Source organism: Clostridium sp. ZS2-4, from assembly GCF_026719745.1.
Classification (GTDB): domain Bacteria; phylum Bacillota; class Clostridia; order Clostridiales; family Clostridiaceae; genus Clostridium_H.
Genome location: NZ_JAPPRQ010000015.1, coordinates 57,672 through 115,342 on the forward strand (window position 1 = coordinate 57,672; position 57,671 = coordinate 115,342).

The following is a 57,671-nucleotide window of genomic DNA, read 5'->3' on the forward strand; positions in this document are numbered from 1 at the left end:
TCTATATCAAAGCTTTTTACAGAAACTGCAATTATGCATCTTTATGAACAGGGGAAAATTGATCTGAAAGAAGATGCAAATAAGTATTTAAAAGATATCAAAATTCAAAATAAATTCATCAAAAAAGTAACTGTGGAAAATTTACTTACACATACTTCAGGGATAGATGAAGCCACAACTCCATATGGTGCAGCAAAAACTGATAAAGATATGATAAATTTATCTCAATTTTTAAAAAAGCATCCTCCAGTTGTTGTAACAGAACCAGGAAAAATATGTTTATACAGTAACATAGGTATAGATTTATTAGGAAATATTATAGAAAATGTATCTGGAATAAAATATGAAGAATATATACAAAAAAATATTTTCAATGTTTTAGATATGAAAAATAGTAAGGTAGCATTACCCATAAATAATATGGCGAAAAACTATGATTCATTAGCTTCAAGTGAGTATTATTACTACAATGATAATCCAGCTGGTGGAATAAATTCAACACCAGCAGATATGGGGAAATTTATGATAGCACATCTGCAAAATGGAGTATATAAAAATCAAAAAATGTTAAAGGAAGAGACAGCAAAATTAATGCATGAGCATCACTTTGCAAATAATAATAACTTAATAGGAATTGGCTATGGATTTTGGGAAAAAAATTTCAATGGAAGAAGAATTATAGGTCATGAGGGAGCATTTGCAATAGGATATTTTGGTGACATGTTGCTTTATCCAGAAGAAAACCTTGGAATGTACATAGTATCAAATAATTTAACGGTAGCAGCTCATGCTATACTAAATATAGAAAATTCTTTTTTTAATAAGTTTTATCCCGATAATACTACTAAAGCTTATAGTAATAGTACAATGAACTCTGATGATGCTGCTAAATATATAGGTACTTATAGATCTTACCATGACAGTGCGAAAAGTAATTTTTCCAAATTCATGAGCTTTTTGGGAGCAATTGATGAAAATGAGGATGTACAAATTGACTATGATAGAAACAAGAGTACACTGATTTATCATGGAATAAGTCATTTGAAGCAAAAGGAAGATGTGGCTTTGATAAAGACTTCAAACAATCTTTTCAGAAGAGCTGATAATAATGATTTAGTTGCCTTCAGAGAAGAGAAGGGCAAAGTTAAATATGTTTTTTTAAATAATGCACCTTATGATAGCTTTGAAAGGGTAGAGTTTAAAGACAATTATAAATTGAACTTAGCAGTATTTATAATTGTAGCAGTATTTTTCATATTTCAGGTACTAAAGAATTTATTTTTATTATTAAAAAATTTGTGTAAGAGGAAAGTTTTTTATAATCATCAAGAAATTGAGTTTTTTACAATTGGCAGCAGTAAAACATTTAAATTAATGATTTTTACTATAAGCTTGATAAATATAATAGCATTAGCTGGAGTACTATACTGGATAATATCCTTTGATATGTATTATAGTGTAACTTGGTATATGAAAGTTTCTTCAATTCTTTTAATAGTTTCAACAATTTTAGCAGTAGGAAGTGGTATTATATTTGTATTAAGCATTAAGAAAGAAAAAAACAAACTTTCCTATAAAATTTTCGGTTCTTTTAGCTTGCTTAATATATACGCTTTCGTATTATTTTTATATAATTTAAACCTACTTGGGTTTAAATACTAATTCACATTAACATACTTAGGAGAAAAAATTATGAGTGATGAACATTTTGAAAAAAATCTTAACATAAAAACATCAGGAGATCAAAAGGGAGTTTATGACTCCTTTCATTATAATAAATATGAATCAACTTTTTATGATGCTTTAGAAACCTTGTTTAAAGATTATAAGTTAAAGGAAAATGATAGTATAGTTGACTTTGGGTATGGAAAAGAAAGACTTGATTTTTATTTTTAGGATAGAAAATAAATGAAAACATATAGGAATTCAAATAAAAAGTTGAAAAATATCGATAAATAATAAATTATAACTAAATATACTATTAAATGTAAATTGAAGAAATTAATAATATGATATAAAATTAAACTGTAATAGGTCTAATTTTAATATATTGGTGAATTGATAGAGAATAAGTGTTTATTTGGCTAAAGATGTATCAATATAAAGAAATTGAATGTGAAATGTGATATATATAAAATAAATAATATTATTGGTATGATAAATAGAGAATAGAATCTATTCTGCTAAATATAAGCCAATGTAATTAGTTTTTAATGCATTATATAATTTATAAGCAATTTAAACTGATTACGTTGGCTTTTTATTTATGTATAGCACTTAAAAAGAATTAAGGAAAGTAAGGAGATGAGAGAACTAACATATTTAAAAAGGATGATTTTAAGGTTATAAAAAATGAAAGCATAGATTTAGAAATAGTTTTACACAATAAAATATTAAAAAATTATTCCAAAGATGATTATAATTTAAGGATTTGTGAAAATTACGAACAAAAAATTAGAATACTTTAAAATTATAAATTTACAAAAGAAAAATTAATGATACAAAAGAAGGGAGCGTTTAATATGAAATTTAGATTAAAATTAAAAAGAGGGGATATTTTTAATAGTGTTGGATCTAAAATACTTATACAGATACTCGTACTTATTATTGTAAGTTGCAGTATTATAGGAATAATATCTTATAAAAGTGCATCAAGCGCATTAACAGAAAGTATAAAAAAGCAGCTTGAATCCAGAACAAAATATGCAGCAAAAAATTTATCAAAAGAGGTACAGGATAAATTAGATAGAATGGATATTATTGTAAATTGGGAAGAAATAAAATCTATGAATTTAAATGAACAAAAGTACCAACTAGGAGAAGAAGCTGAAAAGTGGGGATTTAAAAGGTTTCAAATTGCAGATTTGAATGGAAATGTATATAACATGGATGATGATTCTGTCGTAAATATTTCTGATACTGCTTATTACCATAAAATAATTGAAGGAAATAGGTTTATTACAGATGTTGTATCTAGTAAATTTGATAATAGCCCTGTTATAAATTTATGTGTTCCTATTAAGGATGAAGGGGGAAAATTAAAAGGTGCTTTAATGGGAAGTATAGATATAAAATATATAAATGATATGGTAATGGATATGAAATCGGGAGAAGGGGAACTTATATTTATACTTGACAAAAATGGAAATTATATAGCGAATAATGATATAAACTTAGTTTTAAATAAAACTAATGACATAAAAGATTCAGAAAATAATACTGAATTAAAACCATTTGTAGAATTAGAAAAGAAAATGATTGCTGGAGAAAGTGGATTTGGGACATATTCTTATAAAGGAATAGAGAAATTTATGGCATATACACCTATACCTAATACAGAGTGGTTTATAGGTTTAGCCAGTGATAAGACAAGACTATTTAGCAAGGTATATATGCTGGAAAAAGTTCAAATACTTGTAACTGTTATTTTCATTATTTTAGGAATGATAGTAGGAAAATTTATTTCTAAAAATATAAAGGACCCTCTTATTAAAATGAAAGAACATGCTGAGCAAATAGCAGGAGGTAATTTGTCTTATAAGAATAGTATAAAAAGAAAAGATGAATTTGGACAAACAGCTGAAGCTTTGAATAATGCATGTATTGTTTTGAATGAAACTATAAGCAGTGTAAAAGATGAAAGCTATACTATATTAGAAAGTAGTGATGAAATAAAACAAATGTTTGAAAAAGTAAATCAACAAGTTCAGCAGGTAACTGCATTTACAGAAGAAATTTCTGAAAGTATGCAGCAGTCTTCAGCAGGGGTTGAAGAAGCAGCTTCTATGACAGTAGCTATAAAAGAAGATGTAAGCAGTACAGCAGAAAAAGCTAAGGAAGGATTGGATTTAGCTTTAAATATACAGAAAAAAGCAGAAAATATTAATGAAGATGCATCAAGGGCAATGGAACATGTAGAAGGGATATATGAGGATTCTAAAGAAAAATTAGAGAAAGCTATACAAGATGCAAAGGTTGTTGAAAATATATCAGAAATGGCTGATAGTATTCTTGAAATTTCACAAAAAACAAATTTACTAGCTCTTAATGCTGCTATTGAAGCAGCAAGAGCAGGAGAGCAGGGAAGGGGATTCGCAGTTGTAGCAGAAGAAGTCAGAAAATTAGCAGAACAATCTTCACAGGCAGTTGAGGGAATTCAAGTTAATGTAAAAAAAGTATTAAATGCAGTAAATGAACTTTCTAATTCTTCAGAATTTGTATTAAAACTTTTAGAAAAAGATGTACTGAAAGATTATGAAAAACTTATAGATGTTAGCGTTCAATATAAACAGGATGGTACTATTGTTAAGAATATTATAGAAAATTTTGCACAAATATCTGAAAATATAGCAATTTCTATGGATCAGATGGCTAAGGGAATGGAAGATATAGCATCTTCAGTAACAGAAGTAGCAAACGCTTCTGAAGAAATTGCTGAAAATGTAAGTGAGGTTAATGAAAATCATAGTTTAATATTAGATGATGCTAGAAAAAATGTAACAAGTGCAGAACAGCTATCAGAAGTTATTAAAAAATTTAATATCGAATAGTAAATTTAGAAAAGAAACTTCTTAAGAATTTAGAATAAAAATTCTTAAGAAGGTTTTGCTATTTGGGTTATATTATATGGCAGTATTGCTAGAACTCCTAAGATAATGAAAAATTATTCAACTTATGTAAAAAACAATCATTATTTGTAATTCTATGATAAAATATATTTATATACAATATCGGAAAATTAAGGAGAGTTGTGTGGTTTTATGGAAACTATCGAAAAATTGAATTTAATAAAAAATTTTAAGTTAATAACTAATATTTATGATGGAAATTATAAGTGTTGTTGTGGAAAGTCATTAAGCCTTTTAGATTTAGAATATGGTGATGTAGGGGAAAGCTTAAAGTGTAGTTGTGGAGAGCATTATTTATTAGCTAATGATGATGAAATAAAGGTTCTTGAGGAATACAGCTATTCTTATGGAGAAGTCTTCATAATCACTAAAGACGTATTTTTTGTTCAGGTAGATTTAGATAATAAATGTATTATAGATAAGAATATTAAAAGATTTACAGAACAACTATTTTTTGATTTAAGGGTAAATAATGGTAATAAAACCTTGGATTTCTACTATTTTAATTGTACTACAAATAAAATTACTACTAAAAATAAAAGCTTTTTCAATAGCTTTGGTGTAATTCAATTTCAAAGGTTTATAGATAGCTTAAAGGAGATATGTATAAAGCATAATATTAAGCCTAATTATGGTGAGCTATTTCAGGAGTTTTGTAAGTTTGAAAACATGTTTAATTATGAAGAGTTTTTTAGAACGTTATTTACAGAATATTTTGTAGAGCTTTTTGTTAAATCAGGTTTAAGCTATTTAATAAATACAAATCCTGTTTTTAGTAGGGATATTATAAAACGTTCTTTAGATATTAATTGTAGTGCAACTAATATTAGTGAAGCTTTAAGAATACCTAAAAAAGTTATTAAGCTTATAGCTGATAAAAAATATTCTGTATCAAAGATATCTATGATTCAAGATTTTTTGTGTGATAGAAATTTTTCAGAGTTTAAAGTACTTATTATGGATGAGGAGTCTATTTTTATTGTTGAGGATTTAGGTAGACTTAGAAGTTTACTTAATAATGGATATAGTTCAGAAAATCTAATCAGGTATGTAAAAGCTATTTGTAAAGAGGAACGGCTAAGTATAAGTACAGTACTTATGTTTCTAGATGATGCTTTTAGAATGAGCAGGGATTTAGAGGTTGATTTTAGACCGTATAGTAAAAATCTAAAGGCTAGACATGACAGACTGCAGGAACAATATATGATAGTAAAAAAGGACATTGATGCTAAGTGTCTTAAAGAAGTTGCTGAAAGTTTAAAAATAAAGCAGGTTGGTGATACATATTTTGCGAAGGTTTTGGCTACAATAGAGGATTTTAGATATGAAGGAGAAGGACAAAGAAATTGTGTTTTAAGTTATATATCAAGGGTAGCAAAGTCTGAAATTGCAATAATTGCTATAAGAAAGAGAGAGAATTTGGAGAAAACCTTTGTAACAGTGGAATTAAAAAGAGATAGAATAGTACAAGCTAAAGGCTTTGCTAATAGCAGTATAGATTCAGAAACTTCAGCTTACTTAGGTGAATTAGCTTTGAAAAATAATTGGCGTATTGCAAGTAATATATAAATAAAAATTATGTGATTATTGTCAAAAATAATTAAACAGTCATCGCTGTTAAAAGATTGATAGTGAAATATGGAAAGACTTGAGGTTAAAACTCATTCGACATTTATATATGAGCTTTTGAATCCACAAGGAAGTCATAATCAAGAAAAAGTATTTTTAAAGTTATTTGTTGAAAAAGTATTAAAAATTAAAGACGTAGATTATAAAAACATTATAGTTACTTGTTATTTAAGAAAAATAACGTATGGTATATAATATTAGTAAGAACTGTACGGGATAAGAAAAATAAATTAGTTAGATTATAACAAAGAGGTGAAGTTATGTTAAAAGGATTGTTAGACCCTAAAATAGATTTTGTATTTAAAAATATATTTGGTTCAGATAAGCATCCTAAAATATTGATATCCTTTTTAAATGCAACTTTAAAACCAAAGTATCAAATAACCAAAGTTAAAATAAAGAATACAGACTTAGAAAAACATTTTTTGGATGATAAGTTTTCAAGATTAGATGTAAAAGCAGAAACAAGTAATAATGAAATTAAAAATGAATTAGTAAGATTAAGTAATGATGAAGAACAAAGAATGTTATATGAAATGAGAGCAAAAATATTAAAGGATAAAATAAGTGCATTAAATAAAGCAAAGGATGAAGGAAGAGAAGAAGGGCGAAGAAAAGAAAAAAAGGAAATTGCAAGGAAGTTGATAGATATTTTAGATGATGAAACTATTTCAAAAAAGTGGGAATTTCAATAGAAAAAGTAAAAGAATTAAGAAAAAGTATGTAAATTATCTTCGCGTACCTATCAAACAGGAGTGAAATATTAAAGATTAAGAATGTAATAGAAGTATAGATTTTATAGAAGCCACTATGTGAAGTGCACCCCAAATGTTAGACAAATATAACATTTAGAGGTGTACTTTTTTATAACCTTTTATTTAGAAGATATTCTTAATCAAATTTATGTCAAAAATAATCATTATATGAATTTTTATGCTAAAATATAAATGTGTACAGAATAAGGCAATTATGGTAATGATGCAAATAAAGTTAGCTATATTTTAGGTAGTTTATATATATTTATACAGAAAAGTTTATGGGGGAGTTAGTATGAATTTAAACGTGGAACAAAAAAAGCTAATACAAGCGAAACCAACAGGGCACAATCTAATAAAAGGGGTAGCAGGTTCAGGTAAAACTACAGTAGCAGTTCATAGAATTCCTTTTTTATTGAAGCATTATTGTTTTGAAAAAAATGATTCCATACTCATGGTTACATTTAATAAAACATTGATAAATTATATAACTCACTTATATAAAAAGGTAGAAAATACTGAACAAGTTTCTTTTGGTGATTTTTTAACTTCAAAAGAAAATAAGGTAGATATAAAAACCATTGATAAAATAATATATAGCTGTTTTCAAAAATTCAAGAAAGAAACTAATTATCAGTATAATATAACAACGGATAATAAAATAATTGCTCCTACCTTAAAACAAAGTGCCTTTCAATTAAGAAAAAAGTATCCTGAAGAAGATATATTAGATGAAAGAAATTTGCAATTCTTAAAGGATGAAATAGATTGGATTAAGTCATGCAACTACATGGAACTTGAAGAATATCAGAATATAGATAGAATAGGTAGAACTAATCAATTAAATCCACAGGGACCTCAAAAGCTAAGAAAAAACTCAGATAAGAGAAGAATAATATTTGAACTAATGCAGCTTTATAGTGAGAAGCTAAAAAAACAAGGATATATTGATTTTAAGGACATGTCTTTATTAGCACTTGATTATGCAAAAAATCATTCAATTAATAAATATACTCATATATTAATAGATGAAAGTCAGGACTTAACAAGAGTACAAATAGAAGTCTTAAAAGCTATGTACCAACAAAAGGAATATTCAAGTATAGCTTTCATTGCAGATACAGCTCAAAATATATATCCTCACAGTTGGCTAGTAAAGGGAAGAAGCTTTGCCAGCATGGGATTTGATATGAAAGGGAAAAGTAATATTTTAGCTAAGAATTATAGAACAACTACACAAGTAGCTGAATGTGCTTACAGTTTAATCGAAAAAGATCCTAATATAGTAGAAGATGAAAATTATGTAAAAGCTTCATTAATAGATAGACAGGGAAGTTATCCAGTATATAGATTTTTCAGTACCCAAGGAGAAGAAGCGGCATATGTAATAAGAGAAATAAAAGAAAACTTATTAGAAAAATATGCTTTGAAAGATATAACTATAATTGCAAAAAATAAAATAATATTAGATTACATGAGTTCAAAATTGGAGGAAGCAAACCTTAATTGTGTAAAAATAAACAAGATGGATGGAGATTTTGATACAGATTCTATAAAGTTTGTAACACTGCATTCAATAAAAGGATTAGAATTCAAAGTAGTGTTTATTGTTGGGTTAAATGAAGGGGTTATACCTTATTTATCTTACAAGGATGAAGCAGAAAAAGAATATCAAGAGTCAATTGAAAGAAAGCTTTTATATGTAGGGATGACAAGAGCTAATGAATTATTATATATGACAAGCAGTAAAGCGCCTTCAAAGTTTATAAAAGATATAAATGGTAAATTTCTAAAAATAAAAGCAAAGAGTGAAATGCACATATGTAAAAACATTCATATAGATAGTTATATATTTAAAGAAAAAGTAGCTGATATATACTCAAAGGAAGAAAAAATAAGACAGTGGATTTTAAAGCAGCTTATCGAAACATATAAATATCCTTTAAGTTTGATAGATATAGAATACAGAATAAACAGTTTCTCAAAAACTGGATTTGTAGATGCAGTAGTTAATATTTATAAAAATAATACTAAAGTTCCGTATATTTTTGTAGAAACAAAAGCCTTTAATCAAGGAACTAATGATGCTTTAGAACAGCTGAAAAGTTATATGAGCAACTCAAAGGACTGCCAATATGGAATAGCAACTGATGGTAGTGAAATTAAAATTATAAATAAGGATTTTGAAGAAATAGATGACATTCCAATGTTTGATACAACTATGCTGCCAATAAGTTTAAAAGAATATGAATATGTTGATTTGAAACATAATAGAAAAATAAAAATAATTAAGGATTCATCACTGCCAAAGGACTTAACGATAAAGGATGAAAATGACAGCATAAATTATAGTGAAGCTGACTTGAGAGCAGTAGCTGTATATGGAAATATAGCAGCAGGCTATCCAATTTATATGAATGAAGAAATAGAAGGAAAATTAAGTTTACCACAGGAATGGTTCAATTCTTCAGAGGAGTATTTTGTGTTAAAGGTAAAAGGTGACAGTATGATAGATACAGGCATAAATAATGGAGATTATGTATTGATAAAAGCCCAAAATACAGCTGAAAATAGAGATATAGTAGCCGCAGCAGATGGAGAAAGTGCTACATTAAAAAGATTTACCCAAATGGGAGACACTGTGATTCTTATGCCAGAAAATAAAAACTATGAGCCTATAATGCTGAAAAGTGATGAAGTAAGAATAATGGGAATTGCTGTGGGGGTTATGAAGGAAAGTCAATAATATTGATAAATTTACTTTGAGAAAAGTAGAGGGAGTTTTAAAGAATGCAAAGAGTAGGAGAGAACTTATGGGATTGCTAAATAAAGTATTAAATTTTATTAATAATAGCAGTAATCAAAGCTTAAATGAGATTAAATTAGAAAAAGCTAAATTCGCAAAAGATTTTTCAATGGATAACAAGCAGCTAAAAGATTTAGAGCTATTATCATCGAAATTGAAAGAAGGAGAAAAAAAGGAAAAAGTAAGTAGAGATATATACTATCATAAACAAGGATTGTATGGTGAGAATAAGGTATATTTTGAATTGAAGAATAGCTTTTTACCTGTGCTATGTCTGCATGACATACGACTTCAATATGAAGATTATGTTGCACAATTAGATTTTGTTGTAATATCCAGCAGATATATTTGTGTATTAAAGTCTAAAAAGTTAAATGGAAATATAAAAATTGATTCAAATGGAGATTTTATAAGAAGGTTTAATGATGGCAATGAGAAGGGAATGTATAGTCCAATTTCTCAAAATAGAAGACATATAAACATATTAAAATATGTATTATCAAAAGAACTAAATATAGATATACCTTTTGAATCCTTAGTTGTACTTGCAAATGAAAGAACTGTAGTTGATCAAAGCCAAGCACCAGAAGAAATTAAAAAGTGTATAGTTAAACATGATGGAGTTATATCAAAACTTGAAAAACTTCAAAAAGAAAATCAGGTGATTTTAACTTTAGAAAATATGAATAATATTGCTGAATTGCTAATTAAATTAAACAAACCAAAAGCATACAATAATTTAGCAAAATTCTTTATAACAGAAAAGGACTTTATAAATTCTACAGATATAAATCAATTTGAAGTAAATAGTAGTGAAAATATTTTAGAAGAAGATGAAAATAAGCTATTTGAAAAATTGAGACTATATAGAAATAAAAAAGGGAGAGAAGAAGGATACAAACCTATAAGTTATCATTGTGTTTTTCCAAATTCAGTAATAGAACAAATTATTGAGAATATGCCAGACACAATAGAAGAACTTTATGATATAAAAGGTCTAGGGAAAGTTAAGATTGGGAAATATGGAGAAGATATTATTAACATAATAAAAGGCAAATCAAAACAAGACTATTCTAAAAATAAAATAGATTTGGTAGAAAAAACAGTTAGTGAGATTGCAGCAGTTAAGGTTAAGGATGCATCAAAGACTAGAGAACAGCTAATAGAGAATTTAAAGAAATATAGATTGGAAAAATCCAGGGAGTTAAACATAAAAGCCTATTTCATATTTAACAATGCAGAAATGGAAGACTTGTTAGATAAAATGCCTAAAAATAAATTAGAATTGCTTAAAGTAAGAGGATTTGGAGAAAAGAAAGTGGAAGAGTATGGGGATGAAATAATGGAAATTTTGAAATTATATAATTATATGAGGAGAGATTAAAATGAACTTTAAGATAATCAATGTAATAGTTAATGTAATAGTTTTTATACTTATAGCAGCATGCTTAAAGAAATTTAATGAGTATATTAAAGAGAAACCAGAAGAAGAAACAAATATTCCAAATATAGTTGCTACATTAGGAGTATTAGGTACATTTGTAGGTATTTCTTTAGGATTATTAGCTTTTAACCCAAGTAATATAGAAGCAAGTATACCAAATCTGCTTGAGGGAATGAAAACAGCTTTTATAACATCTGTTGTTGGAATGACAGCATCTATTGTTATGAAGTATAAGCAAGAAAAAAAGAATTTATCAAAGCAAGAAGAAACTATCAATTATGAAGATGATACAGAAGTAGTAAAAGCTATGATTGGTGAACTAAAAACGTTAAATTCTACATTAATAACGAATCAGCAACAAATGGTAGATAGATTTAAAATAATGGATGAAAATTCCAATAGGAAACAAGAAGAACTTCTAAAAGAACTTAAATTATTTAACAGTGATGTAAATAGAAAACAAGAGGAATTGATTAAAGAGTTTAAATCTTTTGCTGAAACTATAGCAGAGCAAAACTCAAAATCTTTAATAGAAGCTTTAAATGATGTTATTAAAGATTTTAATAATAAAATTACAGAACAATTTGGTGAAAATTTCAAACAATTAAATGAAGCTGTAGGAGCATTATTAATATGGCAGGAAAATTATAAAAATCATATTGAAGCTTCAGAGAAACAATTGGAAAAAACAATTGAATCAATAACTAAAACAGAAGAATCTACAACAGCTATTGCGGATAAAGCAAATGTATTAATTAGTATAAGTGAAAAATTAGAACCAACATTAATAGGAATAGATAATAATCAAAAGAACATACAGACTAATATGGAAGCATTAGCTGAAATTGCTAGTGATGCTAAAGAAGCTATCCCTTCAATTAATGCTTATTTAGATACAATGTTTAATAAAATACAAAGTAATTTTAATAATAGTACAAGCGTTATTGAAGGTTATACAGAAAATTATCTTGGAAATTTCAATGAAGTTGTAGAAGGACTAAGAACTATTGTTCCAGATATTAATACTAGTATGGTAGAAACCTCTAAGAGCTTCAAGTCAATTCTAACAACATTTAAAGAAGAAATTAGCAAGACATTGGATTTTAATATGAAATCTATGCAGGCACAGGTTCAAACATTGGAAAATGCAACTAACAGTATAACAGGAAATCTAGATAATGCTTTTTCTAATATGAGTAGTAATATAGAAGAGGTTAATGCAGATATGTCTGAACAAATAAAAAGTATGATAGAGAATTCGGAAGAAAGATTTAAGAGTAAAGTTGATCAATTACATAAAACTTTAGAAATCGAACTTAACAATTCGTTAAAAACGTTAGGTACACAATTAGTACAAATATCTAATAGATTTGCTCAGGACTATATACCACTTGCGGATAAGTTGAAACAAGTAGTTAATATAGCAGAAGGAGTTAATTAAATATGCAGTTACTAAAAAATAAAAAAAGAAATACAAAAGAAGATAATGTTTGGTCTTCGATTTCAGATTTAATGTCTGGATTAATGATAATATTTTTGTTTATTTCAATAGCTTTTATGTCAAAAGTTAGTAAAGAAAATATCAAAATAAGAAAAGAACAGGAAGCTATAAAAAAAGTTGTTGATACCTATGAAGGCATTAGAGTTAATATTTATGAAGATTTAAACAAAGAGTTTAAAAATGACTTAAAAAACTGGAAAATAGTAATAGATCCTAAAGATTTATCTGTTAGATTCCAAGAACCTGAGGTGTTTTTTAATAAAGGGGAAATTGAAGTAAAACCACAATTCAAAAAGATACTAGATGATTTTTTTCCTAGATATATAAAAATTATTTATGGAAAATACAAAGGCAATATAGAAGAAATAAGAATTGAAGGATATACATCAAGTGAATGGAATGAAGATTCTATGGAATTAAATTCATATTTTAATAATATGAGTCTTTCTCAAGATAGAACAAGAAATGTATTACAATATGTTATGAATTTAAATGATTCAAAACAATACCATAGTTGGTTAATTGAACATTTAACAGCTAATGGGATGTCTTATAGTCATAGATATTATGATGAAAAGGGTAATGAAAATAAAAAGAAATCAAGAAGAGTTGAATTTAAAATAAGAACTAATGCAGACTATATAATTTCTCAAATTATTAAAGAATATGAAGATAAAAAGTAGGTGCAGGGTATGAAGCTAATAGATTTTAATGAATTTGATCTTTTTCAAGGAATAAAAAGTAAAATGGGTATAACTAAAAATTGTGATATAAGTTATGACAGCAGCACTAAATTTGATGAAATAGAATTTGAAAAGACCCCTGAATGGATAGAAATAGTAAGGGGTAGAGGTAAAGATATTTCTTTAGATGAATTAACAATAAGTAAAGATAAAACACTAGAGTATAAAGGTAAAAAAATGATTTTATATATACGTGATCAGTACTCTTATAACTATGAATATAAATATCACGTAGCCTGGTGTGAAAAATTACAGGAAATGAATGTAAATAAAAGGTTAAATAGATATGTTGTTAGTAGAAGAACAGATGGTACATTTATAGCAAATATTTTAGATAAGGCAACTCATGAGCCAATAGAAGAAAATATAGAACGAAAATTGGGAGTATGCAGATATTGCTTAGGAGAACTTAATTATAAAGAATATAAAAGTTCTAGACAAATAGAAAGAAATAAAATATATGAAGCATTTAATATTAAAGAATTTTTAAATCAATATGATACCAAGTTCAAACAAATTCCTAAGTATACAGATATAACATCTCCATTAAATGAATATTCGGATAACTGGAGTGAAATTGCTAGAGAATATAAAAAATATAAAAATTGGACATGCGAAGAATGTGGAGAGGTGTTTTTTAATAACCCTCAAATGTTAGATGTTCATCACATAGATGGTTCAAAGTATAATAATAGTTATTCGAATTTAAGAGCTTTGTGTAAAGAATGTCATGCAAATCAACCTTATCATGAGCATTATAAGGAATTATTAAATCTTTAAGAGTATGAAGATGTAGATAATGAGTGTTATCTATATATCCAACCTAAACTTAAAAATCTTGAGCCAGATTTTATATTAATTGATTCTTTAAAGGGAGTTTGTCTTATAGAGGTTAAAGATTGGTCTATTGGTTATCTGTCAGATGTTAATAGAATAAATGTAACTACAACTGATAGAAAAACTTTTAAAAATCCTATTTTTAAAACAAATCAATATTTTAACTGATGTTTCTAAATTTAAAAGTAATAAAAATAAGCAGGAAGTGATGAGCTTTCTGCTTATTTATCATAATAATTTTTAAACTTGTTTTTCAGAATAATCAATAAAAACTTCTTAGGAAAATCCAAGGTTTTTTGCATCTACTTATATTGTAAATTTTTACACTGCTTCGAATTGCATATTATAAAGTTTAGCGTATACTCCATCTTTCAACAAAAGTTCATCATGGGTTCCAGTTTCTTTTATTCCTTCTTGTGTCAGTACAACTATTTCATCTGCATTTTTTATGGTGCTTAATCTATGGGCTATAACTATAGTTGTTCTATTTTGAGATAATCTCTCTAAAGATTTTTGTATATATCTTTCACTTTCATTATCCAGAGCAGATGTTGCTTCATCCAATATAAGAATTGGTGGATTTTTAAGAAATACCCTTGCAATAGATATTCTTTGCTTTTGTCCTCCTGAGAGTTTAACTCCTCTCTCTCCTACATAAGTATCATATCCATTTTCAAGTTCCATTATAAATTCATGAGCATTAGCTTTCTTAGCTGCCTTTATAATATCTTCTTCTGAAGCATTTGAATCTCCATAAGCTATGTTATCCCTTATTGTACCGCCAAAAATGTATACATCTTGTTGAACTATTCCAATATTTCTTCTTAATGATTTCAACTTAATATCCTTAATATCTATTCCATCAATAGTAACCATTCCTTCATATATTTCATAAAACCTAGGAATAATATTACAAAATGTAGTTTTTCCACTACCTGATGGACCAACTACAGCTACTGTTTTTCCACATTCTACATTCATGTTTATATTATTAAGTATAGAATTTTTATTATCATAACTAAAGGATACATTTTTAAATTCTATTTTTCCTTTAACATCTTTTATTTCTACTGCTCCTTTTTTATCTTTTATATCAGGATCTGTATTCATTATTTCCAAAAACCTCTCAAAGCCTGATATTCCCTTTTGATATTGCTCTGTGAAATTCACCAATTTTTCTATAGGGTTTAAAAATATATTTATATACAATATATAAACAACCAAATCAGAAACATTTATAGCTCCCGTACTTATAAAAATTCCACCAAATACTACTACAGAAAGATATAACATCCCTTGAAAAAATCCATTCATGCTGAAAAAACGCCCCATCAAATAATAGCTTTTTTCCTTAGTATCTAAAAATTCCTTATTTCCCTCATTAAATTTAATCCTCTCTACATTTTCATTTGTAAAGGATTTTACAACTCTTATTCCTGATAAGCTATCTTGAATTTGTGCATTAACATTTGCAATTTTAGCTCTATTTTCCTTAAATATATATCGCATTCTTTTGTTATAAAAATAAGAAAAATATATCATAACTAATGTTATTGCAAATAATATTAGCGTTATTTTAACGTTAATATTTAAAAGTAGTATAAAAGAACCTACAATCTTAAGAATAGAAATAAATACATCCTCAGGACCGTGGTGAGCAAGCTCCGATATATCAAATAAATCTGTGACTACTCTAGACATCAACTTCCCTGTAGTATTATTATCATAATAAGAAAAAGATAGTTTTTGAAGATGAGAAAATATATCCTCTCTCATATCTGCCTCCATCTTTGCTCCCATTATGTGCCCCCATGAAGTTATGTAATATTGGGAAAAGAATCTTATAACATACATGAAAAGCATAAAAATTCCTATTATAATTGCATATTTAAGTATCACATTAGTATCTTTTAAATATATATCATTCAATAAATACTTAACTATTATTGGAAATGATAAATCTATGACTGATAATATAAGAGCACAGAACATATCCATAAAGAACATCTTTTTATAAGGCTTATAATAGCTTATAAATTTTTCAAGTGTATTCATCTTTCGTTTCCCCCCATTTTAAATAATAAATTCCATTATAACTTAAAATGATAAAAAATAATAGGCTGTATTTATAATATATCAGCAAGTTCTTCAAGGTTTTTATCCTAATGAAATTCTAAAACCTCTTCGCCAAGTTTTTATTGAATATAATAATTTTTAGTCTTGAGATATGGAAATTAAATAAATTAGTTATGATATAATAAAGATAAATAATGATAAATTAATTTCAAAAAGTTGGTGATTGTATTGAGCATAATGGAAGATAAAAATGTAATATTAGATAAATTAGCTTCAGATGAATTTATTAAATTTATTAGTAAATTTAATATTTTTAGCGTGGTAATTTTGGGAAGTATTTGTAATGAAGAATTTAATGAATTATCTGATGTGGATATAGCTTTGTTAGGAAAAAATAAAATCCCATTGGATAATATTTTGGATATAGAGCTATTTTTAGAAAGATTTTTGGAAAGGCAAATAGATGTAGTAGATTTAAGGAGCCATACTTTAGATTTGTTTATCAAAATAAATATTTTAAATAATGGAGATGTTATATATTCTACAGATAATAATAAATTATTTGAGAGATTCTGTTATGAAACTGATAGAATCTATAGAGAAAATGAAAATTTTATGTATTTTAGAAGAGCTGATGTATTGTCATGAAGATTGATGAGAAATAGAATTTCTCATAGATATAAAGAGCCAAGTCATGAAGAGCTACTTGAACATATTATTAAATATAGAGATAGAATTGATGTAATAATTGGAATTGCAAAAGGTTATTTAAATTACGTTAAATAATTAGGAGTTAGAATTAAACTTTTTAAGAAAAATAACGTATGGTATATAATATTAGTAACAACTGTACGGGATAAGAAAAATAAATTAGTTAGATTATAAGAAAGAGGTGAAGTTATGTTAAAAGGACTGTTAGACCCTAAAATAGATTTTGTATTTAAAAATATATTTGGTTCAGATAAGCATCCTAAAATATTGATATCCTTTTTAAATGCAACTTTAAAACCAAAGTATCAAATAACCAAAGTTAAAATAAAGAATACAGACTTAGAAAAGCATTTTCTAGATGATAAATTTTCAAGATTAGATGTAAAAGCAGAAACAAGTAATAATGAAATAATAAATATAGAAATACAATTAAAAAATGAGTATAACATGATAAAAAGAAGTCTTTACTATTGGAGCAAACTATATGAAGAACAGTTAGGAGAAGGTGAAGACTATTCAAGTTTAAAAAGAACGGTCTGCATAAACATTCTTAACTTCAAATACCTTAAAAATGATAGATTCCATAATGGTTACAGATTAAAAGAAGTGGAAACGAATGAGGAACTAAGTGATGTATTAGAAATACACTTTATAGAGATACCAAAGCTTAAAGATAATAGTGATGATAAAGACATGCTGGTGGCATGGACGGAATTTTTGAAAAATCCAGAGAGTGAAAAAGTAAGAAGTTTAGAAATGAATATAGAAGAAATAAAAGAAGCTAAAAATGAATTAGTAAGATTAAGTAATGATGATGAGCAAAGAATGCTCTATGAAATGAGAGCAAAAATATTAAAGGATAAAATAAGTGCATTAAATAAAGCTAAGAATGAAGGAAGAGAGGAAGGCTTAAAAGAAGGACTAAAAGAAGGACTAAAAGAAGGACTAAAAGAAGGACTAATTAAAACGGCAAAAAATTTATTAGATATGGGTATGGATGTAGAGATTGTATCAAATGCTACAGGATTAAGTGTAGAAGAAATTAGAAATTTAAAGAATTAAGGAATATGATATAGCATGTAAAGAAAGATAAGTATATTACTAGTTGTTGAAAAGGCAACAGTTACCTAAAATAATTTGAATAACGGAGATAAAGAAAATGAAAAAGAATGAACACTTATTAAAAGTAACTGAAGTAAAGAATATACTTAAAGAACAAAGTAGAGAAGAATTAATAAAATGGATTGATTTAGAAGATATTGATGTTGATGAAGTTAGAGGTGAACATTATGGAAAAAAGTTTTAATACTGCAGGAACCTGTAATTTTAATAAACATTATATGGTAGATATAAGTAGTAAACTAGATATTATAGAGAAGATGGTGGACAGAGGGGATTATTTTGTTATAAATAGACCAAGACAATATGGAAAGACTACAATAATATCGGGACTGTCTAAAAGACTTAATAATAAATACTTAATTATTAGAACTAGCTTTGAAGGTACTGCCAATTATATGTTTGAAGACGAAGAAAAGTTGGGAAAAGAGTTAATTAAAAAATTTTCTAAAGCTTTAAGGTTTACTAATATTGAAAAATCAAAGGAATTAGAAAATGCGGGGGCATCAATAAAAAGTTTGGAAGATTTATCAGATGTTATTACTAACTTTATTATTGGTTGTGATAAAAAGGTTATTTTATTAATAGATGAAGTAGATAAGGCTAGTAATAATGAATTGTTTTTAAGCTTTCTAGGATTACTTAGAGATAAGTTCTTATTAGCTGTAGATGGATTAGACTATACTTTCCATAGTGTAATATTAGTTGGTGTTCACGATATTAAGAACCTAAAATTAAAGTTTAGAAAAGATGAAGAAATTAAACTAAACAGTCCATGGAATATAGCTGTTAACTTTAATTTGGATATGAGTTTTAATCCAAAAGAAATAGAGAGTATGCTAATTGAATATAGTAATTTTAATAAATTAAAAATGAGTACAGAGGAATTATCAGAAAAACTATATTACTATACAAATGGATATCCATTTTTGGTAAGCAGACTTTGTCAAATAATTGATGAAAATCTTTTAGGAGCAGATAAAATACCGTGGATAATAGAAGATATAGATAGAGCAGTGAAAATATTATTAAGAGAAAATAATACATTATTTGATGATTTAATTAAAAACTTAGAAAATAATAAGGCTTTATACAGTTTGGTTAGTGATATAGTTCTTAATGGAAATGTGATAAGTTTTAATATATCAAATCCAGTAGTTAATATTGGATATATATATGGGATTTTCAAAGATGAAGAATATAGAGTAAAGCTAAATAATAGGATTTATGAGCAGTTTATATATGATTATTTAATATCAAAATTAGAAGTAAAATCTGATAAAATGTCTATATACAATTATAAAAATAATTTTGTTACAGCAGATAATAAATTGGACTTTCAAAAAATACTAATTAAATTTCAGCAATTTATGAAAGAGCAATATAGCAGTATAGATAGTGATTTTATAGAACGTGAAGGGAGATTACTATTCTTAGCATTTATCAAACCTATAGTAAATGGAGTAGGATTTGACTTTAAAGAAGTTCAAATATCTGAAGAGAAAAGATTAGATGTGGTGGTAACCTATAATCAAAGTAAATATGTGATTGAACTAAAAATCTGGCGTGGGTTAGAATATCACAAAAAAGGTTTAAATCAATTGGATGATTATCTGGATATTCAGGGGCTAGATAAAGGGTATTTAGTGGTATACAATTTTAATAAAAACAAGGAATATAAACAAGAAAACATAAAGTTAAATGAAAAAGAAATATTTATAGTATATGTATAATGGTAAAACTTCTTAAGAATTTCAGAATAAAAATTCTTAAGAAGTTTTTTATCTTGGTGAATTCAGCAACTTCTTCATCAAGCTTTAAGGGGGAATTCTTAAATTCCTAAAGGTAATTTGTTATTTAAGAAAAATAACGTATGATATATAATATTAGTAAGAAAAATACGGGATAAGAAAAATAAATTAGTTAGATTATAAAGAAGAGGTGAATAGTATATGTTTTCTAAGATAGATGATAAAAAAAGATTGTTAGTTTCTAAGCGACCATTAGACAAACAAGCTTTAAATAATTTGAAAAAATATTTTGAGGTAGAGTTAACATATAACTCTAATGCTATAGAAGGAAATACTTTAACTATAACAGAAACAAAAGTTATATTAGAAGATGGACTCACTATTGGAAAAGGGAAGAGCCTTAGAGAGCACTTAGAGGTTATAAATCATAAGGAAGCAATAGAATATGTGGATGATGTAATAACTAAAAACATTGATATATCAGAAAGAGTGATTAAAGATCTACATCATATTATATTAAAGAGCATAGATAATAAAAATGCAGGAGAATATAGAAAATCTAATGTACTTATAAGTGGTAGTGAACATAGACCGCCAGAGCATTTTTTAGTAGAAGAAAGAATGAGAGAATTAGTTAGATGGTATAAAGAGAATAAAGATAAGGAACATCCCATTAAACTAGCAGCAGAGTTTCATTTTAAGTTTGTATATATACATCCATTTATTGATGGGAATGGCAGAACAGCAAGACTACTTATGAATTTAATCTTGATGAGAAATGGATACCCTGTAACTGTTATAAAAAATGAAAATAGAGAAGAATATATGAAAGCTTTAGAAAAAGCTAGTATATTAAATGATATTGAGGATTTTATTAATATTGTTGCAGAGGCAGTTGAAAAGAGTTTAGATACTTATTTATATATTATTGGATGAAAAATAAAAGTTGGTTAACATGAATAATGGAGATATAGATGAAAGTTTTTATAACAGTATTGAAAGCATGTATCAGTCAGTAGTAAATGCTATTAATAAACATAACAATTCAGAAATTTTCAATATTCTTGGAAATAGGCTAAAAGCTGTTGTGGATGATACTAGTGGAATAGGATGGGGATTTCATGATGAACTTAGCATAATGTATTCTGAAATAAAATGGATTGATTTAGAAGATATTCTATAGAACTTATAGAATTCATTTTATGGCAAAGATATTGTTATGAAATGGAGAATGATTATTGGCAGTATGATGCAGGGAAATGCAGCGAATGTGGCAGCAGTAAATTGTATATTAAGGAAGTGCCAAATGAAGATTTTGCAGACAAAGTTATCTGTAAAATGTGTGGTACTGAATTTATAAGAGAATAAATAATGAGATGATAAAACTTCTTAAGAATTTTAGAATAAAAATTCTTAAGAAGTTTTTGCTATTCATATACTTTTTCCAATACAATATTTTTATCGAAGCCGCCTCTGGCTTCTTTTTTTTCGATTCTTTTATTTAAAAGAGCTTCCTCGGAAAATCCAAGGTTTTTTGCAAGGGCAAAAATTACTTCCATAATATCAGCAAGCTCTTCAAGATTTTTATCTTGGTGAAATTCAGCAACTTCTTCATCAAGCTTCATATCAAGCAGCTTTAAAGCTTCATTGGAATCAGCAATGTGCATATCAAATTCCTTACCTGCATTTTCTATTATTTCAGGAATTCTGTCACGTACTAGTTTGTTGTAGATTTTCATAGGTAAACACTCCTTAGATTTACTATATTAAAATTCTAGACTTTATAGATATAAATGTCAAAGAATTTAAGAAGCTTTATGGGAAAATTCGTAAATTCTAAACTTCTTAAAAAAGGATATTTAAAAGAATAAATATTTATAGAATTTGTGTGAAAAATAATCATTATTTGTAATCTTATGCTAAAATATATTTGTATACAATATGTGAAAATTATGGATGGGATATATAAAATTAAAAGGGGTTTAAGGGGAGTAAAAAAACTTGAATACAATAGATGAAAGAAATATTATAACTTCTGATTTAATACATAAAAATATAGTTACAGGACTTCCAAGTAGTGAAAGGGTAGAAGCAAGAAAATTAGAGCAGCTTCTTAGCTATGAAAATTTGGTAGCCAGTTATAAGATATATTGGTTTCTTGGAATATATAAAGAAATATTAGAAGGAAATAAAGAAATAACTTTTAAAAGAATAGTATGCAGAATGATAGCAAATGCATGGTATCCACTGCTGCAATATCATTTAAGCTTTGGATTTTTTGATAATCTTAATGATGTTGTTTTATATGCCAGCCGAAGATATGATTTTGACAGTACTGTAAAGGAAAAAGAAATAATAGACAGGGTAGAAAATGATGAGGATAAGGAATTAAATACGAAGATAAAAAATTTCTATAAGATGGTTCCTTATAGATTAATAGCTCCATTTTTTACAACAGAATTACATGGCCTAAAAGATTCAAAAAAGAATAGACTTATAGAGGATTTATCCAATGAAAGAGATGGTGTTCTGTATAAAATAGTAAATGAAAATGGAGAACGCAGAGTAATAATAAATGATGAATGGTTTAACTATATAGTGAATAATCAAGCAATAATTAAAGGATGGATAAGCTATAAGCTAATATATTTTCTTCAAAAGAAAAATCCTAATGTACCAGCAATACCATTGAAGATAGAGCCGCCGTATACAAGGGATTTAGGTAATGCAAAAAAACTTTGGAATCAGATAATAAAAGAAAATATAGGGATGAAAGATATATATACAAAACAAGAATTTACCACTGAAAATATTAATAAATACGGAGTAATAAGCATAGATCATTTTATTCCATGGAGCTTTGTTCTTCATGATGAGATGTGGAATCTTGTACCTACATTTAAGAATATAAACAGTAGTAAAAGTAATAATTTGGTTCCTATGGATAAATATTTTGATGGTTTCTGTGATATGCAGTACATAGCTTTTAATACGCTTATAACTTTAAGAAGAAATAAGATTTTGGAAGAGTATTTGAATACTTGCAAAACTTTGAATATATCTTCTTTGATAGGTAAGGGTGAAAGTATAGGAAGAGAAGCATTTTATAAATCATTAAGAAATTCCATATATCCTTTGTATCAGATTGCATATAATCAGGGGTATGAGGTTAGGGATGTGGGGAGTATTATAGAAATTAATTAGAAAAATAAGTGAGGTTAAAATAGGAGAGATACAAATGATTGAATTAATTATATTAGTTATTGTTGCATTTATTCTTAGCTTGCCTAAAGTTAAGGGGATTTTAGGGGAAACATCTGTAAGAATGTTATTATCAAGACTTGATGCAGAAAATTATAAAGTTCTAAATGACATATTATTAAGAAGAAAGAGTGGAAGTACTACACAGATAGATCATATTGTTGTATCAAGATATGGAATCTTTGTAATTGAAACTAAGAATTATAGTGGATGGATATTTGGTAAAGAAAGAGATAAGTACTGGACTCAAACTCTTAATAAGAGAACAAAAAATAAATTTTTCAATCCAATTTTGCAGAATAAGGGACATATAAATGCATTAAAAGAGATACTGGAATATGATATACCTTTTTATTCTATTGTAGTTTTTAGTAGTAAATCTACATTGAAAAATAAAATAAATGGCGTTATATATACGACACAACTTATTAGAGCAATTAAAAAATATGATAAGATAGTGGTTTCTAAGGAAGATGTTAATAGAATTTGCAGTGAAATAATGAGACAAAATATAGAGGATAAAGTGGTGAAGAAAGAGCATGTTAGAAGTGTGAGAAGGAAGATGGGGTAATATGTTACGTAGTTATATGAGTTTATGATAAGAGTAGAGATTAGTAGAGTTTATAGTTATTTAGAATGTTTTACCGGGAACCGTATCATAAATAAATGAGGTTTTTACTAAATTTGGATTAAAGAAAGTGAATATTTTTATAAAAATGAAATCTTCGATATATGTCGGAGATTTTATTTATTGGTTGATAAAATAGGTACAAGTAGATAGTTTACATTAGAACTAATGTTCGATATAATTTACTTATTACGCAACTTATATCTTATAACTGAATTTTCCGTTTGAAATGCGATATTGTTATTCAATTTAAGTTATGTTAAAATAGGATAATTGAAAGGAGCGGTACAATGTCAAAAGGCGGAAAAAGGCAGAATTCAGGACGTAAAAAAATAGGTGTTATAATAAATACAAGAATTGAGGATTATATATTGCAAGAAATTGATAATAGATTTGAAGGTTGTAGTAGAGCAGAAAAAATAAGAAACTGTTTAAAGAAGGGATTGGAAAGTACAAATGGAAAGAATAAATTATAGACGTAGGCATTTGAGAACCGTAAGTTTATTTTCAGGGGCAGGGGGATTAGATTTGGGCTTTCTGAATGCTGGATTTGATATTATGTGGGCTAATGATGTAGATAGATATGCTGTTGAAGCTTATAGACATAATATATCAGAGCATATAGTTTTAGGTGATATTAATCAATTATTGGATGAAATACCACAACACGATGTATTAATTGGAGGATTTCCATGTCAGCCTTTTAGTATGATGGGGCAACAACTAGGATTTGATGATGAAAGAGGAACATTATTTTTTACTATAGAACAAATAGTAAGAAGACATAGACCTAAAGTAATAGTATTAGAAAATGTTAAAAACTTAGAAACTCATAATGCGGGAGAAACATTTGCTAGGATGCAAACAATTCTTAGAAATGAGCTATTAGATAACAATGGATTTGGATATGAAGTGTTTTATCAAGTACTAAATAGTTCAGATTTTGGTATTCCTCAAACAAGACGTAGAGTTTTTGTTATTGCATTTGACCGAGGATATTTTAGAGAAAATAATATTAATTTTGAGTTTCCAGCACCAATGGAATTACAACAAAATTTAAGAGATATTCTAGATGAAAATGTAGATAAGAAGTATTTTTTAACCGAAAGAATACTACCAACAATCTTATCACATGGTACTGGAAATTATTATTCAAGGTCTGAAATAGATTTACAGATTGCAAGACCTCTATGTGCAACAATGCATAAAATGCATAGAGCTTCTCAAGATAACTATGTTACAGATATAGAAAATAGAAATAGGTTTGAAGATTCAGAAGAGCGTAGAATATCAAGCGTAAGAAGATTAACACCTAATGAGTGTAGGAAGTTACAAGGATTTCCAAGTGATTGGGAAATAAATGTTTCTGATACTCAAGCATATCGACAATTTGGAAATGCAGTTACAGTAGATGTGGCATATAATGTTGCAATGCAGATTGTAAGAGCTTTAAATATTACACTAGAGATAGAGGAGTAATTTATGAGAGAATTAAAAAAAGAATTATTTAGTATGTTTAATAATTTTAGAACTGGTATGACTTTAGCAGAAAAGAAAAAAATAAAATCAACTTTAAAAGATTTTTTAGATTGCATTTGTGAATTACATAATATTGATAAAGATATAATAATGAAAAATATTGAAGTTAGTAAAAGAACTAGTGATTTTCTTATACAGTTGGGTGCAATAGATAATGTTGATGAAATTAATGATTTAAAAGCTTTATTAAGTAAAGATTATAAAAACTTTATATCTATAATAAATACATATTTAAGTTTAGAAATAGAAATAGGAATAGATGATACGTTAAAAAAATTTATGGATTATTATAGAAAAGAAGAGGTTAGAAAGTGTTTAGATGATAATCAAAAACCTACACTTGTAGACTTTTTCTGTGGAGCAGGTGGTATGAGTTTAGGTTTTGTTCAAAATGATTTTAAGGTATTATTAGCTAATGATATAGAATCAGTTTGTACGGAAACGTATTCCTTTAATCATTTAGAAATGCCTAAGGATAGAATAATTACTGGGGATATTAAAGAAATAGTAGAGAATGTAAATGAATATATTTCAGAATCTGTTGATGTTATAATAGGGGGACCACCATGTCAAGGATTTTCAATGGCTAATAGGCAGAGAATAATAGATGACCCAAGAAATGTACTGTATAAATATTATGTGAAAGGTGTAGAAAAGTTAAAACCTAAGTTTTTTGTTATGGAAAATGTTAAAGGAATGTTGAGTGTAGCAGAACAGGTTAAAGAAGATTTTCATAATTTAGAGAGTGAAGATTATGATGTTGCATATCATTTGTTTAATGCAAAAGATTTTTCGGTTCCTCAGAATAGAGAAAGACTTATTTATGTTGGAGTAAGAGCAGATATAGGTAAAAAAATAAATAAAACAGCTAAGGATATTATTGAGGAAATAGAAAATAATACTCAAAACACAAAAAATTATGTTTTAGAAAATGCAATTGGAGATTTGAGAGAATTACAAGCATTAACAATAAAAAATGCAACTGAATTAGACACTGAAGAAGCTGGTAGAAAGATAGAAGCAAATAGAAGCTCTACTAATACTGAATATGTTGATTTAATAAATCAACATAGAGTTAATAAATTAGTTTTTAATCATAAAGCTAGATTTAATAACGAAAGAGACATTGAAATATTTGGAAGGATGTTACCGGGAGATAAATCTGATAGTGAAAGAATAGCTGATATTATGCCTTATAAAAGTAGAAACGATATTTTTAAAGACAAATATTATAAGCTAAAGCCTAATGAAATTTGTAAAACAATAACGGCACATATGAAATTTGATTGTAATATGTATATTCATCCATATCAAGCAAGAGGGTTAACACCAAGAGAAGCTGCAAGAGTTCAATCATATCCAGATAACTATGTTTTCTTGGGGTCTTATACTAAAACATATATGCAAATAGGGAATAGTGTTCCTCCATTAATGTCTAGAATAATAGCGAAAATTGTAAAGAAATACTTATAGTTAAGACTATATTGTATTACAGAAACACCTGTCTTCCTGTCAATCCTGTTATTAGAAAAAACAGGATTGACAGGAAAAACAGGAAATGATATTCTATTAATAGGGTAAAACTTATTAATTAAGGAGTGGTTATATGAATATTATTTCCGAAATTGTAAACTTGACAGGTAATTATTTAAAGGGTATAGGGGTTGACAGCTCAGTTGTGGATGCTGAATTACAAGATGTTACACAAGCATTGGTTCTAAATCTACCTAAAGTTTGTATACTAAAAGAAAATAGGAACGGTAAGGGTGGAAATCAAACACATATACATGTAACTGGAGCTGGGATGAAATTCTTCTTTAAAGGGGACTTGCTAGAAAGTAATCCGGTACAATTTGCTAATGATATTAAAGAAGATGTAATTCTATTCTCAAAGAACCTAATTGATTTAAAAAGAATTGCAAATACAAAGCATGGAGTCGTAAGAAATTTCAATATTGATACTGAGAGTGAACTTATAAAATCATTTACTTATAAAAAGGTTGGCAGAATTGATACACCACCAATTCAAGTACAAGTCAGTAAAAAAAATTTAGATGATAGTAATTTTTTGAATTTAAGAAAATGTTTGTTCATAAATGATTTTCTTATTTTTCTTAAAACAGAAGACGGGGGAAAAACAATTGTTATTGGGATGTCAAATTCTGATTTCAAACCTCAAGGTTTTACAAGAAAAACTGTATATCAAGAAGTTGAAGAGTCAAATGTTAGTGAGTTTTTAGTAAAAGAAACAGAGGGTGAGAATACCTATCATGAAACTAATTTAAGAGAAGTTGATTTTAATAATATTGCAAAGTTTAATGTAAGTGATGAAGAGGATACATCAGGAAATACTAAATTTGATTTATCAACTGGAATTGCAACGAGAAAAAAGAGAACGGAAAGACATCAAGATATTGTAAAATTAATTGCTTTGGATTTAGAAAGAAAGGGGTACAAGCTGTTTGAATATCCTGTAGATTGTTTAGCAGTTAAGGAAAACGATAAAGCTTTATTGTTTGAAATAAAGACATTAGATGGAAGTATGCCAGATGAGAAGAAACAAGTACAAAAAGCTTTTTCGCAGTTATTTTACTATGAAGAGTTTTTTGTAAAAGAAAAAATAAACAATGATATACAAAAGGTAGTAGTATTTGAAGGTACAATCAGTGAAAAACACATTTCCTTTTTTGAGAAAAATGAAATAAAGGTGTTTTGGATAGGTGATAATAAACTTATTATGGACAAGCATGGAGTTGTAGAGCTCTAATCTATTACTGATTGGTGTTATATAAATATTAATGACAAGGCATTTGAATAATAAAATATACTGTATCAATAAATTAAATAAATATATATTATTATAATGAGAACCCATATCCAATTTATATTTGATATGGGTTTTCTTAATTTTAAAGGGGTGATACAGGTGTTGATGGTAGCTAATTGTAACAAGGAAAAGAGAAGAGCGAAAATAATAGAATTTCTTCAATGGAATGATAGAAATGGTTCTTATACCGATGAAAATTGTGATTTAGAAGAAATTCCAAGAATGACGTATGAGGATGCAATAAAGCAACCTCAGTCGCAAGTTTCTTCGGAAAGTCCCCCGGGGAATGTAAACAAAGTGTGAACACAATTTGTTTATGATAAAATTTACCATAAACACCAAGGGGTGATATGATTGTATTTTGTTTTTGCATATGGTATTTTATTTATTAGTAATGACAAAAGAAGGAGAATAAGAATATGGATGAGAGTAAATGTAGATTTTATTATGCAGATGATACTAATAAAATGACAAATATATTAATTTACCATTTAATAAGTTTGAAGGATCAAAAAAGAACTATCATAGTGCCAGATACATTCAAACAAGAGGTGCAGAGAAGGCTTTTATCTAGGAAATTACTTTTAGATAAAAGGATATCCATATTAGAGGTTACAGAGTATATAGAAAATAATCATTATACTGATGTTGCTATATTAATGTACTATAACTTATTGAAGGATATAAGAAGGGTTATAAAAAATGTAAATGCAAAACAGTGTTTACTAATAGGACCTCAAATTAAAGATTGTGATATATATAACAATGATGATAATAACTATAAATTTATTAATGAAACAGAAAAATTAATAAGGTATAGAGATAAATGGAATGATAAATACATAATTAAAAGTGAGAAGATAATTGAATGGCTAATAGATACAATTAAAATTTCTAAACAACATATTTACTTGGAATGTCCTTGGTTTAATAATGATGCATTTGATAAATTTAAAAAAGTTATTAAAGCAGCATTAATAAGAAATGTGGAAGTTAAAATTTTTTATGGGATTAATAAGGAAACAGATAGTAGGCACTTAAAAACCATTCATCTTATAAATGATTTAAGAATAGAAAATAGTAATTATTCTAATTTTGAGGTTATTGAAAAGAATACACATATAAAGCAGGCATTAATTGATAATTGGTATCTACATGCTAGTCATAATTTTGGAAGTAATACATTGAAATATGAAAATAGTCCAGATGAAAATGCGGTTATAGATATTGTAGATTTAAAGAAGATGAAGTACATTATTGACACACAATTCAGGGAGGAACAACATGATTTACATAATACCAAGTAATTTTGTATTCGGCAAAGAATTTATTGATGAACTTAAAGAAGAGTATAAAAAAGCTAAGAGGATATATGTTATCTGCCATGACCAAATATATGAAGAATTAAATAAATTAATAGAAAATATATTTGGAGATACATATTTAATGTTGATATATAAACATTGTACAGCAATTGATTATAGAAAGATTGATAATGAAATAACCAAAAAAGAACTTGAATTTTTAGAGCAAATTGACGAATTTAATGTTGAACAATATATAGCTAGTACAAGTGCTTCTTATAAAAATCTATTAGTAAAAGCAGGAGCAGGTGCTGGAAAAACAAGAACTATTATTGAATCTATATGTAACATTTTACTGGATGATAGAGCTAGGTCAGAAGAAATACTTTTAACAACATTTACTAATAAAAGTACTGAGGATATGTATACTAAGGTATATAATGAACTTTATGAAAGATGGAAGTTAACAGGAAATACAAAATGTCTATATTTATCAGAAAATATAAATAATCTAAAAATATGTACAATCCATAAATACTTTAAAATGCTATTAGGTGAATTAGGAGCATGGTATGGATATTCAAGGGAGGTATCTATTAGCAACTACACTGAAAAGCTATCAAATTATATTGAGAATGTAATAAATGGATATTTTGAGGTTAAGGAGTTTAATATTTATGACTATAAACTCTATCCTCACGATCTGAAAAAGTTTATGGTCAAATTTATTCAGAGTGAAAAAATTGATTTTAGTAAAATTGATGATTATCTATTATATAGCAGTAAGGATATGCTAGAGATTAAAAATTTAATTAGTCTGCTTAAAATTGTATGTGAGAAAGTAAACAAAGAGTTTGTACAGGAACTTATAAAAGAAGATAAGATAATGATGAATACTATTAATTTTAGATTGAATGACATGTTGGTATACAATAATGGAGAGAGGGAAAAGCTGACAAGATACAAATATATATTAATAGATGAGGGACAGGATACTTCAACTGATCAATTTACTGTATTTAGCAGTATTTGCAGATTAATTGAAAATAATATTTTGGTAGTAGGGGATGAAAAACAGGCTATTTATAGATTTAGAAATGCTGATCCAAATTCTATGGATAATTTTAATCAAATAATTGAAAATAAGCCGATATTCTTGAAAGCTAATTATAGAACTTCTGAAGTACCTTTAAATGAACTTAATAATGCATTTAAGAATATTTATGATGAATCAAAGTATACTAGTTTGGTGGCACAGAGAAAGGGAGGAAAGAGAATATCAAAAATAAAATACTATAACAATAAAAATTTATATAAGGAAATAGAAGAGGTTATTAATAATAAACTTCCATATATTGATAAATTGAGAGAGAAACATAATTATAAATCTAATCACAGCGACAGGATTGCAATACTTGTAAGAACAAATACAGAAGTTAAAAGAACTTTTGACAGTTTGGTAGATATGGGGGTAAGATGTAGTACTTTTAATAAGGGTAATCTGTTTAGAACCAAAGCAGCAAGGGATTTATTAGCATTGGTCAGAGTGTTGCTGTATAAAGATTCATATCTATATAAAGTACAATTGTTAAATACAGGGTATACAAATGAAAAGGTTAATATAAATGCAAAAGAATTTCTTAATAATTATAAGATAGAAGTGATTGATGAGATTTTAAAGGATTTGATGAAATTAATTGATGAACTGCAAAATGAAACTGCCTTCTATATATTAACTGAAATTATATATAAGCTTAATCCTACAGATGAAGACATAGAATACAGACAGGATCTAGATCTGATAATGGATGAACTAATTAAAAATGGTATAACCTCTACTTTTAAAGATATTGAACAATTCTTACAACTTAACATAGATCATGATATTGAGACTAAAAGTTCCAAGGAAAGAAAAGCAGATGATAAGGTAATAATTACAACTATACATGCAGCAAAGGGATTAGAATTTAATACGGTAATTTATTTAACTGATTATCAATACATAAAAGAAAATAATAGTGAATTTGAACTTATAGTACAGGGAAATAAAGTTGGTTTTATATACGGAAAGAATAATAACATAATGAATGAATACTATAATGAGTTGAAGTTGGCAGAAAAGAAAAAGATATTACAAGATGAAATAAATTTGGTTTATGTTGCATGCACAAGAGTTGAAGATGAGTTAATTATTTTATACCCTAATAAAATTAGGAAAGAAACTCATGCGGATATACTTAAGAGAAGTGGGCTTCTGAAAGGATGAGATTAAATGATCAAATTAATAACCTATGATAGTTATGATATGCTAAAAAAAATCGAAATAAAAGAGTATGATATTATAATCACAGCTTATAAAGATTCTGCAGAACTTATAGGGAAAATAGCTGAGTCAGTACCCGTTATAGCTATAGGAGAAATTATTGATAATATATTTCATTTTTGGAAAGATAGAGATAAGCAGTATGAGAATATAGTAAATATAAGGAAAATTATAGAAAATGAAAAGGTAGATGAAAATTTAAAATTAAGATTTAAAAAATCTTTAAATGAAGTATACTCAGCTATTAGGAATGCAAAGGAGCTTCTTATAACTCCAGATGAATATAGAGGTGAACTTAAAACAGATGAAGAAGAATTCTTTGTTAAATTAATGGAAGAAGTATATTATGAGAAAAATTTTGTTGACTATGATATTAGAGTTTTTAATTATACTAATAATATAGATAGCTTTAAAACGGACTTTGGTAATGCTGTAAATAAAATAGTAGGTAAAGAAATTACTTTAAAAAAGAAAAAAATATTACTACAGGGATTTTACTATATAACTCCAATGCAAGAATTCATATTGCAGCTTCTGAAAGATGGAGAAGTTGATATAGATTATTTGCTATTATGTAATATGAACTATGATAGAGTAAATGAAATGATAAATGAAACATTTAAAAATAAAGAAATCACTATTGAGAATAATAATAGTATGAAAAATGATATAAGTGATGTGTTTGCAAATCTGATGGATAATGGATTTAGTAAACATACGATAAACAAAGAAAAAATTGAACTTAGAATTTATGAGGATTTAAACACCTATAATAAAAAGATACTAGATTTTGATAGCAAAATATATGCTACCAATAGGCATAATATTATTGATAGACTATCGATATTTGGAGGCAATAGTAAGTTACCAGGTAAGCTTTCAATTAAATATTATCCTATAGGAATATTTTTAAGGGAGATATATACTACATGGAATAAGAATGTTAAAGATATTATTATGAGTTATGATAGCTTATGCAAAATATTTGAAACAGGTATCTTGAGGTTGAATACAGGTGGAAGTTCTAAAGAGTATTTAGAAGATTTAAAGAATATAGCACATTACTTTATTGATTGTGAAACACTTAAACAATGGATAGAACGTATTAAATTACTACGTGAGAATATCTCAAACTGCAAGTATAAAGCGATTCTTGAATACTACGGCCCTTTTACAGTGGATAAAAAGAGAATTAAAGAAATTCAAGCTTTTTTAGAGCAGTTAAAGAACATTACTGAAATTATTTTTTTCGATAAAGATGAGTATGGTATTGATATGGAAATACATCTACAAAACCTTCAGACTATTATGATAAATAATGTTAATGTTGAAGATGATAATGAGATTGCAGTACAATTGTTGAAAAAGATAGAAGAAATATTAAAAAATCGCTCAGTTAATATTAGGATAAACAATGAATATTTATTGGAAGCTATTACTTTTTACATAAATAGTGTGGATGAAAAAAATTTGGATAATATTGAAATTTGCACATTAGATTCTATTGAGGGAATTATTAATGATGAGAATGGTGAAGTACTTATATGTGATTTTGATAGAGATAATTTTCCACTAGCAAAACTTAGTGAATGCTGGTTATTGAATAAGGAAAAACTCTCTGAAATAATGAAAATAAAAACAGGTATATCGAAAGAACTTATTTTTAGGCAGCTTATTTTGTTACAACATCAAGGGGCAATAGGGAGATATGTATTTTGGATGATATTAAAATACCCAGGAAAAAAGATTTTTACTAGATTAGCGAATATTGATACGGATAATACACATTTATATGAAAAATTACTTGTAGAAAGTAGTGAACTAGTGTCTAAAAAGGGTGATGTAGATCTTACTAATAATAATTTAACTCCAATTAATATTGATAAATACAAATTTAATAAAAAAAGTAATCATAAGAAAAAAGAATATTTTATGTATTGTCCAATAAGATATTTTTATTATGAATTATCAGATGGGAGAGAAGTGTATACTGATAAATTTTGTCTTGAACATTTCATACCAAATTTAATGGCTTATTGTATTAGAGATAATAGTGTTGAAAAAATAAACAAGGTATTACGAGACTTACCTCAGTTGTCTAAGCTGTTAAGGGATAAGTTTAGAAATATTTCAAGAAAAAATATGAAAAATAAGGAAACGTGGGAAATTGAAGATTTAATACCGTATTATCCTGATGAGAATGGAGATGGGATAAAGAGTAAATTCGAAAAAAATAATACAGAGTTTTATAAAAGTATAGCTAAACAAAATAATTGTGCAGTGAATAGAAGTATAGATAATATTATTATAAGTGATATTTTACCACTTGCTAACAATAAGAGAGAAAATTGTATGTATTGTTCTTTTAGAGATAAGTGTAAATATGCCAAAATAAATGAACATTAAGATATGAATAATAGCTATTTCTAAATCAAAAGAGTTATAGTAAATAAATATTTCAAGAAAGAAGTCTGTAATAGGCATCTTTTTTATTGTATATAGAATACCACCTGCTATACAGGTGAGTTCTGAAGAGCTTTAGCGATGAGAATGATAAAAAAGACCTCCTTTTGTTAAAAATAGAAATAGTAAGCGAGGATAGGCAAACTTTCTCTCGCAACTACCCCTGGAAAAACCCGAGAAAAGTCGGAATTTAAGTAAATTAATTTCATAGTAAAACAATAGTACTTGTCATGAAAAGTGACTGGTACTTTTTTATTGCCAATAAAATTATTTAGAGAAAAATTGTAATAAAATGTTGTATAATGTAATTATTATTAAAATAAAGAAGTTCTATTTATGTATAAGGGAGAAAAATACATGAGATTATGGACAATTCAAAAGATTGATGCTTATGAACAATTTAAGAAAACAAAAATTTTAAGAGGTAATGAAAAATATGTTTGGGAAGACTTTTTACCTGCATATAAATGGATGATAGAGCAGATGAAAGTTAGAATTAATGAACCTATTCCAGAACCAAATGCTTATCCTGTTTGGGCATGGTATCAGTGGCAGGATGAGAAAAAGACAAAGCCAGATTTAAGATATAGTGGACATTTATCATCAGGTGAAAAAGGAGTAAGAATTGAATTTGAAATTGATGAAAAAAAAGTGTTGTTATCAGATTTTGAGTTGTACCATTTTGTATTGAATTATTGGTACATATCTTTAAATGAAAAAGATGATGATTTATTTGATGAAGAGATGGAAAAACATAACTTAACTATTCTGGATTTGCAGGATTTTAGTAAGAAGTCAAAGATATTAGATTATTTTAGAAATAGAGCTGAAAAAAGTTGGGAGAGAATTTTTGATCTTGATTGGTATGAGGAATATGTAAATCATCCTAAAAATTTAAAATCAATTCAAGCTGTGTTTTGGGAATTACATTGGGATCAGGTTATAGATGTAAAAGAATTTAAAGCTAGATGAAGTAATATTTAATATTATTAAGAAGGTATTAATATAGAAAAAAAGGAGATTGAATAAACTAAATTGAAGAAAAGGAAGTGTACAAATGGATAAAGATAAGTTAGATATACTAGAACGTATTAGGGTGTTTTTAGAGCTAGAAGAAGATGATATATTTAATGAGGAAGAGGAAGTAAAGGATAGAAATGAAGAAGAGGAATTAAGGAATAGAGTTACAGTTAAGATAGGAACTAAAGAGTTTCAATATATAAATAACTTTACAGATGAACAATATGAAACATACAGAGAGTTTACTGAAAGACTTGATAATGCAGATCATGTATTAAAGTATACTGAAATAGATGACAAATGTAAAGAATGGTTAACTAAGAATAATATTAATAAATATATGCAGGAGCAAATGGATAAAAGACTTGATATAGAGAAGGAAATGGAAATAATGGAGAGCGAACTAAAAAAAGAAGGGAACGTTATTGTTTTTAATCCTAAATATATTCAATTTAAAAGGAAGAAAAAGAAACAAGAAGAAATATGGAGGAAATTTGAAGAAAGTGTTATGGATTAATTTAATAAAGGAAAATTATTAGCAAGCGAGGATAGGCAAATCTTCCCTCGTAACTACCCCTAGAAAAACCCGAAAAAAGTCGGAATTTAAGTGAATTAATTTCATAGTAAAACAATATTACTGGACATAAAATTTGTATGGTGAAATACATTATAAATAATGATGTGAACTTCCTAAGAATTTAGGAAGTTTTAATTTTCTAGAGAAAGTTCCCATAAATATTTTCTTTAGGTTAATACTACTAATAAAAAAATAAAGACAGCAGTAATCTATTCATCAGATATCAGTAAGGTAGAAGATAAAATAGATATTGGCTGTATAAAATATTATGTAGAAAATATATTTATGAAGAAGTACAATGGGGATAAAATATATTTAAAGATAAAAGAAAAAATAGATCAAAATTTCCAATTAAGTGATTTAGATAAGCTGAATTTAATATTTTTACCACTTATGAATATATGAAATGCTGTAGTAAGCTTACCCTACAAGTTCATTGAATACAGTTAATTTGTAGGGTATAATAATAGTGGTGAGAATTATGTTAATTAAAAGTGTATTCGGGAAGAACAGAAAAGAAATGCAGAAATGATTAGGTTTTACGATAAAGAACTTAAAAGTTTGTCTAAAGAAAATATAAGTATAAAAAAAGATAGAACAAATAGAAGAATAAATAAGAAGACGTCAGCATTATGAGAATATGCTATCTGCACTTGTGAAAGAGCATAAAATAATCTCAAAAACATTGGAGGGGTTATAGTGAATATCTATCACGGCAGTGATGTTGTTGTGGAAAAACCTGGAATTTTACCGAGTAATCGTTTGCTTGATTTTGGCATAGGTTTTTATACTACAAGCAATAAAGAGCAAGCGGTTCGCTGGGCGGAAAAAGTGAGTTTAAGAAATAATACGGGTAAAAAGTTTTTGTCAATATATAACTTTGATATAGAAAAAGCAAAAAAAGAACTTAGTATCATAGAATTTACATCTGCTGATGAAAATTTTTAATCAGATATTATTTCATACAGAGAAAGCATTGGGGTCTTGTGTATTTAACCATTATGAAGATTTGGGAGGAAAAAGCAATGGATAAAAGTAAATTCGATGCGGTATTTCCCATCATATGTTCTGTTCTTGTAGAGAAAATTGCATTAGAACTAAACCTATCTGATAAAGAGGCTGTTATAGAACTTTATTCTTCACATTTGTATGAAATACTTGAGCAAGAGGAAATGAAAATTTGGCACTACAGCACAGAAAAACTGTTTGAACTGTTTTTGGAAGAAAGAAATAGCGGGAATATAAGCTTTCCGCAGGTGTGAGGTGATAACTAATGGATAGAATTATTGATTTTACAGTATTTTGTCTTGAAAGCTATAAGCAAGCACATCATCTGACCGGTAAGGCTGCACTTAAAGTTTTTAATGACAACAAGGTGTTTGACTATATCAAATCTTTTTATGATGTTCTTCATTCAACAGGACAAGGCTATATTGTGGAAGATATTGATGTGTATATTAATTCAAGACAACATTAATTTTTAGAAAGAAGAAACTCCCTTATGATCAGATCACTTATTTTAAAGGGAGGAGTTACATATTCTTAACAGATGAAGGCTATACATATTATACATACTCCAGTTACAGTGCAAGTTAACATATTTAATAAATATAATAACTACTAACAAACATAAAAAAGATATTGTTATAGAAATAGCGGGATTAATATTAAAAGTAAAAGGTAAAGAATTTACTATAACTAATAATAAATTATGAAAACTATGAAGTAGCAAGCGAAGATAGGCAAACCTTCCCTCGCAACTACCCTCTAGAAAAATCCGAAAAAAGTCGGAATTTAAGTGAATTAATTTCATAGTAAAACAATATTACTGGACATAAAATTTGTATGGTGAAATACATTATAAATAATGATGTGAACTTCCTAAGAATTTAGGAAGTTTTAATTTTGTGGAAATTTTTTATTTTTGAGATGGTATTTTATATACAGCACCTTCCAAGGGGCTTATAAACACCTATTGGAATAATAAGAAGAGAAAAGAAGAATAAAAAGAAGAAGAGTTTACAGTAAATGACACTTTGCTGCTGGAAATGTTAGAGATATAGTTAAAAATAAAAAAAATTAAAGAGCATGGGTAGTTTTTTTACATAAGTGCATATTTACTCTTTAAGTACGATTTTAAGGAGGAGATTTGCATGGCTTTATATAGACAGTTACAGGTAAAATTTTTGCAGGATGATTTTGTTCTAGATTTAACTCCAGAGGAAAATTTTTTTTATGCATATCTTATGACCAATTCTAAAACAACACAGTGCGGCATTTTTGAACTTCCAAAAAGAATTATAGAGATGGAAACAGGTTATAACAGAGAAACTGAAGAAAATAAAATCTCAGAGGAAAACAAAAATTTAGAAAAAAGTATAGAAAATGTTGACTTTAAAGAAGTAGTAAAGACCTTTAATAATAATATTCATCCTATTACTCCCATTGAATATGAGAAGCTAAAGAACTGGGAAGGGGATGTTCAGTGCGATGCCATAATTTTAGCCATTAAAGAAGCGGTAAACCATAATGCAAGAACCTTGAGCTATATAAATTCAATATTAAACAATTGGTATAATCTCGGACTTTATTCAGCGGATGCTGTAAAGGCTTATCAGCGTGATTGGAACAGTAAAAATAAAAAAGATAAAAATGAATCTATGGCTAATGCTGAAGCCTATATGTATGTTGAATAGGGGGAAGGCATTATGAATATAAACAAAATATGCAACAAAGAAGCAGAAGCAAGTATACTAGGGGAAATTCTTCTTGATAATAATGGATTATTAGAGATTATAGATATAATAAGTAGTAGTGATTTTTATCTGGATGGGCATAAGCTTATTTTTCATGCAATGGTTAAGCTTTATGAGCAGGGGAAAAAAATTGATGTGGTAGCTTTAGCAGAAAAATTAGGTGATTCTCTTAAGGAAGTTGGAGGACTGACTTATTTAAGTCAGCTTTTAGGTAGTGCTCTTTCTTCTGGAAATATAAAGTATTACGCTGAAATTATAAAAGAAAAATCTGCAAATCGACAACTGTTAAAAGTTATAAAGAAAGCACAAAAGGATATTGAAAATGAGGATAAAAAAAGTCAGGAAATTGTGGATTATTTTGAAAATAGTTTTCTGAATATGAAAAATGTATCCAGCTGTGATGATGGAGATATTACTGAGGCTATGATAGATGTTATAAAAAGTATGGAGGAAAGATACATAAAAGGTGGAGAAATAAGCGGTATTAAGACTGGATATAATATTTTAGATAAAGCTCTTGGAGGGTTATGTTCGGAAGAGTTTATTATTTTAGCTGCAAGACCATCTATGGGAAAAACAACTATGGCTCTTAATTTAGCCCTCAATGCAGTTTTTAAAAGCGGTGCCAGTGCTGCATTTCTTAATTTGGAAATGGGAAAAGAGCAAATTTTAAAAAGAGCTCTTTCAAATTACTCAGAAATCCCATACAGTTTTGTGAAGGAATCAAAGCTAAATGAGGATCAGTGGGTAAGGATAATGAAAGCTGCAAGTGTAATCACTGCTTCAAAGCTTAGTTTATACGATAAAATCTTCACTATAAATGGTATTAAGAGAGAATGTAAAAAGTTGAAAATACAGAAAGGTCTTGATGTGGTTATAATTGATTATCAGCAGCTTATTGACAGTGAGGGAAAAACACAAAACAGAACCATAGATATAGCTAAGATTTCAAGGACACTTAAGCTTATGGCAAAGGAGCTTAAGGTTACAGTAATAGCACTGTCACAACTTTCAAGAGCACCAGAGGCACGTTTAAATCACAGACCGATGCTTTCAGACTTAAGAGAATCAGGAAGTCTGGAGCAGGATGCCGATGTTGTTATGTTTCTGTATCGGGATGCCTATTATAATGTTGAAAGTGAGGAAAAAGATACTATAGAAACCATAATAGCAAAAAACAGAAATGGTAAAGTGGGAACAGTAAAATTAAAGTGGAAAGCAGATTTGCAGAAGATTGTGTGAAATTTAATTTTTAATAATCACCCCTGGTATTCCATTATTAACGAAAGTTTTACCTTCCAATGGCTTGAATCCAGATTTTGATATTTCTTTTTTTTCGTTCTGTGATATTGAAGAGTTCTTTTTATTGTCAGAATCAGTTGGAGGTGTATTAATAGAGCAACCAACTAATATATTTGAAAATAATAAGGATAAAATAACAAGAATAATTTCTTTCTTTAAAAATTTTGCTTTCATTATATACAAAATCCTTTCTTTAAAAGTTGTTATTTTGTCATTAAAAATAGTAGAGACATAATGTATCTAATTCTATTTTGCTAATGTATTTAAGGTAAGTCTATTATAACATGAAATATTTTCCAAAACATTAAAAGCTTTCTGTTTTTTAACAAATAAAGAATTTATATATTTAATAATAACACTTCTTAAGAAGTGTTATTTGCCAATAAAAATGAACGAAAGTTCGCATGAAATATTTTCTTTAGGTTAATACATATTTGCATCTAGAATTTTAGACTACTAAAGGATATGAAAATTTAAAGAGGTTTTTATTGTATGATGCAAGATTATATAAGAAATCTAATAAAAAAATAAGAACAGCAGTAATTTATTCATCAGATATCAGCAAGGCAGAAAATAAAATAGATATTGGCTGTAGAAAATATATTTATGAAGAAGTACAATGGTGATAAAATATATTTAAAGATAAAAGAAAAAATAGAGCAAAATTTTGAATTAAGTGATTTAGATAAGCTGAAATTAATATTTTTACCACTTATAAGGAAGGGAAAATCAAAATAAAACTTACAATATAAATGACGAAAGATATTATAGAGCAAATTATTGCTAATATAGAGGAGGGGTAAAAATGTGTATGAATTTATTCTGGTGCGAGTTTGAAAATATGGACGTTGAGGAGTGCCCGGAATACGGCGAGCCTTATTGCAAAGACGGAATAGACGGATTCGAATGCGAATACCTTTTGCAAAAAAGGGCCGCAGAAAAAACTAAAGATTTTGTTTTTTAGAGTATTTATAAAGTAGTTATTAAATGAAATATTATTTAGTACCAATGGGGAAAAATTAAATAGCAACCTCAGTCAATCACCCGGGAGATGTGAACAACTCATAAATGACCAAAACTCAGCAGGATAAGTTAATTCTGCTGAGTTTTTATATATCAATCCTTCATAAAATGCTATAATAAAAATGTAAACATACACAATATTTATATAATTAATACAGAAACTGGGTGATGAAATGCAGCTAAGAGAACTATTTTTAGATGATCTTAATAACTATACAAAAGAAACTACCATAGATATTAAAGATATAAAGGAGATGAAACTGTGAAAAAAATGAATAATAGAATGTGTATTTTAATATTTTGTTTGCTAATAAGTATATCATCTATTGGGTGCAGCAGTTCAAAACAAAACACATCAAATTCTAACAAACAAAATAGTGAATTAAAGAATAATGCACAGATTCAAGCGTTAAAGAAGACAAACTCTAACAATGATGAGAATGTAAAAATAGAAGAAGGGAATAAAGGAATTAAACCTGAAGTGGTATCTAATCAGGAAAATAAAAAGGATAATAGTACCCAAAGCAAAGAAAAAATTATTAGTCTTACAGATGAAGAACATAAAAAAATTAATATATTTTTCAGTAATTTTTCTGAAGTATATTTAAAACCATTTCAAAAAGGGAAAATCTCAGATAGTGAATTAATACAATTTGGATTTTATCATAATTATATTAATAATCCTAAAAGAGTTAAATATAAAGATAGTAATGCATTAATATCTAAGGAATATGTATTTGAGAGTATAGAAAAATATTTCAAATTGGATATAAGTAAACATAAAATACCAGAGAGTATAGGAATTAAATATTCTAATGGATACTTTTATATGCCAGCTGCTGATGGAGAAACATATCCATTTTCTCAAGTTACAAAGCTTATTGATAATGGAGATAAAACTATGACAGCTTATGTAGATGTATATGTAGGGAATATATTTGATTTTTATAATTATAAGCCTTATAGTAAATGGAGCAAAAATGATAAAGATTCAGCTCATAAAATTGGTAGGTATAAAGCTCTAATAGAAAAAGAAAATGAAAGATATATTCTTTTGGAATATAATAAATTATCTTAAGTTGTCCAATTAAGATAACTATTAAGAATTAAAGAAGTTATACATTTAACGATAAAATTTTTAAGCCTGTAAATCATCAAATAAGAGAGGAAGTAGACCATGATTAAAAGAGTTTTTTCTAGTATATTAATGTCAATTTTTCTTACCTGTTCTAATGTAACTGCTACATTATCAGCAAATGATTTTCATATTACAAAAACAAGTACTCAAACACAAGAAAATTCTGTTGTTATAAATGTTAATGGTAAGGTTGTAAAGGGTGTAAAAGCTTATATGGATTCAAATTCAAAACTTATGATTCAGCTTGCACCCATAGTAAAAGAATTTGACCAAAACGCAGATATAGATTTAAAGAATAGAAATGTTACAGTAAAAATTAATAAAGATAATTCTTCTACAAAGGATAGAAACATTTCAGAAGAACTAGATAAATACTTAAGTCTTCTTCAAAAATCAGATAACTTTCATGGAAGTGTTCTTGTTAGTAAAGGTGATACTATATTGTTAGACAAAGGATATAATATGGCAAACTTTGAGCAAAATATTAAGAATACAGCACAAACAACTTTCCCCATTGGTTCAATGACAAAGCAATTTACAGCAATGGCAATAATGCAGTTAGTTGAAAAAGGTATGATTAATGAGCAGGACAAGCTTTCTAAATATATACCTGATTTTCCTAATGGAGATGACATAACAATATATAATCTGCTTACTCATACATCTGGTCTTGTAATATTTAATCAATTACCTGAATTTTTGAAAAAGAAACCCGAAGATTTAACAAATATTAATAATGTAATTAATTTATTTAAAGATAAACCACTGAATTTTAAGCCTGGAACTAAATTTGAATATTGTAATTCAGGATATCTTCTACTTGGATATATAATTGAAAAAGTAAGTAACATGAGTTATGAAGATTATTTAAAAACTAATATTTTTAAACCTCTTAATATGAATGATACAGGTATTGCTTACAAAGGAAACGAAAAAATGTATAGTTCTCAAGGTTATAGCGGATATTTAGAGGTTTCCCCTGTTGATGATGAACTAATACTTAATGGTGTCCATGGTGCTGGTGCATTATATTCTACTACAGAAGACATATATAAATGGAGTAGAGCATTAAATACAGAAAAATTAGTAAATAAAAAAAACATGGAAAAAATATTTTCAAAATGTGTAAAAATGCCTATATATAATTCAGCGTATTATGGTTATGGTTGGATGATAAATGAAGGTAAATATGGTCATGAAGTTTTTCATGGAGGTAATGTATTAGGTTTTACAAGTAACATAAAAAGATATACAGATAAAGACTTAACTATAATCATACTAACAAATGCAGGATATTATGATATAGATTCACTTACAAATGTTTTAGCTGATATATACTTTGGTAGTGAATATAAGCTTCCAAAGAAAAAGAAAGAAATTAAAGTTGACAGTAAAATATTAAATAACTATGTAGGTAAATATTCTATTGATAAGATTGTAGATTTTAATATAATAAGGGAAGGAAATCACCTTTACTATCAAGCTAGTGGTCAGCCCAAATTTGAAGTTTTCCCTGAAGCTAATAACAAGGTTTTCTTTAAAGTTGTTGATGCAGAAATAGTATTTAATACTGATTCAAAGGGGAATATTACTGGTATAGAATTATATCAATTTGGGCAAAAATTTAAAGGAACTAAAGTAAAATGACAAATAAATAAAGTACACTACCAGGGGTGTAAAATTTAATTATCAATATTATTTTTTTACAAAAAAATAAGGCTGTCTCAACATAGAAGTTATATTCTTGTTGAGACAGCCACTTTTTCCTTTACTAGCTGCTCCACTGTAGGAATATCTGCTGGTGCCCATTTTAATGATTCAAGGTTTTCTCTTTTAAGCCATATAAGCTTAGAATATTCATTAGCAGTAGGAGTCCCATCTTTAATTTTACATTTAATTGTTATTAGGTTTACAATAAATTTTTCATAATCATGTGTATTATCATTAAATATTTCTTTACATTCAATGGAACATTTCAATTCTTCTTGAATTTCTCTTACTATAGCTTGGGCAAGATTTTCATTTTCTTCAACTTTTCCACCAGGAAATTCCCACATGTTAGGAAGACTCATTTTAGGGGAACGAAGAGCACACAATATCTCATTATTATCATTCTCAATTATTGCACCAACAACTTCTATTGTTTTTTTCATCCTAAACACCTCTATGATAGATTAACATATGAAGGAAAAAATATCAATTTACTATAGAAAATCAGGATAAAGTTAGAAAAATATAGGTTTAATGTTTATTTACATATAAATTAGTAAAAGAGAATAAGGGAAAGATAAACAAAAAAAGAGAGGCATTTACTCCTCTCTTAATAACATATACATTTACTTTTGAATAATAAATTTATAAGTCCAAAATACCGCTGCTCTGATTTTGACACCTATATCTCGATAGGTGGGTGTTCTCACAAATGATTTACTGTCCCAAAAAATCTGGAGTTATGAATCAGCTGTATTCAAGTGATCTTTGGTTTCAGCTAAGGTACGATTTTCAGATTGAATTTTCAGAACAACTTCTTCAAGAAAAATAAAGAAAAGGGTTCTGGATTTTTCGTAAGCTTTTAGATAACTGGGTTGATGAATTTTTGACAGCCAAAAAATCTTGTCACATTGATCAAACAGAGCTGTGTTGTATTCCTCCATAACCATGGCTACATCACAGTTCTTGATTTTTGCATCATGGTACAACTTTTCGAAGGAGCGAAAGGTTCCTGAAACTGTGATAAAAACAAGTAAGGTGTTTTCATCAATCATTGAAGTAACTGAGAGTTCATCGGATACAGCCATGACTATTTTGTTTAAACACGTGCGTAAACGATATTCGAAGTATTGGGCACAGAGTAATGAAGGACCATATCCAAACAATACAATTTTTTCATGGGTTTTGATCAATTCTAAAAAATCATTGGTCAAAGTGCTATCAAAATCATCAATAAAATTCTTGATTCGAGTCAGTTCATCTGAGTGATCAGTATGGGGCATTTCTTTACCATATAAAAAATCAAGATACTGCTTAAAGTTTGAAAACCCCAATTTCTTAACAAATTTTGATATTTTTGAAACCGAGCAATTGCACAGATGAGCAGCTTGGTTGATTCTGAATTTTGGATTATTTTTGGAATATTCCATTAATATATCGTATATTTGTTTTTCTAGCGAATTCAAATTTCTTATATCAATACTAATCATAATGAGCATTCTCCAATGGTTATTTTGGTGTATTTCTTCACTTGATTATAGCACCTGCACTAATTTTTGTAAAGGAACATGAAAATTGTAAAAAACGTTAACAATAGGTATATATATAAAAATAAAGAATTATAAAGATGAAAATAAATGAAATTTGAGAAAATTCTTCAAATGGAAAATTTTCGTAATAACACAATAAAAAGAAGCGTAAAGAGAAAAAATTTCCAAAAAAATGTTGACTCATACATAATTTGGATATATAATCAATATATGGACAAACATACAAAAAGTGATGCATAAGAAATCTAGTTCAAAATTAGTAATTAATTAACATATAAGTGTTTAGGAGGTAAAAAGATGAGTAAAGATCAAATTATTCAGTCATTAGTGGAAATGCTGTCAGAGGAGCAGGTGAATATGAATCATGATGATTTGTATGATGCTTCGGCAGACAGATATAAAAAATATGCAAAGGCAAGAAAAGTATTGGATGTACCAATGCCTTTAGCAATTGTTTATCCAAAATCAACGGAAGAAGTCAGTGAACTTTTGAAGTTCTGTAATGAAAATGCTATCAATGTTATTCCAAGAGGTGGAAAGACAGCAACAGAAGGTGGGTTGGAAAACTGGAAGGAAACTACAATTGTTATTGATGCTCTTCATCTTGATAAAATCATCAAAATTGATCCATATAATATGCAGGCAACTGTTCAGGCAGGAGTTGCACTTCAGGATTTGGAAGATGAACTGAGAAAAATCGGTTATACAGCAGGTCATTCTCCACAATCAAAGCCTGTTGCAAAATATGGGGGATTGTTGGCGACTAGAAGTATAGGACAATTCTCAACGCTATATGGTGGCATTGAAGATATGGTTGTTGGTCTTGAGTGTGTATTCCCGGACGGACATATTTCTAGGATTAAAAATGTTTCAAGACGATCAGGCGGACCAGATATTCGTCACATTGCTATTGGTAATGAAGGGACTCTTTGCTACATTACAGAAGTTACTGTGAAAATATTCAAATTTTATCCTCAGAACAATAAATTTTACGGTTATTTGATAAAGGATGTTGAAACAGGAATTAGCGTTCTTCGTGAAGTTATAACTAACGGATACAGACCATCTGTTGCAAGAACTTATTCAGAAGAAGATGCTGCTCAACATTTCTATCATTTCCATGAAAATAAATGTGTATTGCTATTTATGGCAGAAGGTCCTAAAAATATTGTAGAAGCTACAGGACAAGCTATTGAAGAAGCCGTTGAAAAATTCAAAGATGGTATCATCAAGCAGGTGGACAGCCAATTAATTCAGGAGTGGTTTGAGAGTTTGAATTGGTCACAGCAAGATATCGACGACGAATTTGAAGGCATGATTGAAAATGATTCACATGCAGGCTTCACTACAGAGATTTCAGCTAACTGGGAAACTATTCCAAAGATTTATAATAATGTTATGAAGAGAGTAAGAAGCGAATACCCTCGTGCCCATGACTTGACTATGTTAGGTGGACATTCATCACACAGTTATATTAATGGTACAAATATGTACTTCGTATATAACTATGAAATCCATTGTGAACCGGAAGATGAAATGAGAATCTATCATCATCCTCTACAGAGAATTATTGTTGAAGAAACATTGAAACTAGGTGGTTCCATGTGTCATCACCATGGTATTGGTAAGTTCAGAAACGAATGGACTAAGGAAGAACATGGTTCAGCTTACTACATGTTAGAAAAGCTTAAAGAGGCTTTCGATCCTAATGGTATTATGAACTTTGGAACTATATTCCCACAAGAAGAAGGGATGAAATATATAAAATAATGAAAATAATATGTATGGTAAAATTTGTACCTGATGTTAATAACTTTGAATATGATTTTGAGTCTAATACAGTTGTGAGAGAGAATGTCAGAATGATTGTTAATCCGGATGATGCCTGTGCAGTGGCTTTTGCATTGAAAGTGAAGAAAAATCATCCAGATACAACAGTTGAGATAGTGACTATGGCGCCTCAGTCTGTTCTGCCACTGGTGGAGGAGCTATTAAGGATTGGTGTCGATAAGGCCACGTTTATTTCGGACACTGTTTTTTCAGGAGGTGACAGCTATGCAACCAGTAGAGTGATTTCCAGATATTTAAAGACAGTAGATTTTGACTTGATATTAACAGGGACTCACGCAATAGATGGTGATACATCCCATGTACCTTCCCAAATTGGGGAACTTCTTAATCTGTGTCAAATGTCAAATGTCATCCATGTAGATGAGAGTTTGTTGACCAAAAAGAAAGCAGTGTTTACGGTAGATAGCGAAGCCTCTGTTGCTATATATGAAGTGACTCTACCTGCGGTATTAAGCTTGCAAAGAGAAAGCAAATATAAATTACCATATATTAAATATGAAGACTTAAATAAAGATGTTAAATATAAGATAAATATGATTTCAAATAGTAAGCTGAACTTTGAACCAAATAAAGTCGGTTTGAAAGGCTCTTTGACAAAAGTGAACAGAACTTTTGTCAAAGAGTATGAAAAAAGAGATAAAGTTGTTGTAAGTAATGATGAAGAAGGGATTGAACGAGTATATTCCTTCTTAAAAGAAAAAGGATTTGTGTGATATGAAGAAAAGCTTGATTTATTTGGATGAAGAAAATCATAAAAATTCTATTGACTTGCTTGAGGTTGTAAGACAAATCTATGGAGAAGAAGGAAATGAAACATATGGTATTTGTGTGAATCATTATTGTCGGAAAGCAGAAGGTGCATTTGATAAGCTCATTCAGGTTTCTGAAAATGAAATATCTGAAAAAGATCCAATGATTATTACGGATATCATGGAAGAACTTCATGGACAGTATGAATTTGATTGTATTCTGATACCTGCTACACAGTTTGGACGCATGTTAGCACCAAGACTTGCTATGAGGCTAAAGGTTGGGTTGGTAGCAGATGTGACAGCTATTCACAATCATAATAGGGTGGTTGAAATGGTCAGGCCTGCTTTTAGTGGAAAAATTATGGCAGGAATTGTTAAAAATGGTGATGGGCCTTATATGATGAGTGTGAGGCAGAATGTGTTCACTTACAATAATAAGAGTTTAAAAGATACACAGGTGATTGCATTCCATCCAGTAAAACGACGAAACAGTAGTTTAAAATTATTAGAAACCAGGAAAAAGATTCAAAGTTACGATATTAGAGATAGTAAAGTGCTTGTTTCAGGTGGAGGAGGTACCAGCAAGAATTTTAAGAAGCTTGAATTGTTGGCCAAAGAACTCAACGGACAGGTATCTGCCAGTAGGAAAATAATTGATAAAGGCATTGCGCCAAGGGAGATACAGGTAGGACAATCGGGTAAAACCGTCAATCCGAAACTGTACATAGCACTTGGTATTAATGGAGCAATACAACATATAGAAGGATTAAAGAATGTTGACCACATTATTTCGATAAACACCAATAAAAGTGCCCCTATATGTTCCCTTTCAGATTTAGTGGTGGAAGGTGATGCCTTTGAATTTATTGATAAACTGGTAGAAAAAATAAAAGCAAACAAATAATTATAATATTTAGGAGGTAAGGTATGAAAGTAACAGATTTTAATTTAGATTTCTTTTCTTTAAAAGGTAAAAATGCTATTGTCACTGGAGGTAACGGTGGTTTAGGACAGGCTTTTTCTGTAGCACTTGCAAAAGGTGGAGCAAATATTTTGGTTTGCAGCGTTATGGATGATGGTGGCGAGACACAAAGGTTGGTAGAAGAATGTGGCGTGGAGTATAGGTATCTGGAAGCAGATATTACTGCTGATGGTGAATGTAAGCGAGTTGTAAACGATTGCGTTGATGCCTGGGGTAGTGTTGATATCCTTGTTAACTGTGCAGGTATAAGCATTAATGTTGAAGATGTCACTCAATATACCAGAAAAGAATGGGACAAAATGATTGCAGTCAATTTGACGGCTGCTTTTGAAATGATCCATGAATCATGTAAATACATGATTAAGCAAAAAAGTGGAAAAATCATTAACATCGCTTCACTATATGCATTCCTTGGTGGACAATGGTCACCGGCATATGCATCTACTAAACACGGTATTGTTGGTCTTACAAAAGCAATGTGTGATGAGCTTGCTCAATTCAATATTCAAGTTAATGCTATTGCACCGGGGTATTTTGCAACAAAATTGACTGAGAAAACAAGACAGAATGAAAAGCGTAATGCAGAAATATTAGCTCATATTCCAGCTAACAGATGGGGATTTACAGCGGATCTTATGGGAGCTTTAGTGTTCTTGTCAAGCGCGGCATCAGATTATGTTAACGGAACAGTATTAACAGTTGATGGTGGATATTTAATGAGATAATTAATCATGAAATATGGTGGAGATAAGGAGAATATTATGGAAAATAAATATTTAATTGCCATAGATGGTGGCACACAGAGCACAAAAGTTGCTATCTTCGATATACAGGGGAATGAGATTTGTTCCCATACAGTCAAACTACGAGAAATCGAACTTTCAGAAAATGGCAGAGCAGAACATCCGGATGATGATTTATGGGATAGCTTGAAGTTTGCCTGTAATGAAATGTTTAAGAAATTTCATGGTGACAAGAAAGATATTATTGGTGTCGGTTTAGGTTCAATCAGATGCTGTCGTGCATTGATTAAAGAAGACGGTAATCTGGCTTCACCTGTTCAAAGTTGGATGGACCTTAGACTATCAAGACCTTATGAACATGAAGATGATAATGTTAAATATGTTACGACAACAACGGGTTATCTTGCTCATAGGATGACTGGAGAAACCAAGGACACAAGATCAAACTACGTTGGTCCTTGGCCTATTGATCCTATGACGTTAGAGTGGTTTGAGGATGAGAAAACTTTTGATTCCTATACAACACCTAGGGAAATGCTTTTTGATCTTATAGATCCGGCTGCGGTTTTGGGAACGGTCAATGCATTTGCCAGTGAAGCTACAGGAATTCCACAAGGTGTACCTGTAATATCTACTGCCAATGACAAAGCTGTTGAAGGTTTAGGTGCAGGATTGGTAAATGACGGTACAGTTTTGGTGTCTTTAGGAACCTATATCACTTCCATGATGGTAGGAGAGAAAAATGACCCGAATACTGTGAATTATTGGAGTAATCCTGGAGCAACAAAAGGTGAATTCCTGTACGAAAGCAGTGGTATTAGAAGAGGAATGGCTACAGTAACTTGGATTAAAGATTTGCTTGGCAGTGATATTGTCAATGAAGCAGCTGAACATGACATGTCACCTGAAGGATACTTGAATGTTCTTGGTGCAGATGTACCGGTAGGCTGTGATGGACTGTATACGGTGCTTAACTGGCTGGCAAGACCGAATCAACTTCATGAACGTGGTATCATGATTGGCTTTAACGGTACACATAAAGGACCTCATATGTTCCGATCAGTTCTTGAAGGAATTGCCATGACTATGAAAAATCATGCACAGGCTATGTGTGATGAGCGAGGTGTTAAGCTGACAAATATAATTGTAAGTGGTGGTGGTTCCAATGGTGAACTGTTTATGCAAATTTTTGCAGATGTATTTGGAGTACCAGCTCACAGAAATGTTGTAAACGGTTCAGCGAGTATGGGGGCTGCCATATGCGCAGCATTGGCATTAGGTATTTATAAGGATAGAAAAGAAGCTATTGATCATATGGTTCGTCGCCGTGATACGTTTATGCCGATTCCTGAAAATGTAGCCCTTTATAAAGAAATTAATGAAAATGTTTATAAGCATATTGCTACTTGTACTGATGAATTGATGAAAAAATCTCATGCGATTTTTAATAATAAGTAGCCAAGAAATTAAATTCTTAATATATTTCAAACTAATAAGGGCCTCCTGTAGTTGATATTCTTCAATAAAAAGGTTATGTGTTAGAAGGTAAAATACTTAGTTAAATTTATATAATAAAAATAGTATATACTTTAATACATAATCTTTTTAGATAATAAAGGGTTATATGTTGACTTTATTAACCTAAATATATTATATAAGGAGAAATGAAAATGAAAGAAAGAACAAGAAAGTGGATTATAATTGCAATTTTAGCCACAGCTGCAGGTATTATTTTTGAACTTCCTTACATGAGGTATACGTTTTATGATCCGCTAAGAGAAGGCTTAAATCTGACACATGAACAATTTGGGGAGCTTATGAGTTTTTATGGTACTTTAGCATTTATCTTTTATCTGCCAGGAGGATGGTTGGCAGACAGAATGTCCCACAAATATTTACTGGGATTTTCATTGATTGGTACAGGTCTTGGAGGGTTTTACCTTTCAACATGGCCAAGTTTTGGCGGAGCAAAAGTATTGTTTGCTTTTTGGGGAATAACTTCAATATTTACTTTTTGGGCCACGCTTTTGAAAGCAACAAGTATGCTTGGAGACAAGAGTGAGCAAGGTAAGATTTTTGCCTTGACTGAAGGAGGCAGAGGTATAATCACTTCTATTGCTGCTCTTACCGCAACAGCTATGATTGCAAATATGGGTGGAAGTCCTGAAAAGTTTGTCTTGGTATTATACTTATATTCAAGCTTATGTATTTTGACAGGTGTTGCAGCAGTTGTCTTCGTTCCTCATAATAAGATTCCTTTAGAGGAAAGAGAAAATGGCATGAATGTTATTAAAGATATGATTGAGGTTGCAAAAATGCCTATTACATGGATGCTTGCTGTTTGTATTTTCTCGATTTATACAGTTTATACGACTTCAAGTTATTTTACACCATTTATGACAGAAGTGTTTGGTGTATCGGCAGGAACAGCAGCGTTAGTTGCAACTTTTAAGAATCATTTATTTAGACCTATTTCGGGTATTGTAGGAACATTTTTAACTACCAAGACAGGATCATCGATTCCTTCGATGAAAATAAGTGTTGTTATCCTTACAATCCTTATTGGTATTACTTTGGTACTTCCGGTGTCAGCAGCATTTGTGATGCTTATCAGTATTGTTATTGGATTGATTGGACTTATGACTTTTGTTCTTCGTGGACTGTATTTTGCTCCTGTTGGGGAAGTAGGAACACCTAAGAGATTATTGGGGGCGGCAATGGGATTGATTTCAACCATTGCGTTTACATCTGATATGTTCAATTTCAAGATTGTTGGTCGAATTCTTGATAATAATCCTGGTATGAGCGGTTATAAAATGGTGTTTATTTATATACTTGTACTGTTGGGTATATCATTTGTTTCATTAGTGTTCTTGAAGAAAGCCTCAGATAATACGGCAAAAATAAATGATGTAAATGACGCTCAGTAAAATAAACAGTTTAATAACAAGAATAATCTTAGTAATACTATTAAAAAGATGATTGGCCCAGTGCTAGTCATCTATTTGTACATAATTAGAATTTGGTATGAAATAATGAAACAATGTTAAGACTATGGGGGTTAAGAATTGAGAAAATTATTTTGCTAATTATTGGGAGGTTTTAATTTGGATAATTTAAAGATTACATCAACAAAAAGAACTGTATTACAGGCGCTTAGACCCTTTGTGTTTTTTCCGGCATTTATATTGTTGGTGTTGACAATTGTTTTGAACTTTGTAAACTATGATGCCTTTTTGAATATAACGACTATGGCTAAGAATTTTATGGTTATTGATTTGGGGTGGATTTTTAGCATTGCAGGTATCATGTCGGTCATCGTGATGTTGTTTGTGTATTTTTCCCCATTAGGAGAAGTTAGATTAGGAGGCGAGGATGCAAAACCACTTCTTAAAAAAACGTCATGGTTTGCCATCACTTTATGCACAACTATAGCAGCAGGGATAATGTTTTGGGGAACAGCTGAACCTATTTGGCATTTGGCGTATCCTCCGGAGTCCCTTGGTATAGAACCAATGTCACATGAGGCTGCCAAATTTGCCATGGAAACCATGTATCTCCATTGGACGTTTGTTCCTTATGCCATATATGCGGTACCCACTATCATGTTTGCTTTCGCCTACTACAATATGAAACGTTCATTTAGTGTGGGGTCACAGATTGCACCTTTGATTTCATCAAGTAAGCAGGACAAGATTAATGGCTTTATTGATGCAGTCGTTTTGTTTACAGTTGCAACAGGAATAGGAGCTTCTTTTGGAACGGGAGTTATGAATATGGGTGGAGGACTGAATGCTTTATTTGGAATTATCAATACTAAATCTTTATGGGTTATCATTACTATTTTTGCAACAATAGCCTTCATTATATCATCAGGAACAGGTTTGATGAAAGGGATTCGGATCCTTTCGGATATTAATGTTTATCTTTATTATGTCATTATTGCTATATTGTTGGTACTTGGACCATCAGTCTACAATTTTAGTTTGGGAACGGAGGCCTTTGGGGGCTTTTTAGACAATCTGTTCTCAAAAGCGTTGTTTACAGGTGCTGCTGCGGGAGATACATGGGCAGCAGATTGGACTATGTTTTATTGGGCAAACTGGATGGCGTGGGCCCCGGTATCAGCTGTGTTCCTTGCAAGAATTGCATATGGCTATAAGATTAAAGAAGTTGTTACGATGAATTTTGTGATTCCGAGTATTTTCAGTGCGATTTGGATGACTATTTTATCCGGAACAACGATTAACTTTCAAATGACAGGTAGAGTGGATGTATTGGCGATTATGAATGAGCAAGGATCAGGAGCAGCGGCATATGCTGTGCTTAGAGAATTTCCGTTATCAGGTGTGATTATAGGAATCTATTTGATTGCTGTCATTATATCATTTATCACAGCAACAGATTCCACTACCAATGCTATGGCTAGCATATGTACAACAGGTATAAGTGATGGTAGCAAAGAAGCACCACTTCTTATAAAAATTACTTGGGGCATCATTGTCGGTGCAGTATCTTTGATTTTCACCACAACACTAGGGATCGATGGCATTAAGATGCTTTCATACTTAGGTGGATTTCCTGCTCTGTTTTTAGGTGTACTTAGCATAGTTTCGTTATTTGTCATTATGGGAAAACCTGAAAAATACGATTTCTTTACTGGTGCAAAAAAAGGGGAATTGACTGAAGATAATGTAGAAGTAAACATGAAAGATAAAGGCGGGGAAATATAAATGTTAAAAAAACAGGTGTTAAGCAATAGAAAACCCTTCGTATTAATTACTAATGATGACGGTATAGAGTCACCTGGACTTCATGCCTTGCTTGAAATTGTTGAAAGGAAACCGGATTATTGCATCAGTGGAATTAATTATGGTAAAAACCTGGGATTAGCGTTTACTTGCATTTGATAAGGTTATTTTTGTAACCCCCATGTCGTCTTTGACGTATGTCTATGTTGAGAATTATTATAAGTAGCAAGCGAGGATAGGCAAAACTACTTTAACTGCAAATATTGGAGCGAAATTAGCTAGCGAAGGTAAGCGGGTATTATTAATTGATTTAGATCTACAATAGACCTTCTTAAGAATTTTGGAATTAAAGTTCTTAAGAAGGTTTAGTTATATTTGCATAGTTAGTAACAGAAAATAGAATTCTACCTATTAAATTTTGTTTTTATGCTTGTCCAATAATCAGCATTTTCGAGTCCAAGTCTCCATATACCTATGCCACATAAATCATATGAATTTACCAGGTCAAGTTTATAGTTTAAACTTTGAGCATTTTCAAACCATACTGTATGGTTTATACCTGTAGAATCTAAATAACTGAAATATGGACATTGTGATACAGAGTCCCATTTTATAGTAGCTCCATAGGTTGAAGCTAAATTGTAAATGCCTAAAATTCCATAGGCTTTACTTCCATTTATAGACCAGTCATAACCATAGGCAGCAGTGCCAAGAATAATTTTATCCTTTGGTATAACTGTAAGGGCGTATTTTATAATATTTTCTACCCAACCAATGGAAGCAATAGGACCAGCAGTTCCACCAGGATAGTGTTCGTCATAGGTCATTAGCACAATTTGATCACAGTAATTTGATAATGCAGCATAGTCGTAAGCACCACTCCAAGAAGCCGTAGGACTATCGCTAGTTTTTGCAGGAACAGCCATGGTTACATAAAAGCCTTGGGAGTGAAGGGTACTATAAAGTTCACTCATAAAAGTTGTTAGGTAAATTCTATCATAGTAATAGACACTTTCCAGGTCAATATTAACACCTTTATAACCATTAGCTTTCATAGCAGTTAAAGTGTTATTTATTAATGTTTGTCTATTTTCAGAATTTTCTAGCAGAGTTTTGGCTATATTACCATCAAAATTATTTGTTATCATGGCAAGGGTTTTTATTTTATTGCTATTGGCATAAGTTATTTGGTTAGTTGGAATTAGTCCAGAAATATTTCCATAACCATCAGTGGTATAGGTATTTGTAGCAATTTCATCTAAGGTTGAAGCATTAGTTGTCATGGAGTTATAAGAGGAAGTATCTCCTGAGTAATAATAAGTTGTAAATCCTAAAATTGATTTTTGCGAAGTTATTGTGTTTTCCGCTGTTGTAATGTTTATATGTATAGAGTCTGAGGAGGTACCATAAGAATTATAAGCTCTAACAAAGTACCAATATTTGGTGTTGGGTGTTAATAGTGTATTTTTATAACTATTGGTTGAAACTGTAGCTATTAAGATATAATTTGAATCGCTAGGGGTAGCCCTATATACTTTGTAATCTGTTGCCCTTGAAACTGCTTGCCAATTTAATGTTACTTCACTTGCAGTTACTCCAGAATAAGTTAAAAAATTTGGTGCTGTAGGAGGGTAACGGAATTTTTTAGGTTTAGCATAAATAGAACTGCTGCTAAAAATGAATGTAAGAATTAAGATAAGAATTGGCAAAAACTTTTTAAAGCCTTTCAATATAAATCACTTCCTTCCATTTTAATACTCTCTATATCGATTAATAAAGAGAAGAATTCACAAGAAATTTATGGAATTTATCAAAGGTAATGTGGAAAAATGATTTACTGTTCTTTATTAGCCATGATTACAAGTTAAAATGTAGTCATGGTTTTTTACATAAAAAGTTATTTGTTTTACCTATTTCATCCTCATTTTAATAGATCAAAAATAAATCTATAGCAAATATAAGTCATGAGTTAAAAACATCTTTGAATATAACGATAAATTACTTAGAATATTTGTTAGAAAAACTATAATATCTGCATTTTAAGTTTAAATTATTAACAAATTAATAAGTGAAAAAACACTATACAATAAAATTTTAAAATATAATATTGAATTGTAAATATTACAGTGAAATAAACGATGAATGTAAAAATTTCAGGGGAAATTCTCAATGTATTACTAATGTATTGAAGGTTTTGGGTATAGTGTTCATTTTATATAAGTAAATAATTTATTATTAAGCTTACTAAATTAAACTTTATGAGGAGGAACAGCTATGTTATGGAAAAAAGTTAAAGGTAATAAAAATGAGGATAAAAAACAAACCGATAAACAGTATATTTGTAAGGAAAAATTAATAGAGGTAATAACAAGTGTAATCAATGGACAAGCTATTTATGTTAATGAAGAAGATATTGAATGCAAAGAAATAGCAGATTTATGGAATAAGATGCTGGATTCATTATGTGAAGAAAAGAGAAAATCTGTAATGAAGATAAATGATTTGTTACAATTCATAACTGAAATGGAATTTATTAAAGATATGATAAATGATGTAAGAAATCAAACAAATACCTTTCATAATATTGCTGTAAGTAGTGAAGAGATGTCTACTTCAATAGATGATGTGGCTAATTTTGTTCAAAATGTATCAGATGTAACAAATCATACTCAAGAAGTAGCTGCAGAGGGTGGAGAAAATATCAATAATGCATTTTCTTTCGTTAATCAGTCTTTTGAAGATATAGATTCAATAAATAATCAAATACAAAAGTTAATGGAAAAAGCTGATAAAATTAATGAAATAGTAGATATTGTTAAAGGTATAGCTGACCAAACAAATCTACTTGCTTTAAATGCAGCAATTGAAGCGGCCAGAGCAGGTGATGCAGGAAAAGGTTTTGCAGTAGTGGCAGATGAGGTAAGAAAATTGGCTGAACATACAAAAGAATCAGTTGATGATATACAGCAAAATATTAATGAACTTAAAAATGATATAGAAGAATCTGTAGCAAGAGCAAATGAAACTTCATCAAAACTTGGTTCAGGTAAGGGGTTGGTAGATAATGCCCTTAATTCTATGGATATAATAATTGGTAGAATAAGAAGTGTAAATGATAGCATAATGCAAATTTCTGCAAATGTTGAAGAACAAACAGCTACTACATCAGAA

At 28.9% G+C, this 57,671-nt stretch carries 57 protein-coding genes (2 of these 57 cut by a window edge); 51 read left to right on the top strand and 6 right to left on the bottom strand.

Annotated elements, in window-relative coordinates; translation table 11 throughout:
* The 11 genes from OIO11_RS02865 to OIO11_RS02915 form a co-directional block, all read left to right on the top strand.
* Positions 1-1,662: the 3' portion of a serine hydrolase domain-containing protein gene (locus OIO11_RS02865; RefSeq protein ID WP_268069847.1), read on the top strand. It extends 279 nt beyond the left edge of the window; only the last 1,662 of its 1,941 coding nucleotides appear in the window; its start codon lies off the left edge, out of view; the stop codon is at positions 1,660-1,662.
* 30 nt (positions 1,663-1,692) lie between these two features.
* Positions 1,693-1,896 carry a hypothetical protein gene (locus OIO11_RS02870; protein WP_268069848.1) on the top strand — a complete coding sequence of 68 codons (204 nt, stop codon included), beginning with the start codon at positions 1,693-1,695 and terminating at the stop codon, positions 1,894-1,896.
* Between the two features lie 626 nt (positions 1,897-2,522).
* Positions 2,523-4,550, top strand: a complete 2,028-nt coding sequence (locus OIO11_RS02875; protein WP_268069849.1) for a methyl-accepting chemotaxis protein — start codon at positions 2,523-2,525, stop codon at positions 4,548-4,550.
* 210 nt (positions 4,551-4,760) lie between these two features.
* Positions 4,761-6,197, top strand: a complete 1,437-nt coding sequence (locus OIO11_RS02880) for a PcfJ domain-containing protein (RefSeq protein ID WP_268069850.1) — start codon at positions 4,761-4,763, stop codon at positions 6,195-6,197.
* Positions 6,198-6,266: 69 nt separating this feature from the next.
* Positions 6,267-6,452: a PD-(D/E)XK nuclease family protein gene (locus tag OIO11_RS02885; RefSeq protein ID WP_268069851.1), complete on the top strand. Its 186-nt coding sequence runs from the start codon at positions 6,267-6,269 to the stop codon at positions 6,450-6,452.
* A gap of 65 nt (positions 6,453-6,517) precedes the next feature.
* Positions 6,518-6,952 carry a PD-(D/E)XK nuclease family transposase gene (locus OIO11_RS02890; protein WP_268069852.1) on the top strand — a complete coding sequence of 145 codons (435 nt, stop codon included), beginning with the start codon at positions 6,518-6,520 and terminating at the stop codon, positions 6,950-6,952.
* Positions 6,953-7,307: 355 nt separating this feature from the next.
* Entirely contained in the window at positions 7,308-9,758 is a 2,451-nt protein-coding gene (lexA, locus tag OIO11_RS02895) for a transcriptional repressor LexA (protein ID WP_268069853.1), read from the top strand.
* A gap of 16 nt (positions 9,759-9,774) precedes the next feature.
* Positions 9,775-11,202, top strand: coding sequence for an HRDC domain-containing protein (locus OIO11_RS02900; RefSeq protein ID WP_268069854.1), 1,428 nt, complete (start codon positions 9,775-9,777; stop codon positions 11,200-11,202).
* A gap of 1 nt (position 11,203) precedes the next feature.
* A complete protein-coding gene (locus tag OIO11_RS02905; protein ID WP_268069855.1) occupies positions 11,204-12,703 on the top strand; it encodes a hypothetical protein in 1,500 nt (499 codons plus the stop codon).
* A 2-nt stretch (positions 12,704-12,705) separates the two neighbouring features.
* Complete coding sequence (locus OIO11_RS02910; RefSeq protein ID WP_268069856.1) at positions 12,706-13,446, top strand: OmpA family protein; 741 nt, start codon at positions 12,706-12,708, stop codon at positions 13,444-13,446.
* Positions 13,447-13,455: 9 nt separating this feature from the next.
* Positions 13,456-14,286, top strand: a complete 831-nt coding sequence (locus OIO11_RS02915; protein ID WP_268069857.1) for an HNH endonuclease — start codon at positions 13,456-13,458, stop codon at positions 14,284-14,286.
* A gap of 378 nt (positions 14,287-14,664) precedes the next feature.
* Here the strand turns inward: OIO11_RS02915 and OIO11_RS02920 are convergent, their stop codons facing one another.
* Positions 14,665-16,398 (bottom strand): ABC transporter ATP-binding protein, encoded by a 1,734-nt coding sequence (locus OIO11_RS02920; RefSeq protein WP_268069859.1) that lies wholly within the window; start codon positions 16,396-16,398, stop codon positions 14,665-14,667.
* Positions 16,399-16,656: 258 nt separating this feature from the next.
* On the opposite strand from OIO11_RS02920, the gene OIO11_RS02925 reads away from it, so the two are divergent.
* The 8 genes from OIO11_RS02925 to OIO11_RS02960 all read left to right on the top strand — a co-directional run bounded on the left by OIO11_RS02925 (position 16,657) and on the right by OIO11_RS02960 (position 21,368).
* Entirely contained in the window at positions 16,657-17,067 is a 411-nt protein-coding gene (locus OIO11_RS02925) for a nucleotidyltransferase domain-containing protein (protein WP_268069861.1), read from the top strand.
* A 6-nt stretch (positions 17,068-17,073) separates the two neighbouring features.
* On the top strand, positions 17,074-17,205 hold the full coding sequence (locus OIO11_RS02930; RefSeq protein WP_268069863.1) for a hypothetical protein: 132 nt from the start codon (positions 17,074-17,076) through the stop codon (positions 17,203-17,205).
* Positions 17,206-17,319: 114 nt separating this feature from the next.
* Positions 17,320-18,192 (top strand): Rpn family recombination-promoting nuclease/putative transposase, encoded by an 873-nt coding sequence (locus OIO11_RS02935; protein WP_268069864.1) that lies wholly within the window; start codon positions 17,320-17,322, stop codon positions 18,190-18,192.
* A 97-nt stretch (positions 18,193-18,289) separates the two neighbouring features.
* Positions 18,290-18,436 carry a hypothetical protein gene (locus tag OIO11_RS02940; RefSeq protein ID WP_268069865.1) on the top strand — a complete coding sequence of 49 codons (147 nt, stop codon included), beginning with the start codon at positions 18,290-18,292 and terminating at the stop codon, positions 18,434-18,436.
* Positions 18,420-19,982, top strand: a complete 1,563-nt coding sequence (locus tag OIO11_RS02945; RefSeq protein WP_268069866.1) for an AAA family ATPase — start codon at positions 18,420-18,422, stop codon at positions 19,980-19,982. The genes OIO11_RS02940 and OIO11_RS02945 overlap by 17 nt, the downstream gene beginning before the upstream one ends.
* Positions 19,983-20,201: 219 nt before the next feature.
* On the top strand, positions 20,202-20,936 hold the full coding sequence (locus tag OIO11_RS02950) for a Fic family protein (RefSeq protein WP_268069867.1): 735 nt from the start codon (positions 20,202-20,204) through the stop codon (positions 20,934-20,936).
* A 19-nt stretch (positions 20,937-20,955) separates the two neighbouring features.
* Entirely contained in the window at positions 20,956-21,183 is a 228-nt protein-coding gene (locus OIO11_RS02955) for a hypothetical protein (protein WP_268069869.1), read from the top strand.
* A gap of 41 nt (positions 21,184-21,224) precedes the next feature.
* Positions 21,225-21,368: a hypothetical protein gene (locus OIO11_RS02960; RefSeq protein WP_268069871.1), complete on the top strand. Its 144-nt coding sequence runs from the start codon at positions 21,225-21,227 to the stop codon at positions 21,366-21,368.
* A 59-nt stretch (positions 21,369-21,427) separates the two neighbouring features.
* On the opposite strand, the gene OIO11_RS02965 is transcribed toward OIO11_RS02960, so the two are convergent.
* Entirely contained in the window at positions 21,428-21,739 is a 312-nt protein-coding gene (locus OIO11_RS02965; protein ID WP_268069872.1) for a nucleoside triphosphate pyrophosphohydrolase, read from the bottom strand.
* A 262-nt stretch (positions 21,740-22,001) separates the two neighbouring features.
* Here OIO11_RS02965 and OIO11_RS02970 point away from each other — a divergent pair, with 262 nt between their 5' ends.
* From OIO11_RS02970 to dnaB, 17 genes are all read left to right on the top strand, one after another.
* The gene (locus OIO11_RS02970; RefSeq protein WP_268069873.1) at positions 22,002-23,204 is read left to right on the top strand and encodes an HNH endonuclease domain-containing protein; all 1,203 of its coding nucleotides are present in this window, start codon (positions 22,002-22,004) and stop codon (positions 23,202-23,204) included.
* 34 nt (positions 23,205-23,238) lie between these two features.
* Positions 23,239-23,832 carry a nuclease-related domain-containing protein gene (locus OIO11_RS02975; protein ID WP_268069874.1) on the top strand — a complete coding sequence of 198 codons (594 nt, stop codon included), beginning with the start codon at positions 23,239-23,241 and terminating at the stop codon, positions 23,830-23,832.
* Positions 23,833-24,179: 347 nt separating this feature from the next.
* Positions 24,180-24,365, top strand: coding sequence for a hypothetical protein (locus OIO11_RS02980; protein WP_268069875.1), 186 nt, complete (start codon positions 24,180-24,182; stop codon positions 24,363-24,365).
* A complete protein-coding gene (locus OIO11_RS02985; protein WP_268069876.1) occupies positions 24,346-25,368 on the top strand; it encodes a DNA cytosine methyltransferase in 1,023 nt (340 codons plus the stop codon). The genes OIO11_RS02980 and OIO11_RS02985 overlap by 20 nt, the downstream gene beginning before the upstream one ends.
* Positions 25,369-25,371: 3 nt before the next feature.
* Positions 25,372-26,901, top strand: coding sequence for a DNA cytosine methyltransferase (locus tag OIO11_RS02990; protein WP_268069877.1), 1,530 nt, complete (start codon positions 25,372-25,374; stop codon positions 26,899-26,901).
* A gap of 133 nt (positions 26,902-27,034) precedes the next feature.
* The gene (locus OIO11_RS02995; protein ID WP_268069878.1) at positions 27,035-28,195 is read left to right on the top strand and encodes a hypothetical protein; all 1,161 of its coding nucleotides are present in this window, start codon (positions 27,035-27,037) and stop codon (positions 28,193-28,195) included.
* Between the two features lie 159 nt (positions 28,196-28,354).
* Positions 28,355-28,558: a hypothetical protein gene (locus OIO11_RS03000; protein WP_268069983.1), complete on the top strand. Its 204-nt coding sequence runs from the start codon at positions 28,355-28,357 to the stop codon at positions 28,556-28,558.
* A 116-nt stretch (positions 28,559-28,674) separates the two neighbouring features.
* A complete protein-coding gene (locus OIO11_RS03005) occupies positions 28,675-29,562 on the top strand; it encodes a hypothetical protein (protein ID WP_268069879.1) in 888 nt (295 codons plus the stop codon).
* Complete coding sequence (locus tag OIO11_RS03010) at positions 29,540-31,825, top strand: UvrD-helicase domain-containing protein (RefSeq protein WP_268069880.1); 2,286 nt, start codon at positions 29,540-29,542, stop codon at positions 31,823-31,825. The genes OIO11_RS03005 and OIO11_RS03010 overlap by 23 nt, the downstream gene beginning before the upstream one ends.
* Positions 31,826-31,831: 6 nt before the next feature.
* The gene (locus tag OIO11_RS03015; protein ID WP_268069881.1) at positions 31,832-34,288 is read left to right on the top strand and encodes a hypothetical protein; all 2,457 of its coding nucleotides are present in this window, start codon (positions 31,832-31,834) and stop codon (positions 34,286-34,288) included.
* A gap of 414 nt (positions 34,289-34,702) precedes the next feature.
* On the top strand, positions 34,703-35,317 hold the full coding sequence (locus OIO11_RS03020; RefSeq protein ID WP_268069882.1) for a DUF3841 domain-containing protein: 615 nt from the start codon (positions 34,703-34,705) through the stop codon (positions 35,315-35,317).
* 85 nt (positions 35,318-35,402) lie between these two features.
* Positions 35,403-35,882, top strand: coding sequence for a hypothetical protein (locus tag OIO11_RS03025; RefSeq protein ID WP_268069883.1), 480 nt, complete (start codon positions 35,403-35,405; stop codon positions 35,880-35,882).
* Between the two features lie 759 nt (positions 35,883-36,641).
* Entirely contained in the window at positions 36,642-36,890 is a 249-nt protein-coding gene (locus tag OIO11_RS03030; protein WP_268069884.1) for a DUF3990 domain-containing protein, read from the top strand.
* Between the two features lie 77 nt (positions 36,891-36,967).
* The gene (locus tag OIO11_RS03035; protein WP_268069885.1) at positions 36,968-37,204 is read left to right on the top strand and encodes a hypothetical protein; all 237 of its coding nucleotides are present in this window, start codon (positions 36,968-36,970) and stop codon (positions 37,202-37,204) included.
* An 11-nt stretch (positions 37,205-37,215) separates the two neighbouring features.
* Positions 37,216-37,419, top strand: a complete 204-nt coding sequence (locus OIO11_RS03040) for a DUF3791 domain-containing protein (protein ID WP_268069886.1) — start codon at positions 37,216-37,218, stop codon at positions 37,417-37,419.
* A gap of 676 nt (positions 37,420-38,095) precedes the next feature.
* Positions 38,096-38,638 (top strand): DnaD domain-containing protein, encoded by a 543-nt coding sequence (locus OIO11_RS03045; protein ID WP_268069887.1) that lies wholly within the window; start codon positions 38,096-38,098, stop codon positions 38,636-38,638.
* A 12-nt stretch (positions 38,639-38,650) separates the two neighbouring features.
* Positions 38,651-39,940 (top strand): replicative DNA helicase, encoded by a 1,290-nt coding sequence (gene dnaB, locus OIO11_RS03050; protein ID WP_268069888.1) that lies wholly within the window; start codon positions 38,651-38,653, stop codon positions 39,938-39,940.
* Between the two features lie 3 nt (positions 39,941-39,943).
* On the opposite strand, the gene OIO11_RS03055 is transcribed toward dnaB, so the two are convergent.
* On the bottom strand, positions 39,944-40,174 hold the full coding sequence (locus OIO11_RS03055; RefSeq protein WP_268069889.1) for a hypothetical protein: 231 nt from the start codon (positions 40,172-40,174) through the stop codon (positions 39,944-39,946).
* A gap of 314 nt (positions 40,175-40,488) precedes the next feature.
* Between OIO11_RS03055 and OIO11_RS03060 the strand changes: the two genes are divergently transcribed.
* From OIO11_RS03060 to OIO11_RS03080, 5 genes are all read left to right on the top strand, one after another.
* Complete coding sequence (locus OIO11_RS03060) at positions 40,489-40,626, top strand: hypothetical protein (RefSeq protein WP_268069890.1); 138 nt, start codon at positions 40,489-40,491, stop codon at positions 40,624-40,626.
* Complete coding sequence (locus OIO11_RS03065) at positions 40,607-40,738, top strand: hypothetical protein (protein WP_268069891.1); 132 nt, start codon at positions 40,607-40,609, stop codon at positions 40,736-40,738. Before OIO11_RS03060 ends, OIO11_RS03065 begins: the two co-directional genes overlap by 20 nt.
* A gap of 67 nt (positions 40,739-40,805) precedes the next feature.
* The gene (locus OIO11_RS03070; protein ID WP_268069892.1) at positions 40,806-40,964 is read left to right on the top strand and encodes a hypothetical protein; all 159 of its coding nucleotides are present in this window, start codon (positions 40,806-40,808) and stop codon (positions 40,962-40,964) included.
* 321 nt (positions 40,965-41,285) lie between these two features.
* Positions 41,286-42,101, top strand: coding sequence for a hypothetical protein (locus OIO11_RS03075; RefSeq protein ID WP_268069893.1), 816 nt, complete (start codon positions 41,286-41,288; stop codon positions 42,099-42,101).
* A 99-nt stretch (positions 42,102-42,200) separates the two neighbouring features.
* Positions 42,201-43,808, top strand: coding sequence for a serine hydrolase (locus OIO11_RS03080; RefSeq protein ID WP_268069894.1), 1,608 nt, complete (start codon positions 42,201-42,203; stop codon positions 43,806-43,808).
* An 89-nt stretch (positions 43,809-43,897) separates the two neighbouring features.
* Here OIO11_RS03080 and OIO11_RS03085 read toward each other — a convergent pair whose 3' ends face one another.
* Together OIO11_RS03085 and OIO11_RS03090 are read right to left on the bottom strand one after the other, a co-directional pair.
* Complete coding sequence (locus OIO11_RS03085) at positions 43,898-44,314, bottom strand: (deoxy)nucleoside triphosphate pyrophosphohydrolase (RefSeq protein WP_268069895.1); 417 nt, start codon at positions 44,312-44,314, stop codon at positions 43,898-43,900.
* 297 nt (positions 44,315-44,611) lie between these two features.
* Positions 44,612-45,361, bottom strand: a complete 750-nt coding sequence (locus OIO11_RS03090) for a MurR/RpiR family transcriptional regulator (RefSeq protein WP_268069896.1) — start codon at positions 45,359-45,361, stop codon at positions 44,612-44,614.
* Between the two features lie 357 nt (positions 45,362-45,718).
* Here OIO11_RS03090 and OIO11_RS03095 point away from each other — a divergent pair, with 357 nt between their 5' ends.
* From OIO11_RS03095 to OIO11_RS03135, 9 genes are all read left to right on the top strand, one after another.
* Complete coding sequence (locus OIO11_RS03095; protein WP_268069897.1) at positions 45,719-47,191, top strand: FAD-binding oxidoreductase; 1,473 nt, start codon at positions 45,719-45,721, stop codon at positions 47,189-47,191.
* Between the two features lie 14 nt (positions 47,192-47,205).
* Complete coding sequence (locus tag OIO11_RS03100) at positions 47,206-47,985, top strand: electron transfer flavoprotein subunit beta/FixA family protein (protein WP_268069898.1); 780 nt, start codon at positions 47,206-47,208, stop codon at positions 47,983-47,985.
* 1 nt (position 47,986) lies between these two features.
* Positions 47,987-48,928: an electron transfer flavoprotein subunit alpha/FixB family protein gene (locus tag OIO11_RS03105; protein ID WP_268069899.1), complete on the top strand. Its 942-nt coding sequence runs from the start codon at positions 47,987-47,989 to the stop codon at positions 48,926-48,928.
* 23 nt (positions 48,929-48,951) lie between these two features.
* Entirely contained in the window at positions 48,952-49,731 is a 780-nt protein-coding gene (locus OIO11_RS03110) for an SDR family NAD(P)-dependent oxidoreductase (RefSeq protein WP_268069900.1), read from the top strand.
* 36 nt (positions 49,732-49,767) lie between these two features.
* Positions 49,768-51,207 carry an FGGY-family carbohydrate kinase gene (locus tag OIO11_RS03115; RefSeq protein ID WP_268069979.1) on the top strand — a complete coding sequence of 480 codons (1,440 nt, stop codon included), beginning with the start codon at positions 49,768-49,770 and terminating at the stop codon, positions 51,205-51,207.
* Positions 51,208-51,419: 212 nt separating this feature from the next.
* On the top strand, positions 51,420-52,679 hold the full coding sequence (locus OIO11_RS03120; protein ID WP_268069901.1) for an MFS transporter: 1,260 nt from the start codon (positions 51,420-51,422) through the stop codon (positions 52,677-52,679).
* A gap of 177 nt (positions 52,680-52,856) precedes the next feature.
* Complete coding sequence (locus tag OIO11_RS03125; protein WP_268069902.1) at positions 52,857-54,482, top strand: BCCT family transporter; 1,626 nt, start codon at positions 52,857-52,859, stop codon at positions 54,480-54,482.
* Positions 54,483-54,659 (top strand): 5'/3'-nucleotidase SurE, encoded by a 177-nt coding sequence (locus OIO11_RS03130; RefSeq protein ID WP_268069903.1) that lies wholly within the window; start codon positions 54,483-54,485, stop codon positions 54,657-54,659. It abuts the gene before it with no gap.
* Between the two features lie 76 nt (positions 54,660-54,735).
* Positions 54,736-54,825: a ParA family protein gene (locus OIO11_RS03135; RefSeq protein WP_268069980.1), complete on the top strand. Its 90-nt coding sequence runs from the start codon at positions 54,736-54,738 to the stop codon at positions 54,823-54,825.
* Between the two features lie 79 nt (positions 54,826-54,904).
* On the opposite strand, the gene OIO11_RS03140 is transcribed toward OIO11_RS03135, so the two are convergent.
* Positions 54,905-56,230 (bottom strand): glycosyl hydrolase family 18 protein, encoded by a 1,326-nt coding sequence (locus OIO11_RS03140; protein ID WP_268069904.1) that lies wholly within the window; start codon positions 56,228-56,230, stop codon positions 54,905-54,907.
* 544 nt (positions 56,231-56,774) lie between these two features.
* Here OIO11_RS03140 and OIO11_RS03145 point away from each other — a divergent pair.
* Positions 56,775-57,671 carry the 5' portion of a methyl-accepting chemotaxis protein gene (locus tag OIO11_RS03145; protein WP_268069905.1) on the top strand. Its footprint extends 486 nt past the window's final position, so 897 of the gene's 1,383 nt are visible here — the first part of the coding sequence; the start codon lies at positions 56,775-56,777; its stop codon lies beyond the right edge, outside the window.

Coding starts and splice junctions, on each gene's coding strand:
- OIO11_RS02870 (WP_268069848.1), top strand. CDS start 1,693: ATGAGTGATGAACATTTTGAAAAAAATCTTAACATAAAAACATCAGGA.
- OIO11_RS02875 (WP_268069849.1), top strand. CDS start 2,523: ATGAAATTTAGATTAAAATTAAAAAGAGGGGATATTTTTAATAGTGTT.
- OIO11_RS02880 (WP_268069850.1), top strand. CDS start 4,761: ATGGAAACTATCGAAAAATTGAATTTAATAAAAAATTTTAAGTTAATA.
- OIO11_RS02885 (WP_268069851.1), top strand. CDS start 6,267: ATGGAAAGACTTGAGGTTAAAACTCATTCGACATTTATATATGAGCTT.
- OIO11_RS02890 (WP_268069852.1), top strand. CDS start 6,518: ATGTTAAAAGGATTGTTAGACCCTAAAATAGATTTTGTATTTAAAAAT.
- lexA (WP_268069853.1), top strand. CDS start 7,308: ATGAATTTAAACGTGGAACAAAAAAAGCTAATACAAGCGAAACCAACA.
- OIO11_RS02905 (WP_268069855.1), top strand. CDS start 11,204: ATGAACTTTAAGATAATCAATGTAATAGTTAATGTAATAGTTTTTATA.
- OIO11_RS02910 (WP_268069856.1), top strand. CDS start 12,706: ATGCAGTTACTAAAAAATAAAAAAAGAAATACAAAAGAAGATAATGTT.
- OIO11_RS02915 (WP_268069857.1), top strand. CDS start 13,456: ATGAAGCTAATAGATTTTAATGAATTTGATCTTTTTCAAGGAATAAAA.
- OIO11_RS02920 (WP_268069859.1), bottom strand. CDS start 16,398: ATGAATACACTTGAAAAATTTATAAGCTATTATAAGCCTTATAAAAAG.
- OIO11_RS02925 (WP_268069861.1), top strand. CDS start 16,657: ATGGAAGATAAAAATGTAATATTAGATAAATTAGCTTCAGATGAATTT.
- OIO11_RS02930 (WP_268069863.1), top strand. CDS start 17,074: ATGAGAAATAGAATTTCTCATAGATATAAAGAGCCAAGTCATGAAGAG.
- OIO11_RS02935 (WP_268069864.1), top strand. CDS start 17,320: ATGTTAAAAGGACTGTTAGACCCTAAAATAGATTTTGTATTTAAAAAT.
- OIO11_RS02940 (WP_268069865.1), top strand. CDS start 18,290: ATGAAAAAGAATGAACACTTATTAAAAGTAACTGAAGTAAAGAATATA.
- OIO11_RS02945 (WP_268069866.1), top strand. CDS start 18,420: ATGGAAAAAAGTTTTAATACTGCAGGAACCTGTAATTTTAATAAACAT.
- OIO11_RS02950 (WP_268069867.1), top strand. CDS start 20,202: ATGTTTTCTAAGATAGATGATAAAAAAAGATTGTTAGTTTCTAAGCGA.
- OIO11_RS02955 (WP_268069869.1), top strand. CDS start 20,956: ATGAATAATGGAGATATAGATGAAAGTTTTTATAACAGTATTGAAAGC.
- OIO11_RS02960 (WP_268069871.1), top strand. CDS start 21,225: ATGGAGAATGATTATTGGCAGTATGATGCAGGGAAATGCAGCGAATGT.
- OIO11_RS02965 (WP_268069872.1), bottom strand. CDS start 21,739: ATGAAAATCTACAACAAACTAGTACGTGACAGAATTCCTGAAATAATA.
- OIO11_RS02975 (WP_268069874.1), top strand. CDS start 23,239: ATGATTGAATTAATTATATTAGTTATTGTTGCATTTATTCTTAGCTTG.
- OIO11_RS02980 (WP_268069875.1), top strand. CDS start 24,180: ATGTCAAAAGGCGGAAAAAGGCAGAATTCAGGACGTAAAAAAATAGGT.
- OIO11_RS02985 (WP_268069876.1), top strand. CDS start 24,346: ATGGAAAGAATAAATTATAGACGTAGGCATTTGAGAACCGTAAGTTTA.
- OIO11_RS02990 (WP_268069877.1), top strand. CDS start 25,372: ATGAGAGAATTAAAAAAAGAATTATTTAGTATGTTTAATAATTTTAGA.
- OIO11_RS02995 (WP_268069878.1), top strand. CDS start 27,035: ATGAATATTATTTCCGAAATTGTAAACTTGACAGGTAATTATTTAAAG.
- OIO11_RS03005 (WP_268069879.1), top strand. CDS start 28,675: ATGGATGAGAGTAAATGTAGATTTTATTATGCAGATGATACTAATAAA.
- OIO11_RS03010 (WP_268069880.1), top strand. CDS start 29,540: ATGATTTACATAATACCAAGTAATTTTGTATTCGGCAAAGAATTTATT.
- OIO11_RS03015 (WP_268069881.1), top strand. CDS start 31,832: ATGATCAAATTAATAACCTATGATAGTTATGATATGCTAAAAAAAATC.
- OIO11_RS03020 (WP_268069882.1), top strand. CDS start 34,703: ATGAGATTATGGACAATTCAAAAGATTGATGCTTATGAACAATTTAAG.
- OIO11_RS03025 (WP_268069883.1), top strand. CDS start 35,403: ATGGATAAAGATAAGTTAGATATACTAGAACGTATTAGGGTGTTTTTA.
- OIO11_RS03035 (WP_268069885.1), top strand. CDS start 36,968: ATGGATAAAAGTAAATTCGATGCGGTATTTCCCATCATATGTTCTGTT.
- OIO11_RS03040 (WP_268069886.1), top strand. CDS start 37,216: ATGGATAGAATTATTGATTTTACAGTATTTTGTCTTGAAAGCTATAAG.
- OIO11_RS03045 (WP_268069887.1), top strand. CDS start 38,096: ATGGCTTTATATAGACAGTTACAGGTAAAATTTTTGCAGGATGATTTT.
- dnaB (WP_268069888.1), top strand. CDS start 38,651: ATGAATATAAACAAAATATGCAACAAAGAAGCAGAAGCAAGTATACTA.
- OIO11_RS03055 (WP_268069889.1), bottom strand. CDS start 40,174: ATGAAAGCAAAATTTTTAAAGAAAGAAATTATTCTTGTTATTTTATCC.
- OIO11_RS03065 (WP_268069891.1), top strand. CDS start 40,607: ATGAAGAAGTACAATGGTGATAAAATATATTTAAAGATAAAAGAAAAA.
- OIO11_RS03070 (WP_268069892.1), top strand. CDS start 40,806: ATGTGTATGAATTTATTCTGGTGCGAGTTTGAAAATATGGACGTTGAG.
- OIO11_RS03080 (WP_268069894.1), top strand. CDS start 42,201: ATGATTAAAAGAGTTTTTTCTAGTATATTAATGTCAATTTTTCTTACC.
- OIO11_RS03085 (WP_268069895.1), bottom strand. CDS start 44,314: ATGAAAAAAACAATAGAAGTTGTTGGTGCAATAATTGAGAATGATAAT.
- OIO11_RS03090 (WP_268069896.1), bottom strand. CDS start 45,361: ATGATTAGTATTGATATAAGAAATTTGAATTCGCTAGAAAAACAAATA.
- OIO11_RS03095 (WP_268069897.1), top strand. CDS start 45,719: ATGAGTAAAGATCAAATTATTCAGTCATTAGTGGAAATGCTGTCAGAG.
- OIO11_RS03100 (WP_268069898.1), top strand. CDS start 47,206: ATGGTAAAATTTGTACCTGATGTTAATAACTTTGAATATGATTTTGAG.
- OIO11_RS03105 (WP_268069899.1), top strand. CDS start 47,987: ATGAAGAAAAGCTTGATTTATTTGGATGAAGAAAATCATAAAAATTCT.
- OIO11_RS03110 (WP_268069900.1), top strand. CDS start 48,952: ATGAAAGTAACAGATTTTAATTTAGATTTCTTTTCTTTAAAAGGTAAA.
- OIO11_RS03115 (WP_268069979.1), top strand. CDS start 49,768: ATGGAAAATAAATATTTAATTGCCATAGATGGTGGCACACAGAGCACA.
- OIO11_RS03120 (WP_268069901.1), top strand. CDS start 51,420: ATGAAAGAAAGAACAAGAAAGTGGATTATAATTGCAATTTTAGCCACA.
- OIO11_RS03130 (WP_268069903.1), top strand. CDS start 54,483: ATGTTAAAAAAACAGGTGTTAAGCAATAGAAAACCCTTCGTATTAATT.